This window comes from Corynebacterium sp. HMSC061H03, from assembly GCF_001838215.1.
In the GTDB taxonomy this organism is placed as follows: domain Bacteria; phylum Actinomycetota; class Actinomycetes; order Mycobacteriales; family Mycobacteriaceae; genus Corynebacterium; species Corynebacterium jeikeium_D.
Genome location: NZ_KV836077.1, coordinates 7044 through 64714 on the forward strand (window position 1 = coordinate 7044; position 57671 = coordinate 64714).

Here is a 57671-nt window from a genome sequence, read left to right on the forward strand (position 1 = left end):
GGGGGGGGGGGCAGTGGCGAACTAGCCGGAAAATAGTCCGGCTTTCGACCCGGCTTTATCGAACTGTTAGATAAAAAATCTTCGGTGTCGAAACTGCTGGCTGCTGTAAAAAAGAACATTTGCTAACCACGAGAAGGCTCTGGGAATTGTCAGTTGACACTGGCATCCCAGAGTCATTTTTGTATCGTAGGCCTCACCGCGTGGTCCAACGACAGAAGTCCAAACGACAGAAGGCGTGTGGTTTTCATGCAAAACACAGGACACCGAGTACAACGACTGGCAAGTTCCGCCGTACTTTCCGGCGCGATGGTTTTCTCCGCAGTAGGTGGAGCCGTTGCAGCTCCCGCGGCTCAGGCGGAACCGGCCCCAGTGCCGGCACCGGCTCCGGCGAAGGCAGATAGCTGTACCCCGAACCCGGCAGCACCTGAAATCCAGGAGGCCCTGGATAAGGTCAACAGGGAGCGTCCGAACAACCATGATGGGTGGAAGTACACTGGCACCTCCAACTTCAGCCCGTGTAGCGATTTGAGCTTTGCTCTCGCAGATCAGGCCAAGCAGGGCAACGCTCAGTCCTCCACTGTGCTGTTGATGTTCCACAAGGGTGAGTTCATTGGTACGGACTCTGACCGGCCTCAGCACATCAACAAGGTGACGCCGACCCCTGATGGTAAGAACATCTCGGTCATCTACCACGACTGGGAGGCCCAGGAGGCCGCAGGTGCGCCGAACGCTGATGCGGCCAAGTTCACCTCTAATGTTCACTTCTTCTGGAACGGCGATCACGTCGTCCACGAGGGCAAGATTCCCGGCGGGGCGAAGCCCGCTTCCTAAGGACTCCCGAGAATTTTCGAGAGCTTTCGAGAATTCTTGGACACTCCCGGGGTCTCTTGAGTTTTCCCAAGTAAACTCAATTCAGAGTCGGACATGAGTAAGTAATGCTCCGCCGTAGCTAAGTGCTTGAGAAAACTTGAGAGAACAGAAGAGGTTCCAGCCATGAGTGGTCGTTCAGTTCGTCGCGGGTCGATGCTGGTTAGCGCGGCGGTCGCAGGTGTAGTGGCTTTGTCCGGTTGCTCCACTGATGAGACCGCAGCACCGACCTCTGCCCCTCAGGTAGATGAAGAAACGACCACCATCACTACGACCACCACTGTCGAGGATGACGGTGAAAGTGCAGATACCCCCAATCCGGATGTCGATGATAACGACACCGATGGGGGTTCTTCTGCTCCAACCCAGGAAGAGGCTTTCGAAGAAGCGGTTGCCGACCTGAACTCAATGGAAGGTGGCAATGGCAGCGGTTGGACAGTCACGGACAATACGAACTGGGATACCACCAGCGAATTGACCTTTGCCTCAGCAGTACAGAATGAAATTACCCACTCAACTACCTCTGGTGCAGTGCTGCTGTTTCATAAGGGCGAGTACGTGGGTACCGCCGGTGGTCCGCAGACAATCAACTCGGTCGAAGGCGATGGCAAAACTGTGACCGTCAATTTCTTCGATGTCAATAAAATGATTAAAGACGGCGGTGCCTTCGCCTTTAAAGACCAGTACAACGCTCCCGTTACGTACTCCTGGGATGGGGCAGAGGTTGCTCAAGAAGGCGAGATTCCAAAGGCAGAGGGGAATTGATCTATAGCCCGTGCTCTCCGGATGCGAGTGCTGTCAGACCGTTTTACAGTAGTGGCGCACCACACAGATTTCACACCGATTTCTGTGTTTCGTAAACCTCCGACGCTAGGTTGCCGATACTGTGTTGTCGGTACTACGCCGTCGCTATGAACTCGCTAACATAAGCCGCTAATACTAAGCCCAAAGAGGAAAAACACCGGCCATGCCTTCTTACAACTCATCTGACTCCATCCTTGACGAACGGACCAAGCAGAGCGAGCAGCCTCAGAATTCACGCGTCCACGGCACGCGCCGCGCAATCGCGGCCATCGCTATGGGCGCGTTTGCTATTTCTCCTATTGCAGCCTGCAGCAATGATGCAGACAACGACGCGGCATCGTCGTCAAGCAGTGCAAGCGCGGTCAGCACTACGTCGAGCGAAGAGAAGACCTTTGAAAAGCAGCAGGTTGCTGAGCTGAATGCGGCCGCGAATGTGCGGCCGGCTGCGATGGCTAAGCTGCCGGAGGGTTTTGATCTGCAGTCGCACCGTGGTGGTCGCGGTGAGTGGACGGAGGAGTCCAAGCAGGCGATGATCAACTCGTTGGAGCTGGGCGTTACGACGTTGGAGCTGGACATCGTCCTGACGAAGGATGGCGTGCCTATGGTCTGGCACGATCCGGAGATCCAAGACGATAAGTGCTCGGACACCGAGCCAGTGACGGAGGGGGATCCGCAGTACCCGTACGTCGGCAAGCTCGTGCATGATCTCACCTATGAGCAGGTACAAACCCTGGTCTGTGACAAGAAGCTCGAGGACTTCCCGGATGCGGAGCCAATCAAGGGCAATAGGATGATGACCCTGCCGGAGCTGTTCGAGCTGACTAAGGACAACCAGGACATCCACTTCAACATTGAGACCAAGATTGAGGGCGAAAAGCGCGCTGACTCGGCAGAACCGCAGGAGTTCGTCGATGTGATTCTCGACGAGATTGACCGCGCGGGTGTGGCTAATCGTGTGATGATTCAGTCCTTCGATTGGCGCTCGCTGCCGCTGGTCGCGGAACGGAACCCGGAGATTCCGCTGGTCATGCTGTGGGACGAGACCACCTGGAAGAAGGATTCTCCTTGGATTGGCGATGTCAATTACGACGAGGTCAATGGCGACATCATCGAGGCCGCCAAGCAGCTCGGCGTGCAGGTGCTCTCGCCGACGCACAGCATTCCTTACGGCAAGACACCGTCAGATGCTGACTACCACCCGGTCGCCACGCCGGAGCTAATCTCCCGTGCGCATGAGGCCGGCATGAAGGTGGTGCCGTGGACCGTAAATGAAAAGGAGACCATGCGCGAGCAAATTGCCGCTGGTGTCGACGGCATCATCACCGACTACCCGACGCGACTGCGCGAGGTCTTGGCCGAGCTGAAAATGCCGCTGCCGGAGTCCGCTCCGGTGGGTGATGCAGCGATGTCGACGAACTAGTAAACCCGGCCAGCACCAGCGGAAACTCGTCTGTATCCCTGTTTTGCCCATGTTTAGCTCTGCGGGCCGAGCATGTTTCGTGTCACACTTGACCTTATGACGCGTTTGAAAGTGCTTGCCGACGTTGACACGGGTATCGATGACAGTCTTGCTCTCGTCTACCTCGCGGGGTTGCATACCGCAGGCGAGATCGAGCTGGTGGGTGTGACCTGCGCAGGTGGTAACACCACTGCGGCATGGTCCGCTCGCAACACCAAGTACATGTTGAATCTCTGCGGTTGTCCGGAGGTTCCGGTTGTCAGCGGTTTCGAGGGGCCCGCTGACCGTGAACTGACCACCACGCCTGAGACTCATGGCCCGTACGGGCTGGGCTACAACCTGGCACCACCGGCCGTCATCTACGAGCCGGGGCGCGGAGGGGCGGCGGATCCGCTGGCGCTGTGGCGACGAGTCATCGAGCAGGCACGGTCGACGGGGGAGAAGGTGCACCTGCTGGTCACTGGCCCTATGACCACCTACGTGGCCGCTTTGAAGAAATACCCAGAACTCATGCGGGAGCTCGACGGCCTGACCATTATGGGCGGTGCTGTGGACTACCACGGTAACGTCACCGAGTTTGCGGAATGGAACTTCTGGGTCGACCCCACCGCGGTCACCGAGGTGTTCGGCACCGCAGGTGCTGTGGCCGTCGAGCGCCCGGAGGATGCCGTGCGCAGCATCGCCACCGCCGCAGGCGCGCCGGTGCCGACGCTGGTTCCGCTCAATGTCACCGAGACCATCACCATTAGTGATACTGAGATTGAATCCTGGCGAGATGCCGGTATGAACTCGGAGCTGCTGCGTGTTCTGCGCCGCTCGCTGAAGTTCTACTTTGAGTTCCACCAGGGAGTTGGAGTCGGTTACAAGGCGCAGGTTCATGACCTCTTCGCTGCGATGGTGGCCGTCGGTGCGGTGACAGGGGAAGTGGAGAAGATGCGTCTCGTGGGCGTCGATAAGCGAACCTTTGCAGCTGAGCCAGCACGCCGCGGCCAGGTGGTGGAGGATTCAGCCGGAGCGGTGGCGAATGTTGTCCTGGCCGCTGACCGTGAGGTGGCGCTGGCTGAGTTCCAGCGGGTGTTCCCGCGCTAGGTTCCCGCCCGTGCCCGCCGCGGTGAATCAGCTCGCTGTCGTATGCTGGAGGCAATCAATTTAACAGCTGCTGGTTGCGCAGCGTATGTGCCGTAGACGAAAGCGAATTTATCTCGATGTTCACCCCTGAAGCCACCGGAACCCCGTACCAGCCGGGAGCAACGCGAGTTCTGCTGCTCGGCTCTGGCGAGCTCGGCAAGGAGGTGACCATTGCTTTCCAGCGTCTTGGCGTTGAGGTGCACGCTGCCGATCGCTACGAGCATGCACCGGCACACCAGGTAGCTCACCACGCCTACGTGTTGAATATGTCGGACCCTAGCGCACTGCGGGACCTGATTCTCCAGGTCAAGCCACACTTCATCGTCCCTGAGATTGAGGCTCTGGCAACCGAGGTGCTGGCAGAGGTCGAGGAAGATGAGACGCTGGACGTCACCGTTATTCCGACCGCACGGGCGACTCAGCTGACCATGAACCGAGAAGGTATTCGCCGCCTGGCTGCGGAAGAGGTGGGACTGCCGACTTCCCGCTATCACTTCGCCTCCAGCTTTGATGAGTTCACCGCAGCTGTTGATGAGATTGGCTTCCCATGCGTGGTCAAGCCGGTCATGAGTTCCTCGGGCAAGGGACAGTCCACGCTGCGTTCGCCGGAGGATGTCCAGGCCGCGTGGGATTACGCCATGAGTGGCGGTCGCGTTGAGTCCGGTCGCGTCATCGTGGAGGGCTTCGTTGATTTCGACTATGAGATCACGCTGCTGACCGTGCGCTCCGTTGATCCGGAGACTGGCGAGGGGGCAACGTGGTTCTGTGAGCCCATCGGCCACCGTCAGCAGGATGGTGACTACGTTGAGTCCTGGCAGCCGGCAGCCATGAGCGAAAACGCCCTGGACAATGCGCGCTCTGTCGCCGCGCGCATCACCAACGCGCTGGGCGGTCGCGGTATCTTCGGCGTCGAGCTGTTTGTCCGCGGCGATGAAGTGTGGTTCTCCGAGGTCAGCCCGCGCCCGCATGACACCGGCATGGTCACCATGGGTACGCAGCGTTTCTCCGAGTTCGAGCTGCACGCGCGCGCAGTGCTGGGGCTGCCTATCGACGTCACGCTGGTGTCCCCGGGAGCTTCCGCTGTAGTCTACGGCGGTGCTGACATCGAGCAGCCGGGCTACACCGGCCTAGCTGAGGCCATGGCTATTCCGGAGACAGACATTCGTATCTTTGGTAAGCCGTTTGCCGGTCCGCGTCGCCGCATGGGTGTTGCTGTTTCGACCGCAGATTCTGTCGACGCTGCTCGTGAGCGTGCATCGGAGGCGGCATCAAAGATTAAGGTCGTCGAACTGGGGTAGTTCGACGACCTAGTGTGCGCTGCTGGTGTTGCTTGGGAAAGGAACGCTGCAGCGCACTTTTTTGTGCCCGCTGTGGTGCGTAAGCTACTTGATCTACTTGGACTTCTGTACCGGTGGCTCGGCCGACCAGGGGAAGACGATCCAGTCATCGGTGTGCTTCCAGACGTAGTCCGGTGCAATCTCCGAGCGGGACTTGCCGTAGAGCACAGCGGAACGGACTTCAGCGCCGTGCTTCTTGAGTAGGTCGAGCACCAGATGCAGCGTGCGACCGGAGTCAGCCACATCGTCGACGACCAGCAGGCGGCGGTTGGAAATCGATTCGATGTCCAGCAGCGGCTCCAGCAGAACCGGATCCGGCAGGGTCTCCGCCACGTCGGTGTAGAACTCGACGTTGATGGCGTCAGAGAGCTTGACGCCCATGGTGTAGCTGAGTGCGCCTGCTGGCAGCAGGCCACCGCGGGCCACGGCGATAATAATCTCCGGGTCGAAGTCCGAGTCGACAATCTGCTGTGCCAGTTCACGGGAGGCGACGCCGAAGCCTTCCCAGGTCAGAACTTCCTTGACGTCCAGGTTGGATGAGTCTGCATGATAAGCCATGTATTAACTCTAATCCGAAAATCGACTGACGTGCATAATCAACTGTCCGGTTAGACCCGATGCGCTAGCTCGCGACGGTCTCCACAACAGCTTCGTGCACAGCTTCGGCCACGTCATCGGCATCTGGCTGCTTTGCGACGACCGTGGAGGCCGCAACCATGTCAGCCCACTCGACCAGCTTCTTGCGCTCGCGGCCTTCGGCTTCGCCCGCGGTACGCTCGGCGGAGTCGAGTGCGTGCCAGCCCTCCCAGGTGGTGACCTGGAGGCCCTTGTCGGCCAGGAACTCGTCGACGTCGTTATGCGTGGGCTTTGCAGGTGCGGCCAGGCGACCTGCCTCCCAGTCGGCGATGAGGTTGCCGACAGTTTCATTGGCGTCGCCCTTGGTGTTACCGATTAGGCCGACCGGGCCACGGCGAATCCAGCCGGTGGTGTACAGGCCCTGGATGTGGTTGCCGTCGACGTCGTCAAGCACGCGGCCGCCGGCATCTGGGATGGTGTGCGTGCCGGTGTCGAACGGTACGCCGGTGACTGCGTCGGAGCGGTAGCCGACTGCGCGGTAGACCGCACCGACCGGCCATTCGGTGAACTTGCCGGTGCCGCGGACGCCACCCTCGCCGTCGAGTTCGGTGCGTTCGGTGCGGATAGCGCTGACGTGCTGTACTCCATCTTCACCGGTCTCGCCGATGATTTCGACCGGGGACTCGAAGAAGTGGATGAAGAGCTTGTGCGGGGCGCCCTTGGGCTCGCGGATGGCGTAGTTCTCCAGAATCGTACAGACCTGATCGGTGATCTTGGACTCGCGACGGGACGTTTCGGAGGCGGCATCGTACTGGATGTCCTCCGGATTCACGACAACCTCAATGGTGTCAGAGTGGTCCAGTTCCTTCAGCTCCAGTGGAGTGAACTTTGCCTGAGCCGGACCGCGACGGCCAAAGACATGGACTTCGCGGGCGGCATTCTTTGCCAGGCCGTCGTAGACGTTGTCGGCGATTTCGGTGACGTGCAGCTCATCGGCAGTCTTGGCGAGAATACGGGCGACGTCGAGACCCACGTTACCGACGCCGACCACAGCGACCGACTCAGCGGAGAGCTCCCAATCGCGGGCGAACTCCGGGTGGGAGTCGTAGAAACCTACGAACTCACCGGCGCCGTAGTGCTCCGGCAGGTCCGAGCCCGGGATGTTCAGATCGCGGTCGCCGGTCGCGCCAGTGGCGAAGATGATGGCGTCGTAGAACTGGCGCAGTTCATCAACGCTGACCTGCTTGCCGACGTCCACGTTGCCCAGCAGTCGAACCTGCGGCTTGTCCAGCACTCGGTGGAGGGACTTAATGATGCCCTTGATTCGCGGGTGGTCTGGCGCAACACCGTAGCGGATGAGGCCGAACGGCACTGGAAGGCGCTCGTAGAGGTCGATGGCGACATCGCGGCCGGACTTCATCAGCGCGTCGGAGGCGTAGATGCCGGCCGGGCCCGAGCCAACCACGGCTACACGCAGTGGCGTGGTGGAGTTGGCGAGATCGGGCAGTGAGGAAGCGGCCGTGTTCTGGGCTGCAGTCTGGTCGTTGGTCATTGGGTGGAATCCTTTTTCTACGTTTTCTTTGTCGCGATTGCTTATCGTAGACCAACCGGTCTATGCTTGCTGAAACAGAATATAGACAAACTGGTCTACAAAAAGCAAACACAATACACCGCAAGAATCACTGCTTTGGCTTGAGAGGGTTTTGCTGCGCATCGCTTCTGCTGAACGAGGTCTAAAAGAGCTTGTCGTGCGGACGTCGTGGCAACGGCAGGCTCTGGTTGGGTAAGCGGGGAAGGGCTTGTCATGGAAAAACTCATAGTCTTCGTGCTAATCGGCCTTGGCGCGCAATTAGTCGACGGCACTCTGGGGATGGCTTTCGGTGTCACCGCTACTTCGCTGTTTATTGTCGCTGGTAGTAGTGCTGCCACTGCGTCGGCGGTGGTTCACGTAGCAGAGGTGGGTACGACACTGGCCTCCGGTATTTCACACTGGCGATTCGGCAATGTCGACTGGCGACGCGCGCTGAGTCTTGGTGTGCCGGGTGCTATCGGTGCCTTTATTGGTGCGACCTTTTTGGCGAATCTCGACGGTGATGCCGCGACGCCTGTGACCTCGACAATCTTGCTTTTCCTCGGTCTGTGGGTGATTATCCGCTTCGCCTTTTTGGCCAGTGTTAAGCGCAAGAAGAAGGCCTGGGGGGCGAAGAAGCTCGCTCCGCTGGGGCTCTTTGGTGGCCTGCTTGATTCCACTGGAGGCGGTGGTTGGGGGCCTGTTACCACCTCAACTTTGCTCGGCGCTGAGGCTGACCAGCCGCGCAAGATTATCGGTACTGTCTCTGCGGCGGAATTTCTCGTTGCCTCGGCGGCTGTACTGGGCTTTTTGCCCAAGCTGCGGGAGGAATTTACCCAGCATGCCGCACCGGTAATTGGTTTGTTGTGCGGTGGTGTGATTGCGGCACCCTTGGCTGCGTACCTGGTGGGGCGCATTAATCCGCGGCTACTTGGGATTGCGATCGGCGGCGTGTTGGTGGGGCTGAATATTCGCACTCTGTTTTCGTCGCTGGTTTCTGGGGGCGTACTGACGACAGTGCTGCTCGTGTGGGCTTTTGTTGTCGTTGTGCTGGTGCTGTGGGCGCGTTCGCACGACACTCTTCCGGGGCTGCGTCAGCGGGTCCAACTTGAGCCGACTTCTCAGTCTCCCTCGGCTGATGTGTCTAGTTCTGGATCTCCATCACCCGCTTCGGTTGATGCCGGGGCCGAGGATGCTTCTGAAGGTGTCAAAGTGGGTACGAAAAACGGTGTCCGCGTGGGCGAAGCAGGGGTTCGCTAGGTGTCCGAGCGTGTCCCGGCTTGCACTATCCAGACTGGTCGGTCTAATGTTGCCTGCAATACAACGTAGACCAAACGGTCTATAAAGATTAGAAACTGATTCGGTCAACGAGAACAAAACGAAAGTGATTCGGTAGATTCCCCATGAGCTCTCCTACGAAAACCGCCGAGCGTCCAGCGTCCGCAGCGGCTACCCGACGTAAGAAGCGCGCACCGAAGCCACAGGGGCAGTGGCTTATCGACGGCCGCGAGCCACTTAACGACGACGAGCGCATTAAGAAAGAAGATGCTGGCATCGCCGTTAAGCAGCGTGTTATCGACATCTACTCCAAGCAGGGGTTTGACTCCATCCCCGCGGAGGACCTAGCGCCTCGCTTTAAGTGGATTGGCCTCTACACCCAGCGCAAGCAGGGGCTTAGCGGTGAGCACACCGGCGTGAAGACCAACGCCGAGCTGCAGGACAAGTACTTTATGCTCCGCGTCCGCCTCGACGGTGGCCAGACCACCACCGAGGGCATTCGCACCATCGGCGAGATTTCCCGCGACTTCGCCCGCGACACTGCGGACTTCTCCGACCGCCAGAACGTCCAGCTGCACTGGATTCGCGTCGAAGATATGCCGGAGATCTGGGAGCGCCTTGAGCGAGTTGGTCTCGACACCAACTTTGGCTGCGGCGACGTTCCCCGCGTTATTCTAGGCAGCCCGGTTGCCGGTGTTGCGGCCGATGAAATTGTCGACGGCACCAACGCCATCCGCCGCATCAAGGAGGAGTACCTCTCCGGCGACGAGTTCTCCAACCTACCGCGTAAGTTTAAGTCGGCAGTTTCCGGTTCCCCGCGTCTCGATGTCACCCACGAGGTCCAGGACGTTGCCTTCGTCGGTGTCAATCATCCAGAGCACGGCCCCGGTTTCGACGTTTGGGTCGGTGGTGGTCTCTCCACCAACCCGATGCTCGCCCAGCGTCTCGGCGCCTGGATCCCAGAGGACGAGGTTCCCGAGGTATGGGCGGGCGTGTGCCGCATCTTCCGGGACTACGGCTACCGTCGCCTGCGCAATCGTGCGCGTCTGAAGTTCCTCGTTGCCGAATGGGGCGCGGAGAAGTTCCGCCAGGTACTCGAAGACGACTACCTCAACCGCAAGCTTATCGACGGCCCCGCACCCGAACCTTTCGAGGGCGACCGTGACCACATCGGCGTGCACAAGCAGGCCGACGGTCTCAACTACGTCGGTGTTAAGCCCGCTGTTGGCCGTGTTCCGGGCTCTGACCTGGTCAAACTCGCCGACATCGCCGAGCGCCACGGTGTTTCCCGCGTCCGCACCACCGTGATGAAGGAGCTCATTCTCCTCGACGTCGCCGACGACCAGGTCGACTCCCTGCTCGCAGAACTCGACGAAATTGGCCTGTCTGCCAAGCCCTCAGCTTTCCGACGGGGCATCCTGGCCTGCACCGGCCTAGAGTTCTGCAAGCTCGCACTTGTCACCACGCGCCAGCGCGCAATTGATTTGGTGGGCGACTTGGAGGAACGCCTCGGTGACCTCGACGTCCCAATCACCATTGCGCTCAATGGCTGCCCGAATGCCTGCGCCCGCACGCAGATTGCCGACATCGGACTCAAGGGGCAGATTGTCACCGACGACGAGGGCAACCGTGTCGAGGGTTTCCAGGTTCACCTCGGTGGTTCGCTGGGGCTCGATGCCAACTTCGGCCGCAAGGTTCGCGGACACAAGGTCACCTCGGCAGAACTGGGTGACTACATCGAGCGCGTCGTCAATCACTTCAAGGAACAGCGCCACGAGGGTGAACAGTTCCGCGAGTGGATTGTCCGCGCTGATGAGGAGGACCTGAAGTGAGTGAATCTCCCAATGGGGTTCGGTCGCAGGGGCCGTCGTCAAGCGAAAAAGACGAGACGCCAGCGCGACTGGGAATCGGTGGCCGAAGCGCACACCCCAATCCGAACCGGGGTGCGGTGATGCATTGCCCTTACTGCGGCGGTGATGATCTGTGGCCCGACCTGGAAACCGATTACGCCTGGCAATGCCGCGAATGCTGCCGGGTATTCACAGTGAAACTGCACGGACATATCGATAGAAAGGTGGCGTCATGAGCACGGGACTGAAAACCGCTGAGGTCATTAAGACTCAGGAGGCGCTCGCGCGTGAAGACGCGCTGGACAACCCGGAAACTGCTCGCCGTCTGATTGAGCTCGCACTGGAGTGGGGCTCCAAGCTGGAGACCGCCACTGCTGGGGAAGTATTGGAATGGGGTGCGGAGCACCTGCACACGCCACTGGCTGTGACCCTGTCGATGCAGGACACAGTGTTGGCGGAACTGGCTGCTCGGCACGCGCCGGAGGCAGATCTGATTTTCCTGGATACCGGTTACCACTTCCCGGAGACCCTCGACGTGGCAGAGCAGGTCGCACAGCGTTACGACAACCGACTGCTGTCGATTGAGCCGAAGCGCACCCGCGCCGAGCAGGACGCCGAAGAGGGCGTTGATCTGTACAAGACCGACCCGACGCGTTGCTGCGCATTGCGGAAGGTCGAGCCGCTGTCTGCCGTGAAGCGCCCCTACGAGGGCTGGGTCACAGGTCTGAAGCGCGTCGACGCGCCGACCCGCGCACACACGCCGGTACTGGAGATCGACAAGACTGGTCGCATCAAGCTCAACCCGTTGGCCACCTGGACAGATGAGGATGTTGCCCAGTACATCGAGGACAACGACCTCATTGTGCATCCGCTGACGCAACAGGGGTTCCCGTCGATTGGCTGCGCGACATGCACCGCGCGAGTGGCAGAGGGCGCGGATCCGCGCTCGGGTCGCTGGGCGGGCTCCGAGAAGACTGAGTGCGGATTGCACCTCTAGTTCGAGCGGCTAGCAGACAGCTACTTGCCGCCAGCCACTAGCCGCCCGCCGATAACCGATATCAGCTAAAACAGCGCAGTTACAACAGCCAACACAGCCCCAACAGAAAGAACCCCCATGACTAGCTCAACCACCGTTTCCGTACAAAACCGCCTCGACCCGCGGCTTGCCGAGCTGGAAGCCGAGGCCATCGACATTATTCGCCAGACCGCCGGTCAGTTCGAGCGTCCGGCACTACTTTTCTCCGGCGGAAAGGATTCCGTCGTCGTGCTCGAGCTGGCCAAGCGCGCTTTCGCACCGGCGGGTATCCCGCTGGAGCTGCTCCACGTCGACACCGGCCACAACTTCCCCGAAGTTATTGAATTCCGCGACAAGATTGCCGCTCAGCCGGGCATCAAGCTGCACGTAGCCAAGGTCCAAGACTGGATCGACAGCGGCGTGCTCACCGAGCGTGCCGACGGCACCCGCAACCCCTTGCAGACCGTACCGCTGGTGGAGACCATTGCCAACCGCGGTTACGATGCCGTTCTCGGTGGCGCCCGCCGCGATGAGGAGAAGGCCCGCGCAAAGGAGCGCGTGTTCTCCGTTCGCGACTCCTTCGGCGGTTGGGATCCACGCCGTCAGCGCCCTGAGCTGTGGGGCCTCTACAACGGTCGCCACGCCGCCGGAGAGAACGTCCGCGTTTTCCCAATCTCGAACTGGACCGAGGCCGACGTCTGGGCCTACATCGAAGCCCGTGACATCGAACTGCCGCCCATCTACTTCTCCCATGAGCGTGAGGTGTTCAACCGCGGCGGTATGTGGCTGGCACCGGGCGAGTGGGGTGGACCCCGCGACGGCGAGACCCTCGAGGTTCGCACTGTCCGCTACCGCACTGTCGGTGACATGAGCTGCACCGGCGCTGTCGAATCGACTGCCACCACTATTGCGGAGGTCATGGAGGAACTTCGCACATCCAAGCTCACCGAGCGCGGCGCTACCCGCGCAGATGACAAGTTGTCCGAATCCTCCATGGAAGACCGCAAGAAGGAAGGTTACTTCTGATGAGCCAGCCAAATTCCCCAGCTACCCTGATTACCGCTGACCGCGCCACTCGCGCTCGTCGCACTCTTCGCCTGTGCACCGCTGGCTCCGTGGACGACGGTAAGTCCACCTTCGTCGGTCGCCTGCTGCACGACACGAAGAATATCCTCGCTGACCAGTACGAGGCCGTCGTCGCCTCCTCACAGGCGCGCGGTCAGGAAAACCCGGACCTGTCGCTGCTGGTCGACGGTCTGCGGGCCGAGCGTGAGCAGGGCATCACCATCGATGTCGCCTACCGCTACTTCGCCACCGACGTCCGCTCCTTCATCCTCGCCGACTGCCCAGGTCACGAGCAGTACACCCGAAACACCGTCACCGGTATGTCCACCGCCGAGGCCGTCGTTTTGCTTATCGACGCGCGCAACGGCGTCGTGACGCAGACCAAGCGTCACGCAACGGTGGCCGGTCTGCTGGGCGTTCGCCACGTGATTTTCGCAGTCAACAAGATTGACCTACTGGACTACAGCGAAGAGGCCTTCCGCGCCATTGAGTCGGATGTGGCAGCACTAGCAGAGCGCCTGGGTCTGCAGAACACCTTCGTTGTTCCAGTGTCGGCTCTGGTCGGCGACAACATTGTCGATTCTTCTGAGCACACTCCGTGGTACGAGGGGCCGACCGTGCTGGAGCTGCTGGAAAACCTCAACATCGGTGCCGACCTGGAAACCGATGCCGAGGCTGACCTGCGCCTGCCCATCGACTATGTCATTCGCGATCACGCCACTGAATACCGTGGTTACGCCGGCCGTATCGCCGCAGGTAGCGTGCGTGTGGGCGATGTTGTCTCCGTAGACGCCAACCGTCAGGCTACGGTCACGAAGATCACCGTGGCAGCTGAGGATGTCACTGAGGCCGTGGCCGGCCAGTCGGTGGCCATCAGCCTGGATGCCGAGTTCGACCTCGCCCGTGGCGACCTCATCAGTGGCACGCGCCCGGAAGACGTGCGCCGTTTCTCCGCCGTGGCCGTCCACCTTGCAGACAAGCCGTTGGCAGTCGGTCGCGTCGTAGAGGTGCGCTATGGTGCCGCACTGGTGCGTGGTCGTATCGCTTCCGTCGATGCGCTCATCGATATCGAAACCGGTGAGCCCACCGGTGTGGCTGATCAGCTTGCAGTCAACGACGTCGCGGAGATCACCGTCGAGGTCGCACAGCCGCTGCCGGTCGATGCCTACCGCGTCGGTGGCCGTGTCGGTGCATTCCTGCTCATCGAGCCGGGCACCGGTGACACCCTCACCGCAGGCCTCGTGCGTGGTGCTGCCCAGTAGAGCTGCCAGGTAGAGAAACCAGAAAGCACAGCTAGCGAGCCTGAGGAGACCATCGATGACCGCACTGATTCTGCTTGCGCACGGTTCTCGGCACTCAGAGACCAAACCGGTGCTCGAAGACGTGGTCGCGCTCGTGCGCGAGAAGATGCCGCTCACCCGCCTGGATGCGCCCTCTCAGATTCGCCTCGCCTGGTTGGACCTCGACAAGCCCTCACTGGATACCGTCTGTGCCGAGCTCGCCGCTGCCGGCGAGACTCAGGCACTGGCCGTACCGCTCCTGTTCACCGATGCGTTCCACTCGCGAGTCGACGTTCCCGAACAGGTTCGACTCTGCGATCGGCATGGTGTTGACATCACAGTGGCTGAAGGACTCGGGCTTGGCGACGGCACGAAGCGCGCCGTCGTAAAGCGAATCATCGAAGCGGCGGAGAATGCATCTTTTTCCTGGCCGGTCGATGCGCTGGTGATGGGGGTCGGCTCCTCTGATGAGGATGCCAATGCGGCGGTGCACCAGTTTGCGGCAAATCTTGGCGGGATGCTGCCGGGACATGTGAGCGCGGCATTCGTGGTCGGTCCTGAGAAAATCAAGGGAGCCGATGCTGTGGCCGCGGCGCAGGAGCGCGCGGCCAAGCGCGGACGCGGACTCGTAGTGGTGCCGCTGTTTACCGCGCCGGGCCTACTGTGGGATCGAGTCATCGATGCGGGCGCTGCCGACGGTGCTGGTCAGGTGGCTTTTGGTGAGCCATTGGTCGAGCTGTTGGCGCCGATTGTGTGCTGCCGCTGGGACTCGCGCGCCGCGTACACGGACGTGAAGGTAGTGGCGTAGCCGACGCTTTTTATCCGTCCTAGTTACTCGCCGTTACTCGCCCTTGGAGTGGGTGACCATCTCATCCCACTCGACGTACTTCTTGCGTTCGCGGCCCTCGGCCTCGCCGGCGGTGCGTTCGGCAGCATCGAGCTTGTGCCAACCTTCCCAGTCCAGGTAGTCGATGCCTTTGGACTCCAGCAGCTCGTTGACAGCGGACAACTCCGGCTTCGACGGGTTGAATTTCTTGCCCTCAGCGGCATCGGCCAGGAGATTGGCCACGGCCTCGTTGGCATCGCCCTTGGTATTACCAATCAGGCCGACCGGTCCGCGGCGAACCCAACCGGTGGTGTAGAGGCCAGTGATGGCCTCAGCTGCTTCATCCTCGGTGTTGTCGGATTCGATGACTCGACCACCGACGTTGGAAATGACATTCTTCACGTTGTCGAACGGGATACCCGGCAGCGCATCAGAGCGGTAGCCCACGGCGGAGTAGACAGCGCCGACCTTCCAGTCGGTGGTCTCGCCGGTCGGCCGCAGCCCGCCAGCACCGTCGTATTCCATGCGCTGAGTGCGCAAGCCTGTCACATGCTGCTCGCCGTCGGTACCCTCCTCGCTGAGGATTTCCACTGGCGACTCGAAGAAGTGAATGTAGAGCTTGTGCGGTGCGTTCTTCGGCTCACGGATGGCGTAGTTCTCCAGGATGGTGCAGACCTGGTCAGTGATCTTGGAGTTGCGACGCATAATCTCGGATGCGGAGTCGTAATCAATATCGCGCGGATCGACAACGACCTCGACGTTCGGTGAGTAGTCGAGTTCCTTGAGCTCCAGCGGAGTGAACTTTGCCTGTGCCGGGCCGCGGCGGCCGAAGACGTGGACTTCCTTGGCCTTATTTGTCTTCAGAACCTCGTAGACATTGTCCGGAATCTCTGTGACGTGCAGTTCCTCACCGGTCTTCGCCAGGATTCGGGAGACATCCAGCGCGACGTTGCCGACACCGACGACGGCCACGGACTCCGCCGAAAGGTCCCAGGTGCGCTCAAAGAGTGGATTGCCGTCATAGAAGCCCACGAATTCGCCTGCGCCGAAGTGCTCCGGCAGGTCCGCTCCCGGCGTTGGCAGTGCGCGGTCGCCGACGGCACCGGTGGCGAAGATGACGGCGTCGTAATGCTCCTTTAATTCGTCGAGTGTGATGTCCTTGCCGAACTCAACGTTGGAAAATAGGCGCAGCTCCGGCTTTTCCATCACGCGGTGCAAGGCCATGATGATGCCCTTGATGCGTGGGTGGTCGGGGGCGACGCCGTAGCGGATTAGACCGAATGGAGCCGGCATCTTTTCAAACAGATCGACTTCCACGTCAGTACTGGATTTCATCAGTGCATCGGAAGCATAAACACCGGCCGGGCCAGAGCCAATTACGGCAACGCGGAGCGGGCGATTCATGAAGTGTGTCCTTCTTTCTCTAATGCTTTACGACGGTCACGAGGCCGCGGCATAAGTAGCTGCCAGCGGTGACCTCGTGGGGAAAGGAGTTATTGGTGAGCTATCGGTTTATTCGACATTCCCAATGGTAGCGCCCCCAATCGTAGCGATAACTTACGAAAAATCGAGAGGTGAGCATCACATCATCGGTGAGATGCTTTTGAAGGCATACAAAACTAAATGTGACCTTAGTCACGTCTAATGTGGGAATTTGGGCTAGTTCACTAGAAAAACCGCATAAAAGCCGCGATTATGCGGGAAAATTGTTGGAATCTGTGGGGAAAAGTGTGGCTACCAGGGGTAACCAAAGAGGTTTGAGTCCGCCGTGAGATGTAAGGTGACTCACAATAAGATGAAAATAATGATTTGGGACTCAGCGGGATTAGATTCAGCAGGATTAGAAGCTCAGCATGGTCTTGAGCCTCCGGCAGTCCAACGGCTCGAGCCAAGTCAACGTTTAAATAAGTCAACGATTAAGCGCAGTGCGAGAAAGGAACGTCGGTGAGCGATAAGAACGCCCAAGCGTCCACCAACAACTCCGCAGTCCTGATTACTTCAGTGGACCGCGCAGACAATCTGCAAGATGTCATTACGGCATTGTCTGAGGCACTGGGTGGGGCACGTTGCCTCCACACTGTCGGTGGGGCGCACGGCGCCACCGTGGATCAGGTTGTTGTGGATCCGGAATCCGCGCTTGACACCATCGTCAGTGCTGTTGAGGCTGATCGCGCTGCTAACGAGGGGGCGGCTGTTCTGACCGGCTCCGGCAACCTCGATTTTGACTTCCGCATTGCCACCGTCGCCGGCGCCGGTGTCATCGTTGTCGCTGGTGGCGAGGGCTGCCACACAGAGGCCGCAAAGGCTCGCGTTCGTTTGGCTCTCAGCAGTGCAGCTCAGCGTCACAGCGAGGTACTCGCAGTTGTCCTTACAGGGGAGGAGGCAGCTGAGGCTGCTAAGACTCTCGAGCTCGACGTTCCCGTTGTTGCCGTTGACGATGCTGAGGGGCTGCGCAAGGTCGTAAGCCGCGAGGTCACCGCAGTGATGACTCCACAGCGTTTCCAGTGGTGGCTGTTGCAGCGCGCCAAGGCTGATAAGCGTCACATTGTGCTGCCAGAGGGGGACGATGACCGCATTCTTGAGGCCGCTGATTACCTCCTGCGCGAGGACATCTGTGAGCTCACTATCCTCGGCGACCCGGATGCGATGAAGGCACGCGCCGCCGAACTGGGTTTTGACATCGACGCCGCCCATCTCTGGAACCCGCAGACCTCCGAATATGTTGAGCAGTTCGCGGAACAGTTCGCAGAGATGCGCAAGGCCAAGGGGGTCACGCTGGAGCAGGCCCGTGAGACGATGCAGGACATCTCCTACTTCGCGACGATGATGATTCACAACGGGCTTGTCGACGGCATGGTGTCCGGTGCAGCCCACACAACTGCGCACACCATTCGTCCGTCCTTGCAAATCATTAAGACCAAGCCGTCGGCTTCCACGGTGTCATCACTGTTCCTCATGGTTATGGACAACTCGCTGTGGGGTTTTGCGGACTGTGCGGTGCTGCCGAAGCCGGCTCCGGAACAGCTGGGTGAAATCGCGGTGGTATCCGCCGAGACTGCAGCTTCCTTCGGCATCGATGCCCGCGTCGCCATGCTGAGCTACTCCACTGGAGTATCCGGCACAGGTGAGGATGTGGACCGTGTGAAGGCGGGCCTGGCCAAGGCCAAGGAGCTGGCTCCGGAGCTCGCTGTCGATGGTCCGCTGCAGTTCGATGCTGCTATTGACCCGTCTGTGGCTGCGAAGAAGATGCCGGATTCCTCCGTTGCGGGTAAGGCAACTGTTTTCGTGTTCCCGGATCTGGACGCCGGTAACATCGGTTACAAGATTGCCCAGCGCTGTGGTGGTGCATTGGCAATCGGCCCGATTCTGCAGGGCTTGAACAAGCCGGTCAACGACCTTTCCCGTGGCGCCACGGTGCCGGACATCATCAACACGGTTGCAATTACCGCTATTCAGGCTGGAGGAAACTAATTATTATGTCCCGTCACGTACTTGTTTTGAACTCCGGTTCCTCCTCTATCAAGTTTCAGCTGGTAGACCCGGAGAAGGACTCCACGCAGCCGCCGTATGTCTCCGGTCTGGTGGAGCGCATTGGTGAAGAAGACGGCATTATTAATCTGAAGTTCTCCGGACAGAAGATTGAAATCACCGAGCCTATCGCTGACCACGCCAGTGGTCTTGACCGCGCGTTCGAGCTGATGGATGAGCACGGTGTTGGTCCGGAGTCGGTGGATATTGCGGCCGTCGGTCACCGCGTCGTTCACGGTGGTCGCCTGTTCTCTGGACCGGAGCTGATTACCGACGAGATCGTGGGCATGATCCGCGACCTTATTCCGCTGGCGCCGCTGCACAACCCGGCCAATATCGTAGGTATCGAAGAGTCTCGCAAGCTGCTTCCCGACGTGCCGCACGTCGCCGTCTTCGACACTGGTTTCTTCCACACCATGCCGCCAGCTGCTGCTCTGTACCCGCTAAATGCAGAGGTCGCATCGAAGTTTGATATCCGTCGTTACGGCTTCCACGGCACCTCGCATGAGTTTGTTTCCAAGCAGGTGCCGGACCTTCTGAATAAGCCGGCAGAGGAAATCAACCAGATTACGCTGCACCTGGGTAACGGTGCGTCGTGTGCGGCTATCCGAGGTGGCCAGGCGGTGGATACCTCGATGGGGCTGACTCCGCTGGCTGGTCTGATGATGGGCACTCGTACCGGTGACATTGACCCGGGCGTCATCTTCCACCTCTACCGCAACGGCATGAGCATCGATGAGATCGACAATCTGTGCAACCGCCAGTCCGGTTTGAAGGGCGTCTCTGGTGTCAATGACTTCCGAGTCCTGCAGGAGCGCATGGATGACCACGACCCGGATGCTTGGGCTGCATACCAGATGTATGTTCACCAGCTGCGCCGCTACATCGGCTCGTACATGCTGATTCTCGGCCGCCTCGATGCCATCACCTTCACCGCAGGTGTCGGTGAGAACCACGTCGGTATTCGCCGTGATTCTATGGCTGAGCTTGAGAACTTTGGTATCAAAATTGATGACGAGCTCAACTCCCAGCCGAATGACGGCCCGCGTCTGATTTCGGCGGAGGACTCGAAGGTCAAGGTCTTCGTGGTGCCGACCAACGAGGAACTGGCCATTGCCCGCTACGCAATGAGCTTCGTGGAGTAGGTTTTTGGACAGGAGCCCTGACGAGTAGGCAGGGGCTCCTGTAACCCTCCGTAATCGACGGCTTCTAGATGCCCCATCTGTTGAATCCGCAGCTGTGACCCAACAAAAATGAGCTCGCTCCCACTGCCTTCCAAACTGGAAGAACCTAGTGGGGCGAGCTCATTTTCACCGCCGGGGAAACTGCGCCTATGCCTCAACAGGCTCAGTCACCCGGTCATCGTTTCAACGCATCAGCGCAGCTAACTACCAGATGTAGACGCCGTCGCCGACCTGCAGGGTATCGAAGTACTTCACAGCATCATCGTGGTTCAGGTGGATGCAGCCGTGGGACATCTGATTAACAGAGCCCTCGTGGAAAGCTTCGCCGTCGTTGGTGAAGTACACCGAGAACGGCATCGGACCGTTGTAAGGACGGGACCACTCGTCGCGGACCTTGCGGGTAACGCTCAGGTGGCCACGGGTGGTTTCGTAACCCGGCATACCGGAGGACATTGGCACCGGACCGTAGGTGATGTTGCCATTTTCCTGCAGCCAGGTTTTCTGGTTAGCCAGGTCAACGCATGCGCGGGCGCTCGGCGGGCACGGGTTGTTTGGCTCTGGGCGTGGTTCAGGGCGTGGCTTCTGCTCTGGCTGTGGAGCAGGGGCAGGCGCCGGCTCAGGCTGCGACGGCTCGTCCTGGCCCCCCAGCAAACCGAAAATCTCGTTGACGACGCGGGTGGCTTCGGCCTTCTGTGCGGCTGACAATGGCAGGCTGTCGATGGCGTTCAGCAGCTGAGTTTTGACCTTGTCCGCCACCTGCTTGTTGTTTTCAGCGAACTTGAAGTTTTCATTAATCAGAGCGACGACCGAATCCGGCAGCTTCACCGAAGAGGAATCCAGTACCTCAGAGAGCTCAGGGGCAAGGTCGCCCGAATTCAGAGTCGGGATCTCCGGCAGCTTGAGGTCCCGAACACTTTGGCTAAGCGACTGCAGGTCTGGAGAAACCGGCAGGGCAACGGCAGTGCCGGCCCCAATACCAAAGGCGGTGGTGAGGGCTGCAGCGCTGATAATGACGCGCTTAGCGCTGCGGAGAGAGGATTTCGAAGAGGCAAACATAGAGGATATCTTAAACCACGAAAGGCAATTCTCTCTTTATTCACCAATTCTGGGGTGGCGCTCACGCCCACAACAGCATGTTTGACCAGGTTCGGTAAGGAGCTGTTAGAGAGCTAACGCCAAGTCCGTGGCCGGATGAGATTTGCGATATCCACCAAGTTGTAGCGGTGTCGCGGAAACTGCGAAGAGCGTGCCAGCATCCGTAAGTCTTTTTCCAATCCTTCACGCAGGCCGGCCACGGTAAAGGGCGCATCGAAAAGACCATTGGAGCTAGCTGCATGGTCGAGGTTCGAGCTGCGCAACCAGTTCAGCGCGGACGCCATCACGGCGATGCGCAGCTGTGGCATGCGCGGTTCATTCGTCGGCAGCTCCACCAGACGACGCGCAGCACGGCGAATTCTCGATTCAGTTAACTCGGAGGGCATCCCGGAGGTGAGCATCAGAATCGTCGTCAAACGTGCCATGCGATGGTGACGGGAGTTACCGGGTACGCGGTCAAGCTGGGAGATAGCCATTTCGTGTTGGCGCTCAGAGGCCAGCTGACGAGCTAGCCCGAAGGCGGAGGATACCGTCGTCGGGTTGGCCGCCCACACGACGGCGTAGAGACGCAGGGTGTTGAAGCGAATCGTCTGAGGTGACAGGGACTCGCTGGCCCAGGCGGGGGAGAAGATTTCGGGCGTATCGGCAGCGACATTATCCAGCGCGCTGCTCAAGTTCGCGGCGGCGCGGGCGACAGCGGGCTCGAGGAGAGATGCGTTGGCGATGCCCAAGCGCTGTTGAATCAACTCGAGAGTCGCTGCCAGCGCCAACTTCGGGGCGGGCTCGCCGGGCAGCATCGTCAGCACGTGGTGGAACGAGGCGAGGGCATCGTTGAATTGGTCGAGAAGTAAATAAGTCACGCCCTCGTACCAGTGATAACGCCAATCGCGCTGCAAGCGTTCAGAGACATCGCGGAGGCTGTCGCGGGCCTCATCAATTAATCCGAGGTCCAGTTTTGCACGCACGATGCCCAGTGGAATTTCCACCGAAGAACCATACTCGGGTTCGGACAGAGCATTGGTCAGTGCCTCGATAAGTTCGTTGGGCTCCGTAAATGACGAGGCACTCAAGATGCGCGCACCCGGATCTGTCGGGTTAATCAGTGGTACAGGCAGCGCGAAGGTCACTTCTTGCGGAGTGATTTCCACGCCGCGGGTGATGCCGTCGACAAGCTGATCGGTGCGGAACACCAGGTGCTTGGTGCCGTACGTGGAACGCTGCGGCGAGAAATTCGACACCGCCTGCGGGAATTGCACGCCGTCGCGCACCGCCAGAATCTCGCGCAATACGCCGATGAGCTGCACACTCATCTCTTCGGCAGAACCGAAGCGAGCCTCCGGGTTCTCGTGGCAAGCGCGTAGTAGGAAGCGGTAGAGCGAGTAAAAACGGCGGAATAGAGGCTCTTCGACAGGTGAGGGTAGCCCCGGGTCGTAGACGCCGTTGGTCGCCGGCAACTTCAGAATCAGGGAGGCTAGCGTGCGGCCGACTGTGTAGATATCACTGGCAATTGTCGGTCCCGTCGTGGCAATCTCCGGCGCCTGGAAACCGGGCGTGCCGTAGATATGGCCGTAGGCGCCGATGCCGGTGACCGCGCCAACGTCGATAAGCGTGACGTGGTCTTCGCTGAGCAGCACGTTGTCCGGCTTCAAATCGTTGTAGACAACGCCGCGGGAGTGCAGGTAATCCAGCGCGGGGAGCAGCTCCAGGATGTAGCCAATCGCTAGGTCACAGGGCATGACGCCGTCTGGGTAGCTCCGTCGCTGCTTGCGTAACGACGGGCCGCCGACGTACTCCATCACAATGAAGCCAGTGGCGCTGTTGGCGTCCGTCTCATCGATGAAGTTGATAATCTTCACAATTCCCGGATGCGAGATTTCCGCGAGGAACTCGCGTTCCGCCTGGACTACGGCGAAATCCTTCTCGTTTTTCGCTGCCATCATGCCCTTGAGTACGACCCAGCGATCCGAGACATTGTGGTCAATCGCCAGATAAATCCAGCCGAGCCCGCCGTGGGCAATTGGGCCTACAATCTCGTACTGATCCGCCACGATATCGCCGGCTTTCAGGCTCGGCGCCGGCTTATTCGTCGCTCGAATCTTCTCATCACTCATTACTGCATCGCGCGGATCCTGCGTTGTGATGTACGGCAGGTGTACCATGCCGTCGGCGACAGTGCGTCCGCGGTGTGCATTCGATCGCCTCCGGCGGAAGTCCTCCAACGCTTTCCGGTGCGAGGCCATCGACGGATCTGGTGTCTGGGCGCCGGGTTGGCTCGTCGCGCTTGACGACGAGCTCCCGCGCCCCAACAATTCGGCGATATCGAACTCTTCGTCATCGTCATCATCGTCCGCAAAAGGGTCGAAGGCGACAGCGGCAGTGCCGGGCTCTTGTTCGTCGTCTTCATCGGCGAATGGGTCGAAGGCGACGGCCTGAGTGGCAGCTGCCTCTGCCTCTGCGTGAGCATCCTCCTGGGGCTCCGGCGTGTACTGGGGATGCTGGGCTTGCTCGGATTGCTGGGCTTGTTCGGAGAACTGGTTTTCGTCGCTCATCGGTTATCCACCTCGCCTTCTGGAGCAGCTTCCGGTGTGGGGGAGATTCCAAGTATGTCTTCGTCGTCGCTGTACTGTGGCGATGGCTGTGTACCGCTTGGCAGGAAGGGGCCGAACCAAGTGTCGTAGAGGGACTGCCAGGTGCCATCGCTGGCCATACGCTCCAGGGTCGCGTTGATTTGGCGAACTAGGCCTGGGTTCCCCTTGGATACACCGGCCGCGTAGCTTTCCTCGTTCAAGCCCCGCTGGACAATGGCGGTAGCCGGATCTTGGTCGTTGATACCAGCGAGGATGGTGTCATCGGCAACGACGATCTCTGCCTGGCTGTTTTGAAGTGAAATGAGGCAATCCGACCAGTTACCGACCAACAGCAGCGTATTGTTCGGCGAGAGCCGTCGAATCAAATCCTCGGTAGTGGATCCCCGGGAGACACAGATGCGACCGTCCTCGACGTCCTCGGGGGAAGCATCGCCACCCGGCGAAGAGACTAGAACTCCAGCTCGTGCTGTCAGATACGGTGTGGAGAACAGCACCCTTTCGCGCCGGGCATCGGTGACCGTCATAGTGCGCAAAACGACATCGACAGTGCCGTCTTCGAGTGCGGCAGTGCGTTCGTTGCTGTCGACGAACCGAAACTCGACAGCATCGGGATTGTCAAAGATGTCCCGGGCAATCTCTTGTGCCAGGGATACTTCAAACCCCGAGAGCTCTCCGGTGCTGAAGTCGCGGAAGCTGAGCAGGTTCAATGATTGGTCAACACCAACGATGATGCGGCCGCGCTGGTAAATCTCCGGGATTCGCTCTTCCGGTGTTTGGTCATCGGGGGCGAGCGTGGACAGATCTGGGGCGTTGGCTTCTGCCGCAGGCTTCCTCGAGGAGGCTTTGTCGTAGAACGCGCCCGGTGGCAGGGGGAAGTCACCGGTGGCCTCCAGGATTGTGCGCGAGTAGGGATCGTCGGCAAGCGAATCGGTCGCACAGGCACTGACGGTGAGCCCGGCGATGGCGAGTGCACCAAGGACGGCCCTGCGCCGCCAACCGGCGAGACTGTGGAGCGACGGGGAGAACGAAACAATCATAGGTACTCCAGAAGCCGGTGTCGGAAGCCGAAAACAACCAGAACTGCCGCGATGACGGTCAGCGTAACCGTGGCGAGGGACAGTGCCGCGATAGCGCGACGGGATTGGTCGAGGTTCTCACGGGCGGTCAGGCGGGACTCGGCGATGGAATTCTGTAGCGACTCATCGACCTGGTTGAACGCAGTCGCCGACGAGCTGGCATTATCCACATCGGTCGCGATGCGAACCGCACCGGCGTAGTCGCCTGAACTCAAGTGCTCCATCATCAGGTTGTGGCCGGACTCCCAGCTGTAGATACCGTGGATGGCGGCTCTGACATCGTCGTCCGGCGCGTTGGCGTCCACTCTTTCCAGCTCGCCGACCAGGGTGCGCACCGACTGCGAGAAGGACTCCGCATCCGCGGGCTGACGGCGCACTAAGCCGAGGGTTTCGCTGGCGCGTAGCTGCTGGGCATCAATGCGTACTTGGGTTAGGGCATGAACGTCCGGACGCTGCTCTCCGAAGAGGGAGTTAGACTGCCACGGCTGAGTGGTGGCGATTCCCACACCGACAAGTGCGATGGCCATCAGCATGGTTGCACCAAACAGGCCGACGTTGAATAGTCGACCGGTGCGGCGAGTCAGCCACCACTGTGTGATTAGCAGCATCAAAATTGCCGCTGCCAGGCCTGACATCGGGAAAAGAGGTGGTTTCGATAGTTCGCGCTGCTCCTCATTAGTGGTGGTACTGGTGCGTTCGTAGAGCGATTTTGCAGCTGGCAGAATCTGGACCTGCATCAAGTTTGAGGCAGAGGCGAGGTACGCGACACTGACGGGGTTGCCCTGGCGCGCATTCGCGCGAGCTGTCTCGACCATGCCGGTGTAGACCGGCAACAGTCGCTGTACAGTCGCGACATCCTTCATCTCTGGATCATCGACGTTTTCAATGCCCGTAGCTGCGCGGGTAGCGGACATGGATGCTTGTGCGATGACATCGTCGAAGTTGCTGACCAAGTCCTGGCTGCTGTTGAGCGTGCCGCGGGAAAAAGCGGTGTTGGCCGACGCATCGGCAATCGTCAGCGAGGCATAGAGATTCTGCGAGGCATTGGCCATCGGCTCGCTCAGCTGCGAAATGCGGGTGAGCTGCTGCTGGCGTTGCGAGGTTGTTTGCCACATGGATAGGCCGGCGGCCAGGATTGCGACGATGAGGATGAGGGCGACTATGGTCAATCGGCCCGGCGACGTTATCAAAAATGACGCTGACCGGCGCACATACGTGGCCGACGGGCCGAGCTTGTCGTAGAGGCGCTCACCGAGAAAACGTGTCAATCTCCGGTTGCGCGGGCCAATCTCCAGGGCATCCACGCGCAAGTCTGTATCGCGCGGAGAGTCTGCCAGGGCTGTTGGGGTTGCGGCCGTTGATGGTGCCGCGCTCTCGGGAGCCGGGGTGGAGACGGGAGTATCTTTCGATTCCTTTGCCGCCTGAGCCGCAGTGTGTGTGTCTAAGCTTTCGCCACCGGGAGTGGTGCGACCGCTGAAACGAGTTCGGCGTGGAGCGCGATTCTTGCGGTGGAATGGGTTTCGGCTTTTGTCGTGGGCGCGGGAATGAGGCGCACTTGAAGTGGTTTCACCCATGTGCACGTGTCCTTCCGACGTGACCGAAGTCGCCTGCGGCAATCTCTCCGCTCAGAGCAACGTTAGTTCCTTGCAAATCTTAGTCGCTCGGGCTTGTGACGGAAAACACAAGGGTATCTGGCGTAGGGTGGAGACATGCTTCAGGATGGAAATGGTTGGGCGGCCGGCCCCAACGGTACGCGCTGCTGGGGACGCTTCGGAGCTGCAGGGCTGCTGATTGTGAGCCCTCAGCGCACGGTGCTTATGCAGTATCGAGCTGACTGGACATCGTTCCCCCTAACGTGGGGTGTTCCTGGTGGGGCTTGTGATTCTCATGAGACTCCTGAGGCGACCGCGCTGCGTGAAACGGCTGAGGAAACTGGGCTGCTGGAGCATCAGCTTCGCATCCTCGACACGCAGGTCACCACCGGCCCCTTCCCGGCCGATCCGGGCCGCCCCGAGCTCGCCGGCGGCTGGAAGTACCACACGGTTTACGCACTAGCTGCCGAAGAGCTGGAGACGAATCCGAACGAAGAGTCCCTGGAGCTGCGCTGGATTCCGCTTGACGACGTCGATAGCCTCGATCTGCTGCCGCCTTTCGTGGAATCGTGGCCCCGGGTGCGCGCGCACCTCGAGAAATTGCTGGAGGCCCTTGACTAGGTAGCTAAGGCCTGAGGTTTACACCGCCCATTGAGGCTGCACGCTGAGATTGGCACACCAAAGCCGCTCCCCGGCGCGACTTTTAAGTCGGGAGAGCGGCTTGTCTACTTGTTGCTTACTTGGAGTCGGCAACTGCTGCTGCGCCAGCAGCCAGCGCGGTGACGGTCAGGACGGACGGCCATGCGCCAATCTTCTTAGCCAGCGGGTGTGAGAGGCCGAAAGCGCCGAGGTAGGCGGCCACCAGACCAGTGGCTCCCAGGGCGCCGGTCTTTGCGTTCCAGGTGCGTGCTGCATATGCGCCGGCGGCGCCCAAGATGACGCCACCGAGCGGGCGAATGCCTGTTTCGCGAGCGGTGAGCCAGCCGCCGATGAGGCCGGTGGCCACCAATGGAGCGGTCTTTACGTCTTTTGCCTTCTTCAAAGTAATAGCCATGAGCATCATCGTACCTAGTAAGAAGGGTTTAGCGGCGCGCTTTTAGAACGGCTCCTGGCGGCGCTGGTGCTCCTCAACATAGCTTTCCGAGTGTTCCGCCAGCTTCAGCAGCGAAGGCAGTGCCTTAATTAGCGCACGCACGTCCTTTTGCGACATCGTCCGCACAATTTCGTACACCAGCGCACCCCAGTGGTCGATAAGCTGCTCCAGCAGGGTCTCGCCATCGCTGGAGACATAGAGGTTCTGCGCACGGCGATCCTTTGCATTGTTCTCGCGTTCAATTAGCCCGTTGTCGAGTAGACGGCGGACTGTTGCCGAAACGTTGGACGGGCGCAGGAAACGCAGGCGTGCAATGTCGGATACGCCGCAGCCCGGGTGGGTCGAAATAAAGTGCAGTACTTCCATTTCCGACTGGGAAATGTCCATCCTGGCATTCGGGCGCTCACCGAGGCGGCGAGTCGACGCAAGGAAGTCATACAGGCCGATGGAAATCTTCTGCACGCTTTCGCGCAGGGATTCATCGGACTCAGTTGAGTCATCCGCGGTGGGGAAGCCGCTCGCTGGCTCCGGGGTGGTGGTGCGCTGAGGGGAGCGTGCAGAAGTCATGATCTTCCTTCCCGACGTAATGAATTGATGTTCTGAATAAACACCTTATATCGTCGAAATAACTTTCTGTGGTGAAAATTTGTAGATTGAACAAAAAGTTAGGCTCATAAGTGTTGTGCGGGTGCTTTATCGCCCATTTCTGCCCCTGATTTTAGGGGCTGGCAGCAAGAACTCCGCTTTACGACGGCCCCAGCGACACCCCCTAGAAGGAACTAGGCCTACGCGGTTTTCCGCCGCGTTTATCTACACTTCGTAATCCACAATCACCGGAGCATGGTCGGATGCGCCTTTGCCCTGACGCTCTTCGATGTCGATGAATCCGGCGGACGCCTTTGCCGCGAGGGCGGGGGAGGCGAGCTGGAAGTCGATGCGCATGCCCTCATCTTTGAAAAAGCGGCCAGCTTTGTAATCCCAGTAGGTCCACTGGTTTGGGGTGAATTGGCGAGTTACCTCCTTCATGCCCGCCTGCTCCAGCGCATAGAAGGCTGCGCGTTCAGGTGGTGTGACATGTGTTTTCCCCGCGAAGGCCGCCATTGACCAGACATCGCCGTCGGTCGGGGCGATGTTGAAGTCGCCGCCCATCATGAAGGTGGCCTCCGGGTCGTCGTCAAGCGTGGCGATGATGTGCTGACGGAGCCGCTCCAAAAATTCGAGCTTGTACTCGAAGTGCGGGTCGGTGATGTCGCGGCCGTTCGGGATGTAGAGGCTGTGGACGCGCACGCCACCGCAGGTAGCAGCGATATGGCGGGCCTCCAATGCGGGAGTTGCGTCGGGGTCCTTGTTGAAACCGGGCTGACCGGGGAACCCTGCCTGGATGTCCTCAAGGCCGACGCGGGAGATGATGGCAACGCCATTCCACTGATTCAGGCCGTGGTGGGCGACTTGGTATCCCAGCTCTTCAAAAGCAGCGGTGGGGAATTGGTCGTCCCTGCACTTGGTTTCCTGGACGGCCAGGACATCAATGTTATTCCGGCGCAGCATTTCCACAATTCGGTCGAGGCGGGTTCGAGCCGAATTGACGTTCCAGACACAGATTCGCATATCAACGATTGTAAAAGGGGATTGTAAAAGGGGAACGAAACGGCGGCCTCATGCGTTGAATAAAGCAGTGACGAAATAGGCGGACAAAAGCGGACTAGGTGGGCGGAAGCCCGGTAGGAAAGGGAGTTTCGAGGTTGGCTAACTGGGACGATCGCCGTTACGGCGGCGAGTACAGTCCGGCGGATTACCTGAGTAGTAGTGGCAGGAATGCTTATCGGGAGCACGACGCATATGCGGCGTACGGTGCGGCAATGCCGTATCAGGAAGTGCCATATCCGGTAGCAAACATTCCGGTCGGCTACGAGAGCGGGTACCCCGCTAGCTACGGGGTGTCTTCCTTCGGTGAGCTCAGCACTAACCCCAAAGTTGCACCGCTGACCGCTCAAATGGCAGTACACCTGGGCTTCGACCCCAATCTGGCCAATGCCCCTGTGGTGCGTCGTGGTGGTGCGCTGCTGGTGGATTCTGTCATCTACACTGCGTTGATTGCCTCTATTGCAGTTCTCGCTAGCATCGCGGGGACATCCGACAGCGGCGTAATGGTGATGCTGATCAGCCTCTTCCTCGGTCCCGGTGGTTTTTACCTCTACCGCGTGGTGGGAGACTCCATCTTCGACGGTTCTCCGGGTAAGCACGCCATGGGCATGAAAATTGAAGGTGCACACGGGATGCCAGTTTCAGCCCGCGATGGTTTTGTGCGCAATGCCTGGATTCTGCCGTCGATGATTCCGGTCGCCGGTTGGTTTGTCTCTGCGGGCCTGGCTGGCTGGATTGCGATGGCTGCCTCACGCGATCCGCTGGGGAGAGGTCGTCATGAACTCTCGGTTCGCACTCGAGTGGTGGAAAAGCCGGAGACGCGCGAGCGGCAGCGCGGACAGCGCCGCATGGACAATCGCATGGGCAGCAAAGAGCAGCAGGGCAACCAGCTGAAGCGGACTAAACGGGTTAAGCGCGGGAAGTAGGGCGATTAGGGCGAGCAGGGCAGGGCCGAAACGTAAGCCCCCGGCCCCTAAGCCCCTGTCAACTCCGCATATCGGTGCCGGTGGTGCTCGGTAAAACCGAGCGTCCGGTACAGCGCAATGCCAGCCTCATTCGAGCCCAATACCTGCAGATATGCAGAATCTGCCCCGTGCTGCGCACCCCAGTGCATCATCTGAATTCCCAGTAGGGTGCCTAGCCCTCGGCGGCGCATATCGGCTGCGACTTCCACGGCAGAGAATCCGAGCCACACGCGGCCGTCCTCCGATTCGGTCAGCGTGCCGCGCGTAATTGCTACCGTGCGCATGCCCTCAGACGCACTGTCATCAGGGACTTGGAGCCGACCGAAACACATGCGGCCATCAATTTCATTGCGCAGGAACTGCAGCGCATGCTCGGGCAGTGTAGTGCCGCGGAAGTGGTAGAGCTCCAGCCAATCGTCGTCAGGCTGATCAGCGATGTCCACCTGCACGTCTGCCAACTCGGCGCTGTTCGGTTCAGTTGCCAATTCAGCGGGCGGCAAGTCCCCATCGAGGGAGCGCGTCATAACCACAATGTCCGGCCCGACCGTCCACTCCGGCCCTGCGACCAGTGCCTGTGCAGGCTTGGCGATCCGATCCGGAACCGCAATCCGCACCGGCAAATCATGGGAATCGTAAAACGACTTAATTTTCTCCAGCGGCACCGGCTGAGTGCTGGCTCCGGGCTCGAGCGGCAGTGCGGAGTTGGAACGCTCCGTGATGCCGTCGCCCGCACGCAGCAGCCAGCCCGACTCCACCACGTGCGCGATACCCGGGAAGGCCTTCGCTGTCGCAGTTTCCACGGCGCGAATATCCGAATTGCGCACCGGATGATCCGGCAGGGCCTTCACAATCAAAATGTGCTTATCGCTAAAGTCCACCGCTGCCACGGACTCGTCGGCACGCACGCCAGCACGAACCTGCGGTCGCACGACGAACGGATCCATGCTGAGCACGTGCCCAATGACGTCCGTAGTCTTCTTGCCGCTGGCCAGCGCCTCTTCATCGGTTAGCGCGCGCCGCACAATGACACGACGTCCCACCGCCACTTCACCGACACCCCAGCGGGAAATCGGGAGCTTCTGTGCTGCATTTTCGCTTGCCGACGACTCCAATTGCCTATCCGCCACGATCTAATCCTCGTGGCCGAACGGATCCGGATCCACGCCCGGCATCCAGGTCAGGCCGCCCTCGGTCCAACCGGCGCGCTTGATTTCCTTCTTGGCCATGCGCTTCCAACGACCGGTGAGGCAGTCGGTGTAGAGGAACCCATCCAGGTGGCCGACCTCGTGCTGCATGCAGCGGGCGAAGAATCCGGTGGCCTCGATGCGGACCTCTTCGCCGTTTTCATCCAGGCCAGTGACGACAGCCTTCTCCGCGCGGTTGGTGGGGAAGGACAGGCCGGGCACAGAGAGGCAACCCTCGTCATCGGAGCCGTCGTCGTTAGGCATGGTCTTCGGGATTTCACTGGTGGTCAGCACCGGATTGATGACGCAGCCGCGGTGCCAGACATCGTCGTCATCGGGGCAGTTGTAGACGAACAGCCGCTTGCCGACACCCACCTGGTTGGCAGCCAGCCCCACACCGTGGGCGCGGTCCATGGTTTCGTACATGTCCTCGATGAGCTCACGCAGCTCGGAGACATCCTCGGTCACCGGCTGGGTAGGAGTGTGGAGAACGGGGTCTCCGGCAATCACAATGGGACGGATAGTCATGTCGCTGATTCTACTCGGCGTCCATGTTTTCTAAATCGCCTGGTGATGTCCGAGTTGTGTCAGGGAGTTGTAGGTGGGGCGTAGGTGAGGTGGGGGGCTGGGCCTTACTATGTATCTTCACTAAGTATCTGCATAGGCAGTGTCGTGCAGAATAGAGGGTCAGCGCGAGTGAGAAGGAAAGCGGGGTGCGGAAAGTGGTGAGCAAGAAGCCCATAGGTGGCAGCCACGAACCTGAGGCCGAGCGGCGGCTTGACTCATCCGAACATCTCGGACTCGTGGGTGATACCAGCGGCATTGAACCCGTTTTGGCTCAGAAAATGCTGGATTTTGAGAAAGAATGGCTGAAAGTTGCCCGCCGCGGACCGCGTATGGCCGGTGCGCGGCAGGAGGCAATTCGGCGTCGCTTTGCCGAGGACTTTGGAAACAACACAATCCGCTACCACCAGGTACTTTCGCGACTTCTCGACTCTCCGGCAGCCGAAGCTGCCGAACCCGTGTTGGTTCATCGGCTGCGCGCCGTGCGGGACAACCAAGACGCGTAAGGTTCAAGCTTCACTTCACGGTTCGGCGGCAGAACATATAGGATGTGGGATGTGTCTGACCAACTAAACCCTCAGAATTCGCCGCGTCCGGGCCGTCATCGACTCGATGACGACTACGACGACTTCGATGAGTACAGCGATTACGCGGAGGCTCCGGCCGCTGGCGCAGTCGCTGCTGGTGCTACCGCTGCCGCCACTACCGGTGCTGGCTCGAGGGCTGCTGCTAGCAATTCCGCAGCTGCTGATGGTGCTGATGACGGCGACATCGGCGACGGTGCCGGTGATGGCCGCTACATGCGCGTTCTCGCTATCGTGCTGCTCGCTATCGGCGTGTGCCTGGTCGCCTACGGTGCCTACGCACTCAGCACGCGTGGCGACGATGCTGAGAACACCGGCCAGAATGACACCTCGGCATCCGCTCCGGCGGACTCTGGTGCGCCTGCTGACTCGGCCAACGGCAGTGATCCGGCAAAGGATGGTGCTGCTGGAGATGGTGACGGCGAGGTCCTGCCGCCGCCGGCAAACGAGCCAGGCAAACCGGTTCCTCCCGCGGAGAATCCGCCGGCACAGGATGAGGCCAACGAAGGGCCACAGATTGACCGCAAGACTGTCAAGGTCAGTGTCCTGAACAACTCTGAGGTCGTGGGCCTTGCCGATGACCTGTCCAAGCAGATGGGTGAGCAGGGCTGGGGTGCCGGCGAGACCGGCAACGCTCCTGAAGAGAAGATGGGTGTGTGGGAGAAGACCACCGTCTACTTCGACCCGAGGAACGAAGAGGAAAAGGCCGCTGCTGAGCAGATCGCGCACGACAACGGTTGGGAAGCCGCACCTCGCGATGACCGTCTCCGGGACGCTCCGGCGGGAATCGTCGTGGTCGCCACTGACCCGGCTCACTAGACTCCCGGCCCACCGGACTTCGGTCTCTCACTAAGGTCTGCGGCCTAGGCGTCAAGACCTGCCGCCGTGGTACGAAGCCCCCCCCATAGCTTCCCAAGCCCCGCGTAAGCCACACATTTCATGGCTTAGGCGGGGCTTTTGCATATTTTGCAGTCTCAAACAGATCACGGCTGAAAAAGGGGTACTAGTATTCTGCTAGTAGCCAGTGAGGTCTGTGAGGTTTTTATGTTCGCCGTAATGCGTCGTCGCGTTGCTGTCGCCACCGCGTTGGGTTGTGCTGCAACACTGTTGGTTTCCTGCTCAGGGGTTGAATCCAGCAGCAACAAGGACGGGAACGCGGACGCGTCGTCAAGCACTGCGCCAGTGAGCGTAGATCCGGCTGCACCGAAGCTGACCGAGCGAGTCAGCGCCTATAACTTCATCCGCACAAACGACGACGGATCAATGAAAATGCTGGCAACTGTCCAGGTCATGAGTGCCAAGGGGTGGATGGGTCTTTCCGACGAAAAAGGTCAGTTCACTACCTTGGATAAGGGTAAGTACACAGTGCAGGCGCGCGGTGCATCTGGCTGCAGTGGCATAGGCAGTCCCGCAGCTGAGGGGTTGGGTGTTATCGGTGAAGTGCACGTCGATGACAAACGGAATGCAGATGTCTGGAACGTGCCGTCCAAGGTGGACGAGGACAGTTTCACCACAGTTGCGCTTGTCGATTCCAACGGTGACCTTGCCTCCTGCGCAAAAACCGTCACCTGGACGGAGCCCACTGAGGAAAACGACTCCTAGTGTGAAAAAATAGCGGTATGACTGAGCAATTTTCCGGATCGGCGCAGCCATCTCTGGGAGTGGAATGGGAAGTGGCGTTCGTTGACCGACGAACGCGCGACACCGCCCCCGCTGCCGCCGAGGTGCTCGACATCATCGATGCGGAGCATCCCGGGCATGGGCTCCAGCGCGAGTTCCTCGCCAACACCGTGGAGCTCGTCACCGGTGTGCACATGAACGTGCCCGATGCCGTAGCGGAGCTCCAAAGCCAGCTGGATATGGTTCTCGACGCCGCTGACCGCGTTGGGGTGGATGTGTGGTCATCGGGCTCGCATCCGTTCGCCCGCGGTACTGCTCAGCAGGTCAGTGCCAAGGGGCACTACTCCGAAATTATCAACCGCACTCAGTGGTGGGGGAACCAGATGATTATCTGGGGAGTCCACGTCCACGTAGGCATTAAAGACTCCGAACGCGTTTGGCCGATCATTCAGGCTCTGGCAACGAAGCTGCCGCACATGTTGGCGCTGTCTGCCTCCTCACCGGCCTGGAACGGCGAGGATATGGGTTACGCTTCCAACCGAAGCCTGCTCTACCAGCAGCTTCCCACCGCGGGTCAGCCGCCGGCGATTTACACGTGGCCCGAGTGGGAGTCCTACATGCACGACCAGTCCCGCTCCGGCGTCATCAACCACACCGGCTCGATGCACTTGGACATCCGCCCGGCATCAAAGTACGGCACCATTGAGATTCGTGTCGCCGACGCCACCTCTAACCTGCAGGAACTCGCCGCTATCGTGGCATTGACGCACTGCCTGACGGTTTACTACGACCGCATGTGGGAGGCTGGCGAGGAACTACCGTCACTGCAGTCCTGGCACATCGCCGAAAACAAGTGGCGCGCCGCTCGTTACGGGATGGACGCGTTGGTCATCGTCAATCGCGATACCGACGAGCGGTGGGTTCGCGATGAACTCCGTGAGCTTGTGGTTCAGCTCGCCCCGCTTGCCGACGAACTGGGCTGCCGAGCCGAACTGGAATTCATCAACAACATCGTGGAAATGGGCGCGGCATACGAGCGTCAGCGCACTGTGGCGGATGCGGCCGGGGCGCTGCCTTCCATGGCTACCGAGGACGACGTACGAGCGAACGAAGAGCGCATTGGCCACACCCCGTGGCGGGCCGCTGTGGATCTTGCAGTGCAGGAACTGCGCGCCGGGCATCCGATAGCGCCTGCAGATTTCCACGAGCAGGTGAGCGACTAGCCGTCGTTAAGCGGTGTGTGCCTAGACAAAAATAGTGACTAGGCTTATAGCACTTTTGAGGTGCATAAACCTAGTCACTTTGTCATAAACTCAGCCAGTAACTTAAGGCCATTGTCCTCTCGTTATTCCCGGCTGTCATCGCGGGCCAGGCTGTCCTCGTCGACGAGCCTCTCCTTGAACGCCTCGTGGCCAACGCGGTTACTAACAATCGGCGATGTACCCAGAGCAAACAGGATAATCAGGGTCAACAGAGCCAAGTCACTGCTAGTAGTTGTGTGAGCTGACGCGTGCGTGGCGACGTGCACAAGCGAGCCCGACAGCGTCAAAATTAGCCCCAGTGTTTGTGGCTTGGAGGATGCGTGCATCCGACTGATGGTGTCGCGGAAGCGTATCAATCCCACGGACGCTGCAACGCACAGTAGCATTCCGGTGAGAATCAGTGTGATGGCGATAATGTCTGCCACGAGAATCATTTGGACTCTCCCTTCGCTGTTTTCGGAGCCGTTGTCGGTGTTGCCTTAGGCGCCGCTTTCTGTGCGGTTTTCTTTGTGGCGACCTTTCCGGCTGCTTTCGTCGCACCCTTCCGGGAGCTCTTTGCGGGCTGCTTTCCGTCATCCGGAACACGGAACTTGGCGACCGCCAGCGAAGACAGGAAACCGAGCAGCGCAATGATGAGCATTGGGTAGACCACCGAAGTGTCCAAGCTCCAGGCCATGAACGCAGCGAGCATGCCCTGCAGCATTGCAGTCGTCGACTCCAGCGCCACCAGGCGGTCCAGCGAGTTTGGACCGGCAATCATGTGCCCGAGGGTAATCATCACCGCAATGAAATAGCCTGCGGCAGCCACTCCGAGCAGAGTGTTAAAAACTTCCGGGTTCATCGGCTACTCCTTTCGCTGCTCTTCTCGCTGCTCTTGTCGCTGCTCACCTGGTTGTCACTTGGCACCGACTTGGTCGGTTGCTCGTTGACATCGCGGTTTTCAAACGCCCGAATAACCCGACGCTCGATTCGAGTCAGCTGGTTGATTTGCTCGGCTACCTTGCTCGTCGACGACGCGTCGAGAATGTGCATGGTCAGCGTCTTTTCCCGCTTGTCGATGTCCACGATGATTCCGCCCGGCTGCAAGTTAATCAGTGCCATTGCAGTCGTGAGCGAAATATCGTCATTGGTGCGCATAGGGACCTTGATGATGGCCGTCGGTGGTGGATCAGCTCGTCGGATGGCCAGCCAGGAGACACTGATTGAGGCCTTCACAAAGTCGATTGTCCAGGAACCGAACAGTCGCACCATGCCACCGAAGTTGATGTCCAGCGCGCTGTTTGGCGGGATAGGCATGGCGAGGTTGAGCAACGTGGCTACCAGGATTCCCGAAAGTACATTGGCAAATGTCACTTCGCCCCACAGCATGACCCAAATAATCAGCGTGAACAGGAACAGCAGGATTGAAATACGCGGTGGTCGTTTTGCGGCCACCTTGGCGCGAGCTTTACTCATGAGCTTTCACCTGCTCCTTCCAACGTGCTGGTGGCATGTTCGGTCACCGGGTCCGACTCCCACGGGCTCTTGGTGCGGCCTGGGTTCTTCAGCTGCTCCAGTCCCTTGTCATCGGCCGATTCGATACCGAGAACTGCCGCGCGGTAGTCATCAACATTCGCGACGTTGCTCGCCGCTTCGGTAGCCACATTAGACAGCGGTCCGGCCAGAAGAGTCACGCCCACAGAGGCAATCACCAGTAGGGCCGTCGGCATCACCATGCCGAGTGGCATCCGGCCGACGTCGTCACGTTCTGCGATAGCGACCATCTGCGTCCTTTCCCGGAGTGCAGCTGGTTGCGCCAGCACGGTGTCACCCTCGGGGGCATCGGAACGGTCACGCCAGAAGGCTTTCGACCAGACGAGAATCATGGTGTAGAGGGTCAGCAGGCTAGTGATAATCGAACCCGCAACCAGAATCCACGCGGTGGCGGAGCCGTCTTGGGCACCCGCCTCAATCAGCATGACCTTGCCCAGGAAGCCCGAGAACGGTGGGATACCACCGAGGTTGAGCGCGGGCACGAGGTATAGCAGCGCCAGCAGCGGCGAGGATTTGGCCAGGCCACCGAGACTGCGCAGGGAGGAGGAGCCCGCCTGGCGTTCGATAAGTCCGACCACCAGGAACAACGCCGTCTGCACCAGAATGTGGTGGACGATGTAGAAGATTGCGCCGCCGAGCCCCAGCGTATTGCCGACGGCAATACCGAAGATCATGTATCCGATGTGGGACACCAGCGTAAATGACAAGAGACGTTTGATGTCATTTTGGGCCATGGCGCCGAGAATGCCCATGAGCATTGTCGCTAGGCCGGCCCACATCAGGACGTCGTCAAGCCTGCCGTCGGGGAAGACGACACTGCGCGTGCGGATGATCGCGTAGACACCCACCTTCGTCAGCAGACCCGCGAAGACCGCGGTGACCATCGACGGTGCGGTGGGGTAGGAGTCTGGCAACCACGCCGACAGCGGGAACACCGCTGCCTTCACCGCGAAGGCGACGAGCAGCACGGCGAAGATCGCGGTGCGGGTGCCATCGGGGATGTCCTCCATACGCAGAGAAATATGCGCGAAGTTCACCGTGCCGACCGCTTGATAAACCAGGCCAATCGCCAGCAGGAACACCATCGAGGACAGCATGTTGACCATCACATACGACACGCCTGCGCGAGTGCGTGACGACGATGCCCCCAGCGTGAGCAGCACGTAGGAGGCTACGAGCAGAACCTCGAAACCGACATACATGTTGAACAGGTCGCCAGCCAGGAAGGCCATCGAGACGCCCATGTTGAGCAACATGTACGTCGGAACGAAGACGGAGATCGGCTCATCTTCGTCACCATCGCTAATACCCTGGCCGATGCCGAACCACATCACGGCAAAGAGGACCAGCTGAGAGACGGTAATCATCAGCACGGCGAGGTTGTCGGCCACGAGCGTGATGCCGATTGGTGCGTCCCAGCCGCCCACCTGGACCGTGTGGATGCCGTGCGCGTAGATGAGATACACCAGTGCGCTGGCGACTCCCAGCAGGCTGCCGAGTGAAAACAGCGCGATCGCCTGCTGTGCTTTGGGAAAACGTGCCAGCAGCAGAGCAATTGCGGCGGTGGCGGCGGGGACGATGATAGGAAGCGGGATTAGCGCCAGGATTAATTGCTCAGTCGTCATCGTCGTCACCTCCTGGGGTGTTGGATGGTGGGGTAACAGGCTTTTCGAAACAGACCGGACCGAAGTTATCTCCGGCCTCCGTGGGACGACCGGTGGTGGGGTCGTCGGACTTGTCGTGATCCGGAGCAGCCGACGGGTCGCTGGCGCGACGCAGTGCCAGACTGCGGTCTTCGTGGTCATCCTGCACGTGATCGCCGATGTGGTAGCGGTGCTGGCGATAGAGCAGGGCCAGCAGGAAGGCGGTCATGCCCATAGAGATAACAATCGCGGTGAGGATGAAGGCCTGAGGCAGCGAGTCGGCCTGGGCATCGCTGACTAGCGATTCTCTATCCCAGATCGGTGGTTGCCCTGGTGCACCAGAGCCAAGCAGGATGAGCAGGTTGATACCGTTGCCCATCAGCAACAGCCCCATGAGCATCCTGGTCAACGAACGATCGAGGAACAGGTACACCCCTGTGGCGATCAGCGTGCCGACAGTAGCTAGCAGAACAAAATTGAGAATCACTGGTGAGTGTCCTTTCCTTCGGTCCTAGCTGGGGCTGTCGGTTCTGAGGCCTCCGAGGTGGCTGTGTTGGCAGTGCCTGCGGGTTTAGTGCCGGCAGGTTTAACGCCTGCGGACTTAACACCTGCGGGCTTAGCCACCGCCAACTTGCTACGCAGCTGGCGGGACTGGCCGAGTGCGGCTCGATTCACACGACGTGAACGATCACGCTCAGCGCGAAGGTTTATCTGAGCATCGATGCCGCCGCCCAAACTGCGCAGGATGTAGACAATCGTGCCAACGACAATCATGTACACACCCAGGTCAAAGAGCATAGGGGAGACAACGGTGACGTCGCCGAGCAGCGGAATTTCCCGCGAGCCGTACCAGGAAGTCAGCGGAGCCCAACCCACGAACAGTGGCCATACGGCGCTAAGAGCCGACACCAGCAGACCGCCGCCGAGAAGCACCTCGGTAGGAATTGGCAGAGTTGCTGCCAGTTCACGATGCCCACCGATGAGATAACGCATGGTCAGTGCCAGCGCAGCCACGAGGCCACCTGCGAAGCCACCACCGACATCGTTGTGGCCGGCGAAGAAGAGGTAGATGGAAACCACCATCATGGCGGGGAAGAGCGCGCGCGATGCCACCAGCACCATGATTGGGTAGCGCAACCGCTCGGCTTCACCGGACTCATCGATGGTGTTCAACCAGCGGGTGTTGCGGCGAGCACGATTCCGCTGTGGCTTAATCTTTGAGCGCATGTGCATCGTGTGCGTGCGGAATACCAGCGAGGTAATCCCCAGCGCCACCATCACCAGCACGGTGATTTCACCGAAGGTATCCCAGGCGCGGATATCGACAAGAAGTACGTTGACCGCATTCTGGCCGTGCCCAATGTCGTGAGCCAGCGGCGGAATGTTGCCGGAGATTGGCTCAGTACGACGGGAGCCCATAGCGTAGGCGGCCAACACTGGGACAGTGACACCGACTGCGATGGCCAGCCATGCACGGTGTCGTATCCACCTCGGATTTGATGCCGGTGCCCGCAGCGAGAGCGTGCGCAGCACCAACACGAAAACAATCATTGAGACCGTCTCAACCAGCAGCTGCGTCAGAGCCAAATCAGGTGCACCGTACATGGCGAAGATAATGGCCAAGCCGTAGCCGGTCACACCTACCAGGATGACACCGGAGAGCCTGTTTTTCTGTTGGGTGGCGGCCAGAGCCGCGATGATCATAATCAACGCGACCGCGCCCTGCGGTGCAGAGTCCCACAGTTCCATTCGGAGCTCATCACGCTCACCGAGCAACAAGGCACCGATGGACAGCACGATGAGGGTCAGCAAAATGACCGCCTCATTCAACGGAAGGGAACCACGCTGGGTCGCAGCAGTGGCACGGAGAGAAAGACGGCGGGCCAAGTCCAGGATGCCGTCGTAAAGCGCATCGGCACTACCGAGAGCCGGCTGCTCAAACTGCAGCTGACGCACCAGTTTGCGCTGCCAGTGCATGATGCCACCTGTGATCAGAATTGTGGCTGTCAGCGCCAGGGGGAGGGTGAAGCCGTGCCAGAGAGCCAGGTGCGTTTCTGCTTCCGTATTCGGGAATGCGCTGGTGAGGTAGGGCGAGATAATCGAGTCGAGGACGCGCGGAATCAGACCGAAAACCAAACCTGCCAGCGCCAACAGCCAAGCCGGGCCAATCTGATCCCAGGTCGGGGAATCCATCTCGGCGACGGCGGGGGAAGTGCCACCGCCGCTGGCGTGCGTGCTGGGCTTGGTCGCAAACGCGGCACGTAGCAGGTAGAGCGAGTACGCCACGGTCAGAATCGAGCCTACGACCAGGCCAATAGTGGTGAACACCGCCGGCATACCGTGCAGTGGTTCAGCATTGAGCGTGGCCTCGAGCGCCGCTTCCTTCGCGACAAAGCCGAAGAACGGAGGCACACCCATCATCGAGGCGGCAGCGAGAATCGAAATCACCAGCAACTGTGGCGACTTCTTGCCCAGGCCAGAGAGCTTACGGATATCGCGCGTACCAGTCAGCCTGTCAATCGTTCCCGCCGTCATAAACAGAGTGGCCTTGAACATGGCGTGGCCGAGAGTCAGCGCCAGGGCCGCCAGCATCGTCGCACGCGTGCCTATCGACGCTACCGTGATGATGAATCCCAACTGGCTGACAGTGCCATACGCCATGATCAGCTTGAGATCCTTCTGGCGCAGAGCCATCCAGCCACCCATAATCATGGTCAAAAGGCCGAGCGGGATGATGATTGGTTGCCACGCGTTGGTGGCGTTGAAAGTTGGCGCAAGTCGGGCGACCAGGAACACACCGGCTTTGACCATCGCTGCCGAATGCAGGAAGGAAGAAACCGGGGTAGGAGCGGCCATTGCGCCGGGCAGCCAGAAGTGGAAGGGCGCGATAGCGGATTTAGAAAGTGCGCCGATGACCAGCAGGATTGCGGCGGTGGAGATTGCTGTGGAGTTCAGCTGCGATGTGGTCAGCGCGCCAGGTGCTGTGAGGTCGGAGAAGTTCCAGAACCCGGTGGTCACTCCCATCAGGACGATACCGACCAGCATGATCAGCCCGCCCAGTGTCGTGACCAGGAGCGCCTGGCCTGCTGCGCGACGGGAGGAAGCTCGCTCGGCATAGTAGCCCACCAGGAGGAAGGAAAGAACCGAGGTAATTTCCCAGAAGACAAACATCAGCATGATGTTGTCGCTGATGACCAGGCCGTACATAGCTGCGGCGAAGGCAACCATTTGGGCTGCGAAGGAGCCTATTCGGCGACGTTTTCCGGGCGGCGGATTGACGAAGTATCCGGAGCAATACACCAGTACGAGAAAGCCGATGGTCAAAACCAGTGTGCCGAAGAGCGATTCAATAGGACCTAATCGCAGGTTTACATCCAAGTGGATAATGGGCATCCACGAAAAATGCGTGACGGCGGGTTGCGTGAGTGCGGAAGTTTCCCCGTTGCCATTGTCTAGAGCTAAGCGAACGAGATGGGTGCCGGTGTAGATGGCACCGCCTGCCAGCGGGAGGCTGAGTACGAGGAACCCGCGGGTTCCGAGCCACTTAATCGTCCATGGTGCAAGCGCTGCCGTAACGAACAGGATGCACAGGAGAGAAGTCACTATTCCATAATGATTGGAACACGCCAGTTCATGCAACCCCGTTTTAGGGACTTAAGCATTTGAAGCGGTGTTAACCGAGTGTGTGAAAACGGTCAATTGTTTCTGGGAAAGTGAAAATTTGGGGGTGAGTTGTGGGGGGCGGAAGTTGGGCATTTTTTGGGGCTTGAGCGGCTGACTGCTCAAGCCCCAAATCAGTGCCATTACTGCCCCCCCCCAACACCACCCCACCCCAAAGGTCAATACATTGAACTTGGTGGTTCATTGAACTGACCACTATTCTTGGCTGCCATGAGTATTAGCGTCCAGAACTTGAGCGTGAGCTACGGCGCGAACACCGCGATTCGGAACATCAGCTTCACCCTCGACTCCCCCGGCATGCACGGCATCATCGGACCCAACGGCTCAGGCAAATCCACCCTCATGAAGGCGATGCTCCAGATCCTGGACAAACACAACGTCCACGGCACAGGCCCCACCGGCGCCCCTGCCGGCTACCCCGTCACCCTCGACGGCAAGGCCCCCGCCGAGCAGCGCCGCGCAATCGCTTATATCGAGCAGCGCTCTGACCTCGACCGCAACTTCCCCACCAGCGTCTTCGACACCGTCCTGATGGGCACTTACCCGCGCCTGGGTCTTTTCCACCGCCCCGGCAAGGCCGAACGCGAAGCAGCCACCCAGGCTCTCAAGGACGTCGACATGTGGGACTTTCGCCACCGCCACATCAGCGAACTCTCGGGCGGACAGTTCCAGCGCGTCCTCTTTGCCCGCGCCATCGTCCAGGACGCGGAGTACATCTTCCTGGACGAGCCCTTCGTCGGCATCGACGTCCCCAGCGAGAAGACGATCGTGACCCTGCTGCGGCAGATGGCGGACGCGGGCAAGCACGTCGTCGTCGTGCACCACGACATGAACACGGTGCGCGGCTACTACAACGACCTCATCGTCCTCAACGGCGAGCTCGTCGCGGCGGGTCCCACCGAGGAGGTCTTCGTCCCCGACGTGCTGCAGAAGGCCTTCGGCGCGCTCGTCATCCGCGAGCCGTCAGCACCAGCCCACCCCACGCCACGGCAGGCAGCCCTCCAGGAGGAGACAGCATGATCGCGGAGTTCCTCGACTCACTACTCAGCCACGGCTACCTGCAAAAAGCGCTGATCACCTCGGTGATCGTGGGCGTGGCCTGCGGCATCGTCGGCAGCTTCATCGTGCTGCGCGGCATGGCCCTGATCGGCGACGCCATCTCGCACGCCGTACTACCGGGGGTCGCGGCCTCCTACCTGCTCGGCACGAACCTCTTCCTCGGGGCGGTGGTCGCGGGTCTACTCGCCACACTGGCGATCGGGCTGATCAGCGAACGCTCCACTGTGAAGAACGATTCGGCGATCGGCATCGTCTTTTCCACCTTCTTCGCGATCGGCGTGCTGCTCATGGCGAAAGCGCAGACGGCGACGGATCTGACGGAGATCCTCTTCGGCAACGTCCTGACCGTTCAGGACGCCGACCGCAACCTCTCGATCGGTATTGCCGCTGCCGTGCTGATTCTCACGCTGGTCTTTTACAAGGAGCTCAAGCTCAGCACCTTCGACCCCGTCATGGCGCAGTCGGCTGGCGTGCCCGTGCGGGCAATCCACTACGGGCTGATGGTGGTGCTCACGCTGGTGACGGTCATTTCCCTGCAGACGGTGGGCGTGATCCTGGTGGTCTCCCTGCTGATCACTCCGGCGTCGGCGGCGTACCTGCTGACGAACCGGCTGGGAGTGATGATCGGGCTTTCAGTGGCGATCTCGGCGCTCAGCTCCGTAGTGGGGCTGTTCCTGAGCTATAGCTACAACGTGTCCTCCGGCGTGACGATCGTGCTGACCGCCAGCGCGCTGTTCCTGCTGGCTTTCCTCTTCGCGCCAGGCAAGGGACTGATTGCTCGCTCGCTGGGCAATAAGCCACTGGCCGCGCTGTTGGCCCTCCTGGTGGGCGGTGCCCTCGTGTTCGGGGCCGTGACCTTCTCGACGGAGGAGAAGGCAGACGGTGAGCAGCTGAACGTCGTCACCACCTTCACGCTGCTGGCGGACCTGGTGGAGGAGATCGGCGGCGAGGCGGTGGACGTCCATAACCTCGTGCCGACCGGCACGGACCCGCACGACTACGACCCCCTGCCCGCGGACCTGGATGCGACGAGCGACGCCGACCTGCTGTTCTACAACGGGCTGAACCTCGAGGGCGGTGAGCACGGCTGGCTCGCGAAACTGAAAAACACCGCGGGCCTGGACGATTCCCAGATGGTCGAGGCCACCAAGGGCGTGGAACCGAAGTACCTCAAGGACGAAAAGGGCAATCAGGAGATCAACCCGCACGCCTTCCTGGACCCGACCGTCGGCATCGCGATGGCCGAGAACGTGACCGCGGCGCTGGCCGAGGCCCTGCCCGAGCGTGCCGAGCACATCGAGGAGAAGGGGGCGGAGTACAAGGCCATGCTGGAGAGCATCGACGCCGACTACCGCGAGCAGATCGGTGCGCTGCCGAAGGAGGATCGTGTGCTCGTGGCCAGTGAACATGCCTTCCAATACATGGTCGACACCTACGGCATGGAGCAGCTGTATATCTGGCAGATCGACACGGATGAAAACGGCTCCCCCGCGCAGATCGGACACCTCGTGCGCCAGCTGAAGGACAAGCGCCCGAAGCACCTGTTCGTGGAGTCGAACGTGGATACGCGCCCCATGAAGACCGTCTCGAAGGAGGCCGGGATTCCGATCTTCGACGAGCCACTGCACTCCGATGAGCTCGGCAAGCCGGGCACGGTCGCGGGAACCTACGAGGATTTCCTGCGCAGCAACTTGAAGACCATGATCGCGGGGCTGAAGCGCTAAAACGCGAATGCTCGAGGCCCACATGCGTTGGGCTTCCCCGGTCGCATTCCCGTTACCTTGTGAGTGTCCCCGATAATGGGGATAGTCGCTGGTCCCGGTATGGCTTACCTGCCCTGTAGTTTCCATAATCCGGGGGGGTGTTGCCGCCGGGTGCCAGGACTTTCGATGACAGCTGATAGGGACACGGCCAGTTTTAAACTAGGTCTCTTTGTAACGTGGGTGCTTGCAACGAAGGTCATGACACCAGCGACTGGAACAACGCCATACCCATCTCGTTTTCTAGGAGCTCATCATGTCTCCGGAGCATTCCATCGACATATTCCTTGGGTTAGACGTCGGCAAATCTGAACACCACGCCTGCGCCTTAGACCGTGATGGCAACAAGGTCTTCGACAAACCGTTGCCTCAACTCGAATCCGAACTAGCAGGCGTTTTTCACCAGCTTCAGAAGCTTGGCACCGTGCTCGTGATCGTCGACCAACCCAACACCATCGGCGCACTACCGATTGCTGTAGCCCGGGACTGCGGTTGCGAAGTCGGATACCTGCCAGGTCTTGCGATGCGCAAAGCTGCAGATCTCTATCCGGGACGTGCAAAAACAGACAAACGCGACGCATTCATCATCGCCGACACCGCCCGCACAATGCCCCACACGCTACGTGCCGTCGACCGCAATGATGAGGTACTCTCCGTCCTAAAGATGCTGTCCGGCTTCGATGATGACATCGCCCGCGATTGCACTCGCACTGTCAATCGGCTTCGCAGTGTCCTCACCCAGATCTACCCCAGCCTGGAACGAGTTTTTGCTGGTAGCACCCTGACTCGCACGCCGATCCTGGAATTATTGATCCATTACAAGGGACCGCAGGGGCTAAAAAGAGCCGGATACCAACGAGTGTTGAACTGGATGATCAAGCGCACACGTAAAGACCCCACCCCGCTGGTAGACGACATTTTTACAGCGCTGAAAGCTCAAACAGTCACCGTGCCTGGAAGCGATGCCGCCGAGTTAGTAATTCCTCAACTGGCTGCAAACATCCAGGCCCTCAAAGAGCAACGAAACACCATTGCTGAGCAGGTTGAAGAGATGCTCGCTGATTTCCCTCTTTGTGAGGTCTTGATGAGTATGCCCGGAGTCGGCATCAAGACCGCAGCGCAGATCCTTCTTGCGATCGGTGATGGCTCCGACTTCGCTAGTGCTGGCCACTTAGCTGCTTATGCTGGAATAGCACCCGTGACTAGACGATCCGGTTCGTCGATCAGAGGTGAATTCCCGGCACGGTCAGGCAATAAACGACTGAAAAACGCCTTGTTCTACTCCGCATTCGCAGTTATCCGCAGCCACGAACCGTCACGGCGGTATTACGAACGCAAACGCGCTGAAGGAAAACGCCACAACGCAGCAGTCATCTGCCTGGCACGACGCCGATGCAATGTCATCTACGCGATGCTGAAAAACAAGGAGTTCTTCCGCGAAATCCCGCCACGCCCCGTCGCCGCATAAAGCCCCAAAGACGAAGCCGACCAGCACACGCTGGCCGGCTCCTAGGCACGCCTAAGAAACTACTCCCAAGACTGTGCTCGTCAACATCGGTCTGGCACTTGACAAAAACATAGGGACACCCCCCGTTTACTAAACGAGCAGCATCCGCGTCCTACCCATGCAGGCGGTTAGCAGCGCAGACCAAAGCGGAGAGCACGGAAGCCTCCGGAGTCTGGCCGAAGCCCATGGTCCACACATGGTCATTGTTGTGACCTGCATAGACAAAGGTAGCGGTAGCTTCGAAGATTTCGAACTGGTGGAATTCCACGATTTCCACGCGGTAACCTGCATCAGCCAGCAGATTAGTGCAAGCCGACACCGGCCCCATAGCGGTAATCTCCTGGGTGAAGGTGTGGGTGTGGTCGTCCTTGTCGGTCAGTGTTAAGTCAGCGTTGAAATTCCAGCGCCCCAGGGTGCCGCGGGTTGCCTCGAAATTCTTGATCTGAACCGGGCCGCTCGTGGGGGAGTAGGTGTCCTTGAACTTCTGCCAGTTCATGCCACGAGCTTCTTGCCTTAAGCCTCGAGGCAGGCGATGTCCGAATCGAGCCCTAAATGGATCGTCGGAATAAGTTCGCACATTGCCGTCGTCCTGGTGCTCCAACGAAGGGCGCTTGCCCGTGAACGTCGTCGAAGTGGACATGTTCTTCTGGGTGCGAGTGGGAAACATTCTTTTCTGGTCCTTTGCTTAGTTGCTTTTGCTGTGAGTGGCGGACCAACCAAGTGCTTTGAGAAGTTGCGGCCAGAGACCCCGTGTGGAGGGGTCAGTCCTGTCGGCCTCCACCGGGGTTCGTAGCCTTCGCTACTCGAATAAGAATGTTCTGCTGCATGGGTGGAACCTTACTACAGGTAAAAGATGTGACACAAGTCATTCAATCAATATCTTTGGTGGATTCTTTGCTGTCCCCGTTAAATCCCGTTGACAGAGGCCAGGAAAACCGCCTCGCCAATAGCGATGTCGCGAATCTCGTTCGGGTCGACCGATTCATCAGCCGAGTGGATGCGAGCCTGTGGCTCCTCCACGCCGTAAAGCGCGATGTCAGCACCTGGTACGGCGTCCAGCAGGGTGGCGCACAGCGGAATTGAGGCGCCCTCGCCCATGCTTGCGGTCTCCTTGCCATAGGCGGCCGACAGGCTGTCAGCGACCAGTTGCACAACCTTGCCCTCAACGTTGGCCCGGAACGGGTTAGCCAGCTCGTCGCGTTCGACCGTCACCTTCACGCCCCACGGAGCATGTGCGCGCAGGTGATTTTCCAGCGCGTCCTGCGCCTCAGCCGGATCAACGCCGCCTGGGATGCGGAAGTTAATGTGCGCCATGGCGGTCGACGAAATCGCGTTGACAGCATTGGTTGCCGGTGGGCAGTCGATGCCGGTCACAATCACCGACGGGCGCGCCCAGGTCAGATCGGAGACGGAAGTGTCCTCGTTGCTAATCAGGCCCACTCCATTGAGCACGCCGGCGTCAGCGCGGAAAGTCTCTGGCGAGTAGTCCAGGCCCTCCCACCGCTGCGAGCAGTCCAGTCCATCAATAGAAGTAAAGCCATTTTCATCGCGCAGGCTGTCGAGCATGCGAATCAGTGCCGCCAGCGCATCCGGGGCTGCGCCGCCGAACATGCCCGAGTGAACCGGCTGCTCCAGCGCATCGACGCGTACTTCCACATCGGCGGTGCCGCGCAGAGTGGTCACGAGCGTCGGCTGGCCAACCTCGGCATTGCCGACATCCGCAATGAGGATGACGTCGGCGTCGAAAAGCTCTGGCTGTGTGGCGATGAGGTTGTTCAGGCCCGCCGACCCGCGCTCCTCGGAGCCCTCCACGATGAGTTTGATGTTTGGCATGTCGACGTGGCCCGCAAGAGCGTCGTCGCGCAGCGCGCGCAGCGCAGCCAGGTGCATGACCACGTTGCCCTTGCAGTCGGCAGTACCGCGGCCGTACCAGCGACCGTCGCGCTCGTCGAGTGTCCACGGATCTGCGGTCCAAGCGGACTCGTCGCCCGCCGGCTGGACGTCGTAATGGGAGTAGAGCAGTACGGTCTTCGCGCTTTCCGACGACGCGGGGACGAAACCCGACAGTGCAATCGAGCCGTCGACGGTGTGGTGCGCCTTCAGTTCGATGCCCAGCTCTGCGTACATCTTGGTAACCGCCTGAGCTGCGTCAATGCAAGCCTGTTTGGTTTCTTCGGTGCCGTGTACGGAAGGGAAAGCCACCAGCTCGGTCAGCTGGGTGCGGATGGTCTCGCGTTGGCTGGAGATGTGGTCTCGCAGGGCGTCCGTGAGTTCCTTATTAATAATGCTCATGTGCGACAGTGTAGGCGCACAACCATGATGACGTTGGGAGTGGTATTGGCGTTGGGAGTTGCGGCGCTTAACCTTGCACTCGATGGGGTTGAGTGCTAAAAAAGTGAATTAGCACTTGCTCTAATTGAGTGCTAATAAAAACAACTTCACACCTTGTGTATGTGTGCGTTGTATGCGAGTTGCAGCAAACTGCAGCACATACTGCAGCGCAGGCTGAAACAAGTGTTGCAAAGTCGTTAAAAAGTACAGTGTTGACTCCGGTGATGGAGAGGGCGGCGCTTCCCTCGAATCACATGCCGTCGCGGGCGCCTGGGTCAACTTCCAATGTAAGTGCCACATAAATAGACGGAGGATTCTTCAAACCTCATGGCTAAGATGATTGCATTTGACGAGGAGGCCCGCCGCGGTCTCGAAACGGGTCTGAACACCCTGGCAGACGCTGTCAAGGTTACGCTGGGCCCGAAGGGTCGCAACGTAGTCCTCGAGCGCAAGTGGGGCGCACCGCTGATCACCAACGACGGTGTCTCCATTGCACGTGAAATCGAACTTGAGGATCCTTACGAGAAGATCGGCGCTGAGCTGGTCAAGGAAGTTGCCAAGAAGACCGACGATGTCGCTGGTGACGGTACTACTACCGCTACCGTTCTGGCTCAGGCTCTGGTTTCCGAGGGTCTGCGCAACGTTGCTGCTGGCTCCAACCCGATGGGCATCAAGCGCGGCATCGAGAAGGCTGTCACGGCTGTTACCGAGAAGCTCCTGGAGTCCGCTAAGGACATTGAGACCAAGGAGCAGATTGCTGCTACCGCTGGTATCTCCGCTGCTGACCCGGCTATCGGTGAGCTGATTGCCACCGCTATGGACAAGGTCGGCAAGGAAGGCGTCATTACCGTGGAAGAGGCCAACACCTTTGGTCTCGACCTGGAGCTGACCGAGGGTATGCGCTTCGACAAGGGCTACATCTCCGGTTACTTCGCCACTGACATGGAGCGCCAGGAGGCCGTTCTGGAGGATCCGTACATCCTCCTGGTTTCCGGCAAGATTTCCAACATCAAGGACCTGCTGCCGCTGCTGGAGAAGGTCATGCAGTCCGGCAAGCCGCTGCTGATCATTGCTGAGGACGTCGAGGGCGAGGCTCTGTCCACCCTGGTCGTCAACAAGATCCGCGGTACCTTCAAGTCTGTCGCTGTCAAGGCTCCGGGCTTCGGCGACCGTCGTAAGGCAATGCTGCAGGACATGGCTATCCTGACCGATGGCCAGGTCATCTCCGAGGAGGTCGGCCTGTCGCTCGAGACCGCTGACCTGCCGCTGCTGGGTCGCGCTCGCAAGGTGGTCGTCACCAAGGACGAGACCACTATCGTCGAGGGCGCTGGCGAGCAGTCCGCTATCGAGGGCCGCGTCAACCAGATCCGCGCTGAGATCGAGAACTCCGACTCCGACTACGACAAGGAGAAGCTGCAGGAGCGCCTGGCTAAGCTCGCCGGCGGTGTTGCAGTTATCAAGGCTGGCGCCGCAACTGAGGTCGAGCTCAAGGAGCGCAAGCACCGCATTGAGGATGCCGTCCGTAACGCAAAGGCTGCTGTGGAAGAGGGCATCGTCGCAGGTGGCGGTTCCGCACTGCTGCAGGTCTCGCACGTGCTTGACGACGAGCTGGGTCTGACCGGCGACGAGGCAACCGGTGTCCGCATCGTGCGTGCGGCTCTCGCAGCTCCGCTGCGCCAGATTGCTCTGAACGCTGGTTTCGAGGCCGGCGTCGTTACCGAGAAGGTTGCTTCCCTGCCGCAGGGTGAAGGCCTGAACGCTGCTACCGGCGAGTACATCGACCTGATGGAAGCTGGCATCAACGACCCGGTGAAGGTTACCCGCTCCGCACTGCAGAATGCCGCTTCCATTGCGGCTCTGTTCCTGACCACCGAGGCTGTTGTCGCTGACAAGCCGGAACCGGCTATGCCGGCAATGCCGGGTGGCGACGAGATGGGCGGCATGGGCTTCTAAAAGAGGTCCCGACTGCTTGAGTTAGCCTAAAAAGCGCCGCTGAGGGAAATCCTCAGCGGCGCTTTTTGCTGTGTAACTTGAGAAAGTTTTAAGTCCCCGAACCCACCCTCGTTGCATCAGACGCCTCAGCGCTTGGTAGTGAAAAATAACCGATGATCTGTACCCATGTACGCAATGACGAGGACTGTCTGTTATTAATCCTGCTGCCTCAGTACAGGTGAGATCTTTAGGTGTCCCTTTAAGGCCAGAGACAGGCCGTCGCGCTCGCCGACAATCTGGATGCAACTACCGACTTATCAAAATGTGAAATTCTTCTGGTTTCGCTACCGAACCCTGCCACTTTGCTATTCGGCCGGCTTATTCGCGGCCTCGATAAGCTCGGTTGACCAGTTCGCCTGCTGAATACGGGTATCCAAGTCCCGGTATTCCTTCGCCGCCTTGTCGGCTTTCTGGCGCAGCGACCGGATATCCACAGTGGCGACATAGCGAATCTCCGAAGCTGAGTATCGATCCCGCCGACCCGAGCCCTGATCGGCTGCGGAGGTGTAGAACCGCCGCCGTGTTAGCAGGTGGTCGCGCTTCGCAAGTGCGTCGCTAAGCGTTCCGTCCTCGAAGGCAGTAGCGGAATTCGTGGCATTAATCGAGCGCACCAGCCATTCGAAGCGCGCCATCAGACGCTCGGCTTCGGCAATAAGCGCTTGCGGATCTTCATCAGGCGTATCGCCTTCCTGCACCTGCGCCACCAGCGCGAGACGGCGATTAATCTCAGCCAGCCGGTCGGAAACTTCGGATCGTGCGGCAAGAGCCTCGGATAACAACATGGCATTTATTGTACGCGCAGTGCTTATCGACGGTCGCTGCGTGCAGTCCCACCCCCTCAATTTCGGTAAGACGGAACGTTAACTGCTGGGAAATTGCAGGTAAGGGCACCCGCATGGGGGACGTGTGGTAGAGAAATTCAGTAGGATAAGGGGTATGGCTGACAAGAATGAAGAGGAATTCCACATCGTCGATTTGGCGAAGACCGAAGGTTACGTCGTCGATGATTCTGATGAGGACGATCCGGTACTGGTCACTCCAGACGGTGAGCGGGTTGATACCTGGCGCGATGGCTACCCGTACGAGGAGCGCATGACGCGCAAGGAATACGAGTCTATTAAGAGGAAGCTGCAGATTGAGCTTCTGAAGTGGCAGAACTGGACCAAGGAAACTGGTCAGAAGCACATCATCCTCTTCGAAGGCCGTGACGCCGCTGGTAAGGGCGGTACCATTAAGCGCTTTAACGAGCACCTGAATCCGCGTGGTGCTCGAACTGTGGCTCTGGAAAAGCCGTCGCCGCGTGAGTCCACCTCGTGGTACTTCCAGCGCTATATTGAGCATTTTCCGTGCGCTGGCGAAATCGTCTTCTTCGACCGTTCTTGGTACAACCGTTCGGGCGTTGAGCGCGTGATGGGTTTCTGTACTGAGTCTCAGCATGCAGAGTTCCTGCGTGAGGTTCCGATGCTGGAGAACATGATTCTGGGCTCCGGTATTTCGCTGACCAAGCTGTGGTTCTCGGTGACCCAGAAGGAGCAGCGCACTCGCTTCGCTATTCGCCAGGTCGACCCGGTACGTCAGTGGAAGCTCTCTCCGATGGACCTCGCATCGCTGGACCGTTGGGGTGACTACACCCGCGCGAAGGAAGAGCAGTTCCGTTACACGGATACCGATGAGTCCCCGTGGATTACCATTAAGTCCAACGACAAGAAGCGTGCCCGCATCAACGCGATGCGTTATGTGCTGAGCAAGTTCGAGTACACGGAGAAGGACCACGAGCTGGTCGGTACTCCGGATCCGAAGATTGTTAAGCGTGGCCGCGACCAGATTGGTGACTAATTCGGTGGCTCGTAACTGACAAAATTCTTGTCTAGAGGTAACGCCCGCATGAGTGCTCAGGCACTCGGCGGGCGTTTTCTTATGGTTGGCAGCGGCGTGTGACGACGCCGGGGCGATGCCCTTATGGCTGGCAGCGCCGGGGCGATGCGAGTTAGTGACTGAGTTTATGTCAAAAACGGCCAGAAAATTGGCCCGAAAATGTCATAAACTAGGTCAGTTTCACATTTGCAGCCCGTCAGCTTTTAGTCCGTCAGGCCTTAGCCCGCCAAGTCAGTTTTTCGCCGCCAGCTGCAGCCGTTACCCCTCGATCAGCTCCTGCCCCCAGTAGGAATCCGGGGTAGTGCCAGGGGCGATCCAATACACAGCGGAGCCGATGTGACGGTTCCACTCATTGAGCAAATCGCCGCGATCCAAACGGGCCTGGATTGCGCTGAACTGGTTGTCCGGGTTCTTCTGGAATGCAACCCAGACCAGGCCAACGTTCGGTCCTTCGAACGGGAAGGCCGGCTCACCGGGTTGGTCTTCGTAGGCATAGGCGCGGCGACGCAGGGCGTCGTCAGGCTGACCATCCTGCTCACGGGAAAGCGCCAAGTGAGACTGGCGGTGGATGAGATACTCGCCCTGGTCGTCGACGGCATCCATGTCCTCTTCATCGAACTCGTCATTGCCGCCGGAAAGAGGAGCGCCGGTGTGGAAGTCACGACCGATAACGATGGCGCGTTCGTCGGTGCTGAGCTCATCCCAACTGTTCAAGTCGAGCGCAATACGGCGAACAACCATCACGCAGGAGTTGTTAATCGCCTTGTCCTTGGAGTCAATCCACACCTGTTCGGACCATTCCTCCGGAGTGGACGGGTTGACGGTGCCGTCAAGCTGGCCCAGCGGGTTGCGTGGGGTAGCGCCGTGAGGCTGCGAACCCCAGGCGTAGGAAAAGCCCTTCTGGAACCACTTCACGCGAGCCCACGGAGCCGCCTTCTTTTCCAGTAGACGGGACGCGGCCGAAACGGTGACGAGATCATCACCGCACAACTGCAGAGCGAAGTCAGACTGACCCCACTCAGGGCGGAGCATGTCATGCTGGAATGACGGGATATCGTGCAGACCAGCCGGCTTGCGCTCTGGTTTGCCGAGGACATCGAAGATGCGCTCACCGAAACCTGCGGTAATGGTCAGGTTTGCAGTGGCTGCAACCATTTCCGGTTCCAGATACCCCTCGATGTCCTGGCCTTGGGTGAGGCGGCGGGCAACGTCGGTAAGCGAGGAGAACAGTGCCTTCAGATCTGCTGCGTCGACGCCGTCCTTCAAATCGAATGCGACGAGGCGGAGATGTGCTTGGCCGGGCTGTTCAACGCCTGACTGGACCGGGCCATCGAACGGAATCTTGGCGCCCCTCAGGGAAGTTTCGGAAGCCTGTGTCAATCGAGGTCACTCCTTGAAAGCGGTGGAATGAATAGCTTTTATGACTACGAGCTTAATCGCATTGGCCCCAGCAGGAGAGCACTAAAGCGAAGGCTCGGGGAGGGGCTAAGTGAATGACATATTTGTATATTGCGATATACTTCACATCCACAGCCGCCTCGAAGGTGTTCATAAAGGAAAGTGCTGCATATCGCACGTTTTCCGCGCAAGGTGTGTTTTGAGCCTAGCGCGCATGAGGCCCTCGAGTTATGCAGGGGAATCCCGGTGCAAGTCCGGAACTGTCCCGCAACGGTAAGCATCACTGCCAGAGCTTTGGTTTATCCGACGAGTTGATAACCAATCTTGCAGTGATGACAAGTCCGAATGCCTGCCGGTTGTGCAATTTCATATCCGATGCTGATCACGACTGACGAGGAAATCACGAGATCATGGCAATTCACGCAACCCTCGCGGGCATTCCGCGGATAGGGCGTAATCGTGAGCTCAAAAAAGCTCTGGAAAACTACTGGCGCGACCCGGCGACCGGCGGCCTGTTGGCCGCGACGGCGCGCAACACTGTCAATAGCTACATTGGCGCAGCGTTGAAGGTAGGAATCGACTCGGTTCCGACAATTGGGCGCTCGTTCTACGACTCCATGCTGGATACATCGGCGCTGCTCGGAGTGCTTCCAGCTCGCTTTCAGGATGTCCCGAAAACGGACGGTTCCAACCTGCCGGAATGGATCAACCACTACTTCGCCACCGCTCGCGGTACGAAGACGCAACCGGCATCCGCAATGACCAAGTGGTTCGACACTAATTACCACTACATCGTTCCGGAGCTGTCAGCCGATACTGAATTTACCTCTGACCTCACTGACTGGTTGGATGATTCCTGCAGCTTGAACAATGGCGCCACAACGATGCTGCGCCCTCATTTGATTGGTCCTGTGACCTACTTGAGCCTGTCGCGTACCGACGATGGTTCGAACCCACTCGGCCTGCTGGAAAAGTTGACCGATGCGTACGCGGAAATCATCGCTCAACTGGGGGATAAGGGCTTTGAGTGGATTCAGCTCGATGAGCCAGTATTGGTCACTGACCTCGATGAAGTGACTCTTGCTAGGACTCGCCAGGTCTACGAGAAGTTGGCCGACGTGGCGGAGTCTGCGAATACCAAGTTGTGGGTGCAGACCTACTTTGGTGATGGTGATCAGGCGCTGGAAACCCTTTCTGGCACAGGCGTGCAGGCCATTGGTTGCGACCTGGTAGCAGGTAGCTCCGAGTTGCCGCATTGGACTGGCAAGGAACTGCTGGTTGCGGGCATTGTCGATGGTCGTAATGTGTGGCGCACCGACTTGGATGCAGCTCTGGCGACGCTGGAGAAGCTGGCAGCCCGAGGCCCCATCGCGGTGTCGACTAGCTGTTCGCTGCTACACGTGCCGTATTCCCTGACAGCGGAAGACCCGAGCGAAGAGGATGCCGAGGTGCTGCAGTGGCTGGCCTTCGGGGATGAGAAAATCGCCGAGGTGACCCTCTTGGCGAGAGCGCTTGATGCCAGGTTGAATGACCACCAACTCGATGCCGCGGATTTGAAGGCGTTGAGTGAGTCCCGGGCCGCACTGGCATCGAGGGCAGAGTCGAAGCGGATTGTTAAGCCTGAAGTTCGTGAAGCTTTGGCGGCAATCGAGGCCAGCGACCGGACTCGTTCCCCGTTTGCAGCTCGCCAGGCGGCTCAGGCTGAGGCCCTTAACCTGCCTCCGCTGCCGACCACCACAATCGGTTCCTTCCCGCAGACCAATAGTATTCGTCGTGCACGTGCGCAGCTGCGCACGGGAGAGCTGACCCCAGCTGACTACGAGTCGGCAATGCTCGCTGAAATTCGATCTGCCATTGAACAGCAGGAAGAACTGGGGCTCGATGTGCTGGTTCACGGTGAACCTGAGCGCAACGACATGGTGCAGTACTTCTCGGAGCAGCTGGACGGCTACCTTGCCACCACCAATGGCTGGGTCCAAAGCTATGGTTCCCGCTGCGTGCGGCCGCCGATTCTCTACGGTGATATCACCAGGCCAGAGCCGATGACGGTGCAGTGGTACAAGGCAGCGGCAGACATGACTGACCTTCCCGTCAAGGGAATGCTCACCGGGCCAGTGACTATGTTGGCATGGTCGTTTGTCCGTGATGACCAGCCAATCGGTGACACTGCGGATAATGTTGCGCTGGTTTTGCGCGATGAGATTGCAGATCTCGTGGCCGCTGGAGCGCAGATCGTACAGGTCGACGAGCCTGCCATTCGCGAGTTGTTGCCCCTGAATGAAGCGGACCAGCCCGCCTACCTGAAGTGGGCTGTGGGGTCCTTCCGCCTGGCTACCTCTGGCGTGACTGACGACATTCAGATTCACACGCATATGTGCTACTCGGACTTCAATGAGCTCATTGACACCGTCGATGAGCTCAACGCCGATGTCACGTCCATCGAAGCAGCTCGCAACGGGATGCAGGTGCTCGCAGCGCTGAAGGACGAGGGATACGTTCGCGGGATTGGTCCAGGCGTCTGGGACATCCACTCGCCCCGCGTGCCGACGGACAGTGAAGTCAACCAGCTCGTGGAAGATGCGCTCGAAAGCGTTGACCCCAACCTGCTGTGGATCAACCCGGACTGCGGGCTGAAGACCCGAGGTTGGGAAGAGGTTACGGCTTCACTGAAGGTATTAGTGGCCGCAGCTCAGCAGGCTCGGTTGCAGCTAGCAGAGTAGGTCGCAAACCAAAAAGCCGAAAAACAAATAGCGGGTTAAGTAGCAAAAGTGTGTCCGCTCGGCGCGTCGCCGGGTGGGCACACTTTTTGCTACTCAGCCCTACTTAGCCCCAATGTGAGTAGCTGACTGCGTTTATGGCTGGCGGCAGCGGGCCAATGTGAGTTACTGACTGCGTTTATAGCAAAAATTGCCCGAAAAATGGCTTGAAAGTGCTATAAACTTACACAGTTTCACATTTGCAGCCCGTTGTGCCAACAAAGCCCCTACACAAGCCGGGCTACTTCTTGGCCACCACCGGCTCAATTGGGTTACCTCGCCAGGAGGTGTGCGCAGGAACATGGTCACCGCGCATGACGAGAGAACCGGGCTCGACGCGGCAGCCGTCGTCAAGCACAGATGCCGGCAGTGCGACTGAGTGCGGTCCCAGCACGGAGCCGTGTCCGATGTGGACGGTGTCGAGCGTCATCACACGGTCGGTGAACAGGTGCGTCTGAACGACACAACCGCGGCCGACAGAGGCACCCCGCGCGATGGTGACCAGGTCGGTCTCGGGCAGCCAGTACGTCTCCAGCCACACGCCGTGGCCGACGTTCGCGCCGAGCAGACGCATCGCGCGTGCGATACCGCCGGTGGCCATCGCCGGGTTCAGGTACCACGGCGCGGCGACCATTTCGACGAATGCATCCTGCAGCTCGTTGAGCCAGACGAACTTGCTCCACAGCGGGTGATCACCGGGCTTGTGCTTGCCGACGCACACCCACTTGGCCACGACCGTGACCAACAGCCCCAGCACACCAACAATCAGCAGCACGGCAGGGGAGAGCAGCCACGCGACCACCAGGCCGAGCAGGGCAGCGTTGACGCCACCTGCAGTGACCAACTCCGCGGTGAACATGCCAATTCCCTGCAGACTAAACAGCGTGATTGTCGCCAGCATGAGAGAGACCATCGGTGCCAGGACGCGCAGCGTCTCCACAATGCCGCGGGCGACCTTCAATCCCGTAGTCGGACGGTAGGTCTGCGCCGACTCATCGCTGGAGACGGTGCCCACGCGGCGCATGCGCTCTGGCGGCGAACCCCACCAGTTGGAGCCGGACTTGGTTTTCTTCGGGGTAGAGGACAGCACGGCCACCAGCGA

Annotated in this window: 48 protein-coding genes and 1 riboswitch (1 of these 49 only partly in view); of the genes, 25 read left to right on the forward strand and 23 right to left on the reverse strand. The window is 59.6% G+C overall.

The window, feature by feature from the left end; translation table 11 throughout:
* The first annotated feature begins 246 nt into the window (after window positions 1-246).
* The 5 genes from HMPREF2787_RS07925 to purT all read left to right on the forward strand — a co-directional run bounded on the left by HMPREF2787_RS07925 (window position 247) and on the right by purT (window position 5556).
* A complete protein-coding gene (locus tag HMPREF2787_RS07925) occupies window positions 247-831 on the forward strand; it encodes an LppP/LprE family lipoprotein (RefSeq protein ID WP_016421541.1) in 585 nt (194 codons plus the stop codon).
* Window positions 832-993: 162 nt separating this feature from the next.
* A complete protein-coding gene (locus HMPREF2787_RS07930; protein ID WP_070858950.1) occupies window positions 994-1632 on the forward strand; it encodes an LppP/LprE family lipoprotein in 639 nt (212 codons plus the stop codon).
* 202 nt (window positions 1633-1834) lie between these two features.
* Window positions 1835-3091: a glycerophosphodiester phosphodiesterase family protein gene (locus tag HMPREF2787_RS07935; protein WP_070858951.1), complete on the forward strand. Its 1257-nt coding sequence runs from the start codon at window positions 1835-1837 to the stop codon at window positions 3089-3091.
* A 96-nt stretch (window positions 3092-3187) separates the two neighbouring features.
* A complete protein-coding gene (locus HMPREF2787_RS07940) occupies window positions 3188-4219 on the forward strand; it encodes a nucleoside hydrolase (RefSeq protein WP_070858992.1) in 1032 nt (343 codons plus the stop codon).
* A gap of 116 nt (window positions 4220-4335) precedes the next feature.
* Window positions 4336-5556 carry a formate-dependent phosphoribosylglycinamide formyltransferase gene (gene purT, locus HMPREF2787_RS07945; RefSeq protein WP_070439007.1) on the forward strand — a complete coding sequence of 407 codons (1221 nt, stop codon included), beginning with the start codon at window positions 4336-4338 and terminating at the stop codon, window positions 5554-5556.
* Window positions 5557-5649: 93 nt separating this feature from the next.
* Here purT and HMPREF2787_RS07950 read toward each other — a convergent pair whose 3' ends face one another.
* Window positions 5650-6153, reverse strand: coding sequence for a phosphoribosyltransferase (locus HMPREF2787_RS07950; RefSeq protein ID WP_048734520.1), 504 nt, complete (start codon window positions 6151-6153; stop codon window positions 5650-5652).
* A gap of 64 nt (window positions 6154-6217) precedes the next feature.
* Window positions 6218-7723 carry an FAD-dependent oxidoreductase gene (locus HMPREF2787_RS07955; protein WP_070858952.1) on the reverse strand — a complete coding sequence of 502 codons (1506 nt, stop codon included), beginning with the start codon at window positions 7721-7723 and terminating at the stop codon, window positions 6218-6220.
* A 252-nt stretch (window positions 7724-7975) separates the two neighbouring features.
* On the opposite strand from HMPREF2787_RS07955, the gene HMPREF2787_RS07960 reads away from it, so the two are divergent.
* The 6 genes from HMPREF2787_RS07960 (at window position 7976) to HMPREF2787_RS07985 (ending at window position 15037) form a co-directional block, all read left to right on the forward strand.
* Complete coding sequence (locus tag HMPREF2787_RS07960) at window positions 7976-9001, forward strand: sulfite exporter TauE/SafE family protein (protein ID WP_070858953.1); 1026 nt, start codon at window positions 7976-7978, stop codon at window positions 8999-9001.
* 143 nt (window positions 9002-9144) lie between these two features.
* A complete protein-coding gene (locus HMPREF2787_RS07965) occupies window positions 9145-10851 on the forward strand; it encodes a nitrite/sulfite reductase (RefSeq protein WP_049189475.1) in 1707 nt (568 codons plus the stop codon).
* Window positions 10852-11101: 250 nt separating this feature from the next.
* Window positions 11102-11866, forward strand: a complete 765-nt coding sequence (locus HMPREF2787_RS07970; protein ID WP_048734528.1) for a phosphoadenylyl-sulfate reductase — start codon at window positions 11102-11104, stop codon at window positions 11864-11866.
* A gap of 117 nt (window positions 11867-11983) precedes the next feature.
* Complete coding sequence (gene cysD, locus HMPREF2787_RS07975; RefSeq protein WP_070858954.1) at window positions 11984-12910, forward strand: sulfate adenylyltransferase subunit CysD; 927 nt, start codon at window positions 11984-11986, stop codon at window positions 12908-12910.
* A complete protein-coding gene (locus tag HMPREF2787_RS07980) occupies window positions 12910-14211 on the forward strand; it encodes a sulfate adenylyltransferase subunit 1 (protein WP_070858955.1) in 1302 nt (433 codons plus the stop codon). Before cysD ends, HMPREF2787_RS07980 begins: the two co-directional genes overlap by 1 nt.
* 55 nt (window positions 14212-14266) lie before the next feature.
* Complete coding sequence (locus HMPREF2787_RS07985) at window positions 14267-15037, forward strand: sirohydrochlorin chelatase (protein WP_070858956.1); 771 nt, start codon at window positions 14267-14269, stop codon at window positions 15035-15037.
* A 33-nt stretch (window positions 15038-15070) separates the two neighbouring features.
* Here HMPREF2787_RS07985 and HMPREF2787_RS07990 read toward each other — a convergent pair whose 3' ends face one another.
* Entirely contained in the window at window positions 15071-16459 is a 1389-nt protein-coding gene (locus tag HMPREF2787_RS07990; RefSeq protein WP_070438263.1) for an FAD-dependent oxidoreductase, read from the reverse strand.
* A 741-nt stretch (window positions 16460-17200) separates the two neighbouring features.
* On the opposite strand from HMPREF2787_RS07990, the gene pta reads away from it, so the two are divergent.
* Together pta and HMPREF2787_RS08000 are read left to right on the forward strand one after the other, a co-directional pair.
* Complete coding sequence (gene pta / locus HMPREF2787_RS07995) at window positions 17201-18526, forward strand: phosphate acetyltransferase (protein WP_246822271.1); 1326 nt, start codon at window positions 17201-17203, stop codon at window positions 18524-18526.
* Between the two features lie 5 nt (window positions 18527-18531).
* On the forward strand, window positions 18532-19728 hold the full coding sequence (locus HMPREF2787_RS08000; RefSeq protein ID WP_069358955.1) for an acetate kinase: 1197 nt from the start codon (window positions 18532-18534) through the stop codon (window positions 19726-19728).
* 243 nt (window positions 19729-19971) lie between these two features.
* On the opposite strand, the gene HMPREF2787_RS08005 is transcribed toward HMPREF2787_RS08000, so the two are convergent.
* The 4 genes from HMPREF2787_RS08005 to HMPREF2787_RS08020 all read right to left on the reverse strand — a co-directional run bounded on the left by HMPREF2787_RS08005 (window position 19972) and on the right by HMPREF2787_RS08020 (window position 26100).
* Window positions 19972-20823: a L,D-transpeptidase gene (locus HMPREF2787_RS08005; protein WP_070858957.1), complete on the reverse strand. Its 852-nt coding sequence runs from the start codon at window positions 20821-20823 to the stop codon at window positions 19972-19974.
* Between the two features lie 113 nt (window positions 20824-20936).
* Complete coding sequence (locus tag HMPREF2787_RS08010) at window positions 20937-23411, reverse strand: serine/threonine protein kinase (RefSeq protein ID WP_070858958.1); 2475 nt, start codon at window positions 23409-23411, stop codon at window positions 20937-20939.
* Window positions 23408-24487, reverse strand: a complete 1080-nt coding sequence (locus tag HMPREF2787_RS08015; RefSeq protein ID WP_070858959.1) for a glutamate ABC transporter substrate-binding protein — start codon at window positions 24485-24487, stop codon at window positions 23408-23410. The genes HMPREF2787_RS08010 and HMPREF2787_RS08015 overlap by 4 nt, the downstream gene beginning before the upstream one ends.
* Window positions 24484-26100 (reverse strand): hypothetical protein, encoded by a 1617-nt coding sequence (locus tag HMPREF2787_RS08020; RefSeq protein ID WP_070858960.1) that lies wholly within the window; start codon window positions 26098-26100, stop codon window positions 24484-24486. The genes HMPREF2787_RS08015 and HMPREF2787_RS08020 overlap by 4 nt, the downstream gene beginning before the upstream one ends.
* A 135-nt stretch (window positions 26101-26235) precedes the next feature.
* Here HMPREF2787_RS08020 and HMPREF2787_RS08025 point away from each other — a divergent pair, with 135 nt between their 5' ends.
* Entirely contained in the window at window positions 26236-26739 is a 504-nt protein-coding gene (locus tag HMPREF2787_RS08025; RefSeq protein ID WP_070858961.1) for an NUDIX domain-containing protein, read from the forward strand.
* A 115-nt stretch (window positions 26740-26854) separates the two neighbouring features.
* Here HMPREF2787_RS08025 and HMPREF2787_RS08030 read toward each other — a convergent pair whose 3' ends face one another.
* The 3 genes from HMPREF2787_RS08030 to HMPREF2787_RS08040 form a co-directional block, all read right to left on the reverse strand.
* Window positions 26855-27172 carry a hypothetical protein gene (locus HMPREF2787_RS08030; protein ID WP_172620224.1) on the reverse strand — a complete coding sequence of 106 codons (318 nt, stop codon included), beginning with the start codon at window positions 27170-27172 and terminating at the stop codon, window positions 26855-26857.
* A 42-nt stretch (window positions 27173-27214) separates the two neighbouring features.
* A complete protein-coding gene (locus HMPREF2787_RS08035; protein ID WP_016421518.1) occupies window positions 27215-27778 on the reverse strand; it encodes a MarR family winged helix-turn-helix transcriptional regulator in 564 nt (187 codons plus the stop codon).
* A gap of 243 nt (window positions 27779-28021) precedes the next feature.
* Window positions 28022-28819: an exodeoxyribonuclease III gene (locus tag HMPREF2787_RS08040; RefSeq protein WP_070858962.1), complete on the reverse strand. Its 798-nt coding sequence runs from the start codon at window positions 28817-28819 to the stop codon at window positions 28022-28024.
* 134 nt (window positions 28820-28953) lie between these two features.
* Here HMPREF2787_RS08040 and HMPREF2787_RS08045 point away from each other — a divergent pair, with 134 nt between their 5' ends.
* The gene (locus tag HMPREF2787_RS08045; RefSeq protein ID WP_246822265.1) at window positions 28954-29781 is read left to right on the forward strand and encodes an RDD family protein; all 828 of its coding nucleotides are present in this window, start codon (window positions 28954-28956) and stop codon (window positions 29779-29781) included.
* Window positions 29782-29828: 47 nt separating this feature from the next.
* On the opposite strand, the gene HMPREF2787_RS08050 is transcribed toward HMPREF2787_RS08045, so the two are convergent.
* Window positions 29829-30947 carry an N-acetylglutamate synthase, CG3035 family gene (locus HMPREF2787_RS08050; RefSeq protein WP_083326680.1) on the reverse strand — a complete coding sequence of 373 codons (1119 nt, stop codon included), beginning with the start codon at window positions 30945-30947 and terminating at the stop codon, window positions 29829-29831.
* A 3-nt stretch (window positions 30948-30950) separates the two neighbouring features.
* A complete protein-coding gene (locus HMPREF2787_RS08055; protein ID WP_069358948.1) occupies window positions 30951-31532 on the reverse strand; it encodes a peptide deformylase in 582 nt (193 codons plus the stop codon).
* A 197-nt stretch (window positions 31533-31729) separates the two neighbouring features.
* Between HMPREF2787_RS08055 and HMPREF2787_RS08060 the strand changes: the two genes are divergently transcribed.
* The 4 genes from HMPREF2787_RS08060 to HMPREF2787_RS08075 all read left to right on the forward strand — a co-directional run bounded on the left by HMPREF2787_RS08060 (window position 31730) and on the right by HMPREF2787_RS08075 (window position 34995).
* The gene (locus HMPREF2787_RS08060) at window positions 31730-32074 is read left to right on the forward strand and encodes a DUF3263 domain-containing protein (RefSeq protein WP_239272074.1); all 345 of its coding nucleotides are present in this window, start codon (window positions 31730-31732) and stop codon (window positions 32072-32074) included.
* A 42-nt stretch (window positions 32075-32116) separates the two neighbouring features.
* Complete coding sequence (locus HMPREF2787_RS08065; protein ID WP_246824249.1) at window positions 32117-32971, forward strand: LytR C-terminal domain-containing protein; 855 nt, start codon at window positions 32117-32119, stop codon at window positions 32969-32971.
* A gap of 225 nt (window positions 32972-33196) precedes the next feature.
* Window positions 33197-33754, forward strand: a complete 558-nt coding sequence (locus HMPREF2787_RS08070; protein ID WP_049189488.1) for a hypothetical protein — start codon at window positions 33197-33199, stop codon at window positions 33752-33754.
* 17 nt (window positions 33755-33771) lie between these two features.
* A complete protein-coding gene (locus tag HMPREF2787_RS08075) occupies window positions 33772-34995 on the forward strand; it encodes a glutamate--cysteine ligase (RefSeq protein WP_049189489.1) in 1224 nt (407 codons plus the stop codon).
* Between the two features lie 122 nt (window positions 34996-35117).
* Here HMPREF2787_RS08075 and HMPREF2787_RS08080 read toward each other — a convergent pair whose 3' ends face one another.
* Genes HMPREF2787_RS08080 through HMPREF2787_RS08105 form a run of 6 tightly spaced genes read right to left on the reverse strand, consistent with a single transcriptional unit; the run spans window position 35118 to window position 41816 of the window.
* Complete coding sequence (locus HMPREF2787_RS08080) at window positions 35118-35468, reverse strand: monovalent cation/H(+) antiporter subunit G (RefSeq protein ID WP_016421509.1); 351 nt, start codon at window positions 35466-35468, stop codon at window positions 35118-35120.
* On the reverse strand, window positions 35465-35875 hold the full coding sequence (locus HMPREF2787_RS08085) for a monovalent cation/H+ antiporter complex subunit F (RefSeq protein ID WP_049189490.1): 411 nt from the start codon (window positions 35873-35875) through the stop codon (window positions 35465-35467). Before HMPREF2787_RS08085 ends, HMPREF2787_RS08080 begins: the two co-directional genes overlap by 4 nt.
* On the reverse strand, window positions 35872-36489 hold the full coding sequence (locus HMPREF2787_RS08090) for a Na+/H+ antiporter subunit E (protein ID WP_049189491.1): 618 nt from the start codon (window positions 36487-36489) through the stop codon (window positions 35872-35874). Before HMPREF2787_RS08090 ends, HMPREF2787_RS08085 begins: the two co-directional genes overlap by 4 nt.
* Entirely contained in the window at window positions 36486-38192 is a 1707-nt protein-coding gene (locus tag HMPREF2787_RS08095) for a Na+/H+ antiporter subunit D (protein WP_070858964.1), read from the reverse strand. The genes HMPREF2787_RS08090 and HMPREF2787_RS08095 overlap by 4 nt, the downstream gene beginning before the upstream one ends.
* The gene (locus HMPREF2787_RS08100) at window positions 38182-38697 is read right to left on the reverse strand and encodes a Na(+)/H(+) antiporter subunit C (protein ID WP_016421505.1); all 516 of its coding nucleotides are present in this window, start codon (window positions 38695-38697) and stop codon (window positions 38182-38184) included. The genes HMPREF2787_RS08095 and HMPREF2787_RS08100 overlap by 11 nt, the downstream gene beginning before the upstream one ends.
* Window positions 38694-41816, reverse strand: a complete 3123-nt coding sequence (locus tag HMPREF2787_RS08105; RefSeq protein ID WP_083326681.1) for a Na+/H+ antiporter subunit A — start codon at window positions 41814-41816, stop codon at window positions 38694-38696. Before HMPREF2787_RS08105 ends, HMPREF2787_RS08100 begins: the two co-directional genes overlap by 4 nt.
* 285 nt (window positions 41817-42101) lie before the next feature.
* On the opposite strand from HMPREF2787_RS08105, the gene HMPREF2787_RS08110 reads away from it, so the two are divergent.
* The 3 genes from HMPREF2787_RS08110 (at window position 42102) to HMPREF2787_RS08120 (ending at window position 46178) form a co-directional block, all read left to right on the forward strand.
* The gene (locus HMPREF2787_RS08110; RefSeq protein ID WP_035006260.1) at window positions 42102-42911 is read left to right on the forward strand and encodes a metal ABC transporter ATP-binding protein; all 810 of its coding nucleotides are present in this window, start codon (window positions 42102-42104) and stop codon (window positions 42909-42911) included.
* Complete coding sequence (locus tag HMPREF2787_RS08115) at window positions 42908-44674, forward strand: metal ABC transporter solute-binding protein, Zn/Mn family (protein WP_222865187.1); 1767 nt, start codon at window positions 42908-42910, stop codon at window positions 44672-44674. The genes HMPREF2787_RS08110 and HMPREF2787_RS08115 overlap by 4 nt, the downstream gene beginning before the upstream one ends.
* A 292-nt stretch (window positions 44675-44966) precedes the next feature.
* Window positions 44967-46178: an IS110 family RNA-guided transposase gene (locus tag HMPREF2787_RS08120; RefSeq protein ID WP_070858966.1), complete on the forward strand. Its 1212-nt coding sequence runs from the start codon at window positions 44967-44969 to the stop codon at window positions 46176-46178.
* A 151-nt stretch (window positions 46179-46329) separates the two neighbouring features.
* On the opposite strand, the gene HMPREF2787_RS08125 is transcribed toward HMPREF2787_RS08120, so the two are convergent.
* Both HMPREF2787_RS08125 and HMPREF2787_RS08130 read right to left on the reverse strand, forming a co-directional pair.
* A complete protein-coding gene (locus HMPREF2787_RS08125; protein WP_048731724.1) occupies window positions 46330-46884 on the reverse strand; it encodes a 2-isopropylmalate synthase in 555 nt (184 codons plus the stop codon).
* 239 nt (window positions 46885-47123) lie between these two features.
* Window positions 47124-48509, reverse strand: a complete 1386-nt coding sequence (locus HMPREF2787_RS08130) for a dipeptidase (RefSeq protein WP_049171925.1) — start codon at window positions 48507-48509, stop codon at window positions 47124-47126.
* A gap of 366 nt (window positions 48510-48875) precedes the next feature.
* On the opposite strand from HMPREF2787_RS08130, the gene groL reads away from it, so the two are divergent.
* Window positions 48876-50501, forward strand: coding sequence for a chaperonin GroEL (gene groL, locus HMPREF2787_RS08135; RefSeq protein ID WP_038626677.1), 1626 nt, complete (start codon window positions 48876-48878; stop codon window positions 50499-50501).
* 344 nt (window positions 50502-50845) lie between these two features.
* On the opposite strand, the gene HMPREF2787_RS08140 is transcribed toward groL, so the two are convergent.
* Window positions 50846-51322, reverse strand: coding sequence for a DIP1984 family protein (locus HMPREF2787_RS08140; RefSeq protein WP_049190643.1), 477 nt, complete (start codon window positions 51320-51322; stop codon window positions 50846-50848).
* Between the two features lie 154 nt (window positions 51323-51476).
* On the opposite strand from HMPREF2787_RS08140, the gene ppk2 reads away from it, so the two are divergent.
* Complete coding sequence (gene ppk2, locus HMPREF2787_RS08145) at window positions 51477-52376, forward strand: polyphosphate kinase 2 (protein ID WP_005510168.1); 900 nt, start codon at window positions 51477-51479, stop codon at window positions 52374-52376.
* A gap of 297 nt (window positions 52377-52673) precedes the next feature.
* Here ppk2 and HMPREF2787_RS08150 read toward each other — a convergent pair whose 3' ends face one another.
* The gene (locus HMPREF2787_RS08150; protein WP_070858967.1) at window positions 52674-53795 is read right to left on the reverse strand and encodes a Dyp-type peroxidase; all 1122 of its coding nucleotides are present in this window, start codon (window positions 53793-53795) and stop codon (window positions 52674-52676) included.
* 207 nt (window positions 53796-54002) lie between these two features.
* Window positions 54003-54185: riboswitch (cobalamin riboswitch) on the forward strand.
* A 38-nt stretch (window positions 54186-54223) separates the two neighbouring features.
* Between HMPREF2787_RS08150 and metE the strand changes: the two genes are divergently transcribed.
* Window positions 54224-56533: a 5-methyltetrahydropteroyltriglutamate--homocysteine S-methyltransferase gene (metE, locus tag HMPREF2787_RS08155; RefSeq protein WP_070603912.1), complete on the forward strand. Its 2310-nt coding sequence runs from the start codon at window positions 54224-54226 to the stop codon at window positions 56531-56533.
* A 277-nt stretch (window positions 56534-56810) separates the two neighbouring features.
* Here the strand turns inward: metE and HMPREF2787_RS08160 are convergent, their stop codons facing one another.
* Window positions 56811-57671: the 3' end of a Pls/PosA family non-ribosomal peptide synthetase gene (locus HMPREF2787_RS08160; RefSeq protein WP_070858968.1), read on the reverse strand. The gene runs 3186 nt beyond the window's last position; the window shows 861 of its 4047 coding nt (coding positions 3187-4047); the start codon falls outside the window, past its right edge; its stop codon occupies window positions 56811-56813.

Coding starts and splice junctions, on each gene's coding strand:
- HMPREF2787_RS07925 (WP_016421541.1), top strand. CDS start 247: ATGCAAAACACAGGACACCGAGTACAACGACTGGCAAGTTCCGCCGTA.
- HMPREF2787_RS07930 (WP_070858950.1), top strand. CDS start 994: ATGAGTGGTCGTTCAGTTCGTCGCGGGTCGATGCTGGTTAGCGCGGCG.
- HMPREF2787_RS07935 (WP_070858951.1), top strand. CDS start 1,835: ATGCCTTCTTACAACTCATCTGACTCCATCCTTGACGAACGGACCAAG.
- HMPREF2787_RS07940 (WP_070858992.1), top strand. CDS start 3,188: ATGACGCGTTTGAAAGTGCTTGCCGACGTTGACACGGGTATCGATGAC.
- purT (WP_070439007.1), top strand. CDS start 4,336: ATGTTCACCCCTGAAGCCACCGGAACCCCGTACCAGCCGGGAGCAACG.
- HMPREF2787_RS07950 (WP_048734520.1), bottom strand. CDS start 6,153: ATGGCTTATCATGCAGACTCATCCAACCTGGACGTCAAGGAAGTTCTG.
- HMPREF2787_RS07955 (WP_070858952.1), bottom strand. CDS start 7,723: ATGACCAACGACCAGACTGCAGCCCAGAACACGGCCGCTTCCTCACTG.
- HMPREF2787_RS07960 (WP_070858953.1), top strand. CDS start 7,976: ATGGAAAAACTCATAGTCTTCGTGCTAATCGGCCTTGGCGCGCAATTA.
- HMPREF2787_RS07965 (WP_049189475.1), top strand. CDS start 9,145: ATGAGCTCTCCTACGAAAACCGCCGAGCGTCCAGCGTCCGCAGCGGCT.
- HMPREF2787_RS07970 (WP_048734528.1), top strand. CDS start 11,102: ATGAGCACGGGACTGAAAACCGCTGAGGTCATTAAGACTCAGGAGGCG.
- cysD (WP_070858954.1), top strand. CDS start 11,984: ATGACTAGCTCAACCACCGTTTCCGTACAAAACCGCCTCGACCCGCGG.
- HMPREF2787_RS07980 (WP_070858955.1), top strand. CDS start 12,910: ATGAGCCAGCCAAATTCCCCAGCTACCCTGATTACCGCTGACCGCGCC.
- HMPREF2787_RS07985 (WP_070858956.1), top strand. CDS start 14,267: ATGACCGCACTGATTCTGCTTGCGCACGGTTCTCGGCACTCAGAGACC.
- HMPREF2787_RS07990 (WP_070438263.1), bottom strand. CDS start 16,459: ATGAATCGCCCGCTCCGCGTTGCCGTAATTGGCTCTGGCCCGGCCGGT.
- HMPREF2787_RS08000 (WP_069358955.1), top strand. CDS start 18,532: ATGTCCCGTCACGTACTTGTTTTGAACTCCGGTTCCTCCTCTATCAAG.
- HMPREF2787_RS08005 (WP_070858957.1), bottom strand. CDS start 20,823: ATGTTTGCCTCTTCGAAATCCTCTCTCCGCAGCGCTAAGCGCGTCATT.
- HMPREF2787_RS08010 (WP_070858958.1), bottom strand. CDS start 23,411: ATGAGCGACGAAAACCAGTTCTCCGAACAAGCCCAGCAATCCGAGCAA.
- HMPREF2787_RS08015 (WP_070858959.1), bottom strand. CDS start 24,487: ATGATTGTTTCGTTCTCCCCGTCGCTCCACAGTCTCGCCGGTTGGCGG.
- HMPREF2787_RS08020 (WP_070858960.1), bottom strand. CDS start 26,100: ATGGGTGAAACCACTTCAAGTGCGCCTCATTCCCGCGCCCACGACAAA.
- HMPREF2787_RS08025 (WP_070858961.1), top strand. CDS start 26,236: ATGCTTCAGGATGGAAATGGTTGGGCGGCCGGCCCCAACGGTACGCGC.
- HMPREF2787_RS08030 (WP_172620224.1), bottom strand. CDS start 27,172: ATGGCTATTACTTTGAAGAAGGCAAAAGACGTAAAGACCGCTCCATTG.
- HMPREF2787_RS08035 (WP_016421518.1), bottom strand. CDS start 27,778: ATGACTTCTGCACGCTCCCCTCAGCGCACCACCACCCCGGAGCCAGCG.
- HMPREF2787_RS08040 (WP_070858962.1), bottom strand. CDS start 28,819: ATGCGAATCTGTGTCTGGAACGTCAATTCGGCTCGAACCCGCCTCGAC.
- HMPREF2787_RS08055 (WP_069358948.1), bottom strand. CDS start 31,532: ATGACTATCCGTCCCATTGTGATTGCCGGAGACCCCGTTCTCCACACT.
- HMPREF2787_RS08065 (WP_246824249.1), top strand. CDS start 32,117: ATGTGGGATGTGTCTGACCAACTAAACCCTCAGAATTCGCCGCGTCCG.
- HMPREF2787_RS08070 (WP_049189488.1), top strand. CDS start 33,197: ATGTTCGCCGTAATGCGTCGTCGCGTTGCTGTCGCCACCGCGTTGGGT.
- HMPREF2787_RS08075 (WP_049189489.1), top strand. CDS start 33,772: ATGACTGAGCAATTTTCCGGATCGGCGCAGCCATCTCTGGGAGTGGAA.
- HMPREF2787_RS08080 (WP_016421509.1), bottom strand. CDS start 35,468: ATGATTCTCGTGGCAGACATTATCGCCATCACACTGATTCTCACCGGA.
- HMPREF2787_RS08085 (WP_049189490.1), bottom strand. CDS start 35,875: ATGAACCCGGAAGTTTTTAACACTCTGCTCGGAGTGGCTGCCGCAGGC.
- HMPREF2787_RS08090 (WP_049189491.1), bottom strand. CDS start 36,489: ATGAGTAAAGCTCGCGCCAAGGTGGCCGCAAAACGACCACCGCGTATT.
- HMPREF2787_RS08095 (WP_070858964.1), bottom strand. CDS start 38,192: ATGACGACTGAGCAATTAATCCTGGCGCTAATCCCGCTTCCTATCATC.
- HMPREF2787_RS08110 (WP_035006260.1), top strand. CDS start 42,102: ATGAGTATTAGCGTCCAGAACTTGAGCGTGAGCTACGGCGCGAACACC.
- HMPREF2787_RS08115 (WP_222865187.1), top strand. CDS start 42,908: ATGATCGCGGAGTTCCTCGACTCACTACTCAGCCACGGCTACCTGCAA.
- HMPREF2787_RS08120 (WP_070858966.1), top strand. CDS start 44,967: ATGTCTCCGGAGCATTCCATCGACATATTCCTTGGGTTAGACGTCGGC.
- HMPREF2787_RS08125 (WP_048731724.1), bottom strand. CDS start 46,884: ATGTTTCCCACTCGCACCCAGAAGAACATGTCCACTTCGACGACGTTC.
- HMPREF2787_RS08130 (WP_049171925.1), bottom strand. CDS start 48,509: ATGAGCATTATTAATAAGGAACTCACGGACGCCCTGCGAGACCACATC.
- groL (WP_038626677.1), top strand. CDS start 48,876: ATGGCTAAGATGATTGCATTTGACGAGGAGGCCCGCCGCGGTCTCGAA.
- HMPREF2787_RS08140 (WP_049190643.1), bottom strand. CDS start 51,322: ATGTTGTTATCCGAGGCTCTTGCCGCACGATCCGAAGTTTCCGACCGG.
- ppk2 (WP_005510168.1), top strand. CDS start 51,477: ATGGCTGACAAGAATGAAGAGGAATTCCACATCGTCGATTTGGCGAAG.
- metE (WP_070603912.1), top strand. CDS start 54,224: ATGGCAATTCACGCAACCCTCGCGGGCATTCCGCGGATAGGGCGTAAT.